Source organism: Undibacterium sp. WLHG33, assembly GCF_049544815.1.
Taxonomy (GTDB): Bacteria; Pseudomonadota; Gammaproteobacteria; order Burkholderiales; family Burkholderiaceae_D; genus Undibacterium.
Genome location: NZ_CP186697.1, coordinates 230,686 through 288,356 on the forward strand (window position 1 = coordinate 230,686; position 57,671 = coordinate 288,356).

The window sequence follows — 57,671 nt, forward strand, 5'->3', positions numbered from 1 at the left end:
GAACAAATTACCGGCATCGATATGAAGGGCAATTTTTTTCTTGCCAGGGCTATAGACTTTATTGGCGAACGTATCAACCAGTTTTTGCGCCGCTTCCGGACGCAGAATGATGCCAGGATCGTTGCTGTTCATGCTGTCGATTTGCATGAACACATCGCGTTGCCCCGGGCGGGCGCCCATCGCGTACAGATCGAGTCCGGCAAAGGTTTTACCATTGATTTTGGCGCTGTCTGGTATACCGTCGCCATCTGAATCAACCACGCCGACACCAACGTCATTCGGACCTGCAGGTGTGGCGAAGTTTACCGAAGACCAGTCCGAGCCGGTATTTGTATCGACCATTCCGGATGCTGCCAGACGGACGATAGAGTAACCATACTGGTTTTTATCATAAGGAAGCGCTGGTGCATTGGCACCAGTCCATGCGCTGGCCGTTATCGGATTCGCACTATTACTGCCAAAACGGACAACGTCGGCGGTTTGTCCGCCTTTGACCAGTTCTAAGAAACCTGAGGATGTCCAGAAAGGTTTTTGTGAACTGCCACCGACATAAACTATTTGCTTACTATCGACAGGATTAGTCACGGTTTTGCTCGAAACGACCACGTATGATTTTGGCGGGATAACGACCGAAGGTAAAGTAAAAGTCATGGGTGATGAGTAAATCAGACCCAGATCGGTATCGAGATACGAGCTGCGCAACGTATAGTCAGCCAGATTGATCGCGGTTGTTGCATTCGGATTATAGACTTCAAACCAGGTTGATCCGTTACTGTAATAATCCGACGACACTTCAGAAATCAGCAGATTTTTTGCAATCTCTGCTGCGACAGGCTCGGTGTTGAAGACGAAGCGCTGCACGTTGATTTTGTTGCCATTCGTGAGTGTCATGACACCGGTGGTGTTGCTGGTCATCTCGAAGCTGACCACGCCGGGACTGGTTGGCGAGAGCGATGCCGGTCTGTAGCCGCCAAACATCGATTGTCCATTGGAATACGACTCCAGCGAACCGCTGATCAGATTCGGTGCCAGCAACTTTGCGCTGCTGACATACCATGTCGGTAAACCATTATCCTGATACATGAAGCTACCGATAAAGGCTTGCGCTCCTTGTGCTTCGATAAAGAAACCGCGTCCGCTTTCATCCGGATTCCACCACCAGCCGCTCTGAAACTGGTCGGTGGAGGGAAGGAAAGCTGTTGGTGTTGAAATAGGAAAAGCCTGAAGCGCAATCACCGTCGTTGTATTGCTGCCGGCACTGGTGACGCTTAACTGACCGGTGGTGCTGGTGTCGAAAGACGCGACTGCCGTCGCATAGGTGCTTGGTTGCGCCGGTTTGTAGGCACCCAGCAAGGACTGGCCGCCGGTATAGCGCAGGAAATCGCCGCGGTAACTGCCATCAGCCTGTTGATTCATGGTACTGACATACCAGGTGGATTCACCTGTCGTTTCATACATGAAACCGGCGACGAATAACTGGCTGCCCTGACGTTCAATGGCGAAACCCCGGCCACCTTCCGCTGGATTCCAGAACCAACCGGTTCTTGGTTGCACATAATTTGCAGCCATTGCTTGCACGGCATTTCCGGCAGCATTGTTGCTGTTGCTTGATTTGGTATCCGGCGTACTGCCGCCACAAGCAGCCAGCGCTGCAATCAGCACGCTGCACAAGAGAGACTTAAATAAATGACTGAGCATAATGTGTCTATTTTGATTGAAGAATAAGCGGAGTCCCGGCAGTGGATATCATGTTCCTATATCCATCCACGATGGAATCTTATTTTTTGATAAAAACGGGTGTTACAGGGACAAACAGAGGAAGTATTATTCAACACCTGCCTTTATTCAATTCCGAAATCACTTGATACCAGGCATGACGCTACATAACAAAAATCTGTATGGCCTGAATCAGTTGATCTGATGAAGGAATCTTGCATATTCTACATTGTTAAATTGAATAACGTTACATCTTGATAAGCTTCTGAACTTTTTTGCTACCTTCATTCATGTCGTGCCGCTCGGTACACACATGAATCACCAGTTTCAGTGATGAACCGCGCAACGCGCCGCAAATAATGACAGACTATTCATCGACGTATTAACGCTTAAAACCCGTATTTCATGAGCGATCAGGCGTCATGGCATAGAATCATGCCTTCAGACTAGGAAAGTTTATGAAACGTAACCTGCATCTCCTCCTTATTGATCCTCAGAATGATTTTTGTGATGTTCCCGCGGAATATCTGATGACTGATCCCGTTAGTCGGAAAGTTGTCGCACCCGCTTTACCGGTGGCGGGTGCGCATGCCGATATGTTAAGGATTGCTGAACTCATCGCTCGCGCCGGTGCCGGGCTGTCTGATATCAGCATCACACTGGATACTCATCACCGCTATGACATCGCCCATCCTTCTTTCTGGATGGATGCAGATGGAAAGCCGGTCGCACCGTTCACTGTCATTTCCAGGCAGGATGTAAGAGATGGGCGCTATCTGCCGCGTCAGCCGGATTCACTTGTCCGCACGCTCGCTTATCTGGAAAGCCTGGAAGCAAACGGGCGTTATCAACTCATGGTGTGGCCTGTGCATTGCGAAATCGGTAGCTGGGGACATAATGTTCATGCGGATGTGCGGGCTGCGTGTGCAAGCTGGGAGGAAGGCGGCAGCAGGATCGCGATGAAACTGATCAAAGGCAGCAATCCCTGGACGGAACATTATTCCGCGGTGATGGCAGAAGTACCGGACCCGCAAGATCCTGCCACCCAGCTGAACCGCAGCTTTATTGACAGGCTTGCCAGTGCAGATCGGATCTACATTGCGGGCGAGGCGGGCAGTCATTGTGTCAAAGCGACGACGGAACACATCGTTGAACACTTTGACCGAACACAATTGTCAAAGCTGGTCTTGCTGAGTGACTGCATCAGCCCTGTAGCCGGGTTTGAGACGCAATATGGCAGTTTTCTCAGCGAGATGCAGCGACTCGGTGTGCAGATTGCGACCGCTGCCGAAGTGTTGCCTGACTTATTAGCGAATCAGGCCGCCTGAATTTCATACGCCAGCCATCTTGCTGGTGTCTATCAACTACCGTAAAGAACATCAAATGAAGCCAGTTGTACAGAGCTTGCTGGAAACCGATTTATACAAATTCACGATGTGGCAGGCTTTGCTGCACAGTCATCCGAATACCCATACTGAATATGCGTTTGTGTGCAGGAATACACCGGCATATCCTTTGTCCGAATTAAAAGACGATGTCGAACGTGAGCTTGATCACCTGTGTTCGCTGCAGTTTACAGAAGATGAGCTTGATTATTTGCGGTCCCTGCGTTTCATCAAGAGTGACTTCACTGATTTTCTGGCCTTGTTTCATTTTCAGCGGAAGTTTATCAAAGTCAGTACGAACGGTACGCAACTGGAGATTGTTGCTGCGGGACCGCAAGTACACGTCACCGGTTTTGAAATTTTTGTACTGCATATCGTCAATGAATTGTATTTTCGCCGGTTACAGACTGATGCAACCCTGCCGGAAGCGCGCCGGCGACTGGCTGCAAAAATTGAGCAGTTACGTGCGTTTGCGCAGGAGCCAAAGAAATTTCATCCGTTTGAATTTTCTGATTTTGGCGTGCGTCGCCGTTTTTCCGGGGTCTGGCATGATGAAGTCATCGCCACCCTGACGCGCGAGGTGCCGGAATTTTTCAAAGGCACGTCGAATGTTTATCTCGCAAAAAAACATCAGGTAGTTCCGCTGGGTACGATGGCGCATGAATATTTGCAGTCATATCAGTCGTTTGGTGTCCGTTTGCGTGATTTTCAGAAAGCCGCGCTCGAAGGCTGGGTACAAGAATATCGCGGTGATCTCGGTATTGCCCTGACAGATGTGGTCGGTATGGATGCATTTTTGCTGGATTTTGATTTGTACTTTGCCAAACTGTTTGACGGTCTGCGACATGATTCAGGCGATCCTATCGTCTGGGGCGAAAAGGCGCTGGCGCATTATGCGAAACTCAGAATCGACAGTAAAACCAAACGCCTGGTCTTTTCGGATGCACTCGATTTTGATACGGCGTTCAGAATTTATCGCCATTTTGCCGACCGCACGATGCCTGCCTTTGGCATCGGTACCAATCTGACCAACGATACCGGAATCCCACCGCTGAATATCGTCATGAAGCTCATGTCATGCAATGGTCAGCCCGTTGCCAAGTTATCTGACTCTGCAGGCAAAACACTCTGCACAGATGAAACCTTTCTGGCCTACTTGCGCCAGGTATTTCATCATCCTGCAATCTGAGGATGTCACTATGCATCGTATTGATGTTGCTGTCCTGATTGGACGTTTTCAGCCATTCCATCAGGGGCATGCCAGTTTATTGACGCTTGCACTATCGACTGCGGATAAAGTGATCGTTGTGCTAGTGTCAGCATTTTGCGCCAGAAGCGTCAGAAACCCGTTCACCTGGCAGGAGCGGGCGGCGATAATCAGTGCAAGTTTGTCCGAGGCAGAGCAGGCGCGTGTCAGCTTCATTCCGGTTCGCGATTACTACGACGAGCAGCGCTGGGCCAATACCGTACGGATCAGCGTGATGCAAACCCTGGCAATGCAAGGTGGTGATGTATTGCGTATCGCGCTGATCGGCTGTAAGAAAGATGCATCCGGCAATTACCTGCAGCATGTCACGCAATGGCGGCGGATAGAGGCAGAACGAATCAACGCAACAGATGCGGGACAGATACGTCAACAGTTATTGACAGCCGAAGACAGTCAGGCGACTTTGGATGAAGTGGAAGCACTGTTGCCAGTATCCGTCGTGAATTTTCTCCGCCATTGGATGTTGTTGCCTGATTACGCCGGATTAGTGCAGGAACATTTGCAACTGCAGAAGTATAAAGATGCCTGGAAAGCGGCACCTTATCCACCGGTGTTTTGCACTGTGGATGCGGTGGTGAAGGCTGCCGGCCATGTGTTGCTGGTGCAGCGTGGGGGATACCCGGGCAAAGGTTTGTGGGCTTTGCCGGGTGGCTTCCTCGATCAGCAGGAACTTTTGCTGCAAGGCGCAATCCGAGAATTAATCGAAGAGACGAATCTTGCGGTGTCCAAACCGGAACTCGAAGAGGCGCTGCTTGATGTTCGCGTATTTGATCACCCGGCTCGCAGTCAGCGTGGACGTACGATTACGCATGCCCACTTCTTTGATCTGCCATTGGCAACGCTGCCTGAGATTGTTGCTGCCGATGATGCAGCGCGGGCGGCGTGGTTTCCGTTGAGCGCATTGTGTGCAATGGAAGAGCAGTTTTTGGATGATCATTTCCATATTCTTGATCAGTTTTTGCAACTGATCGTGGAAGGAAATTAATTGATGCGGGGCAGCTTGCCCCTTTTTTTAAGGTGACATGTGATTAAGATTTTTTCTCAACAAGGCTTTATCCGGGTGGTTTGCGCGGCATTGGTGATTGGTGTTACAGGCTGCGCACAACCGGTAAAGCAGACGACGGTTTCTATTGCGACTACACAGTCAGCAAGGCCGCCGGTGATTCTGGTATCGATCGACGGCTTTAAGCCCGAATATCTGCAACGTGGCGTCACACCGAATCTGAATGCCTTGGTTGCAGACGGGGTCCGTGCAGAAAAGATGCTTCCCTCATTTCCCTCGATCACGTTCCCTAACCACTACACACTGGTGACGGGCTTGCGGCCTGATCATCACGGTATTGTCGGAAATACGATGATAGATCCGGCAATTCCCGGTGTTCGTTTTAGTCTGGGTAACCGGGATGCCGTCATCGATCGTCGTTGGTGGGATCAGGCCGAACCAGTCTGGGTGACCGCAGAAAAAAATGGTGTCCGCGCTGCCACTATGTTCTGGCCAGGCTCAGAAGCGGATATTCATGGCGTACGGCCGACAGAGTGGCGCGTATTTGATGGCAAATTACCGCCGGAAAAACGCGTTGATACCCTGCTGGGCTGGGTCGATCAGCCATTGGAAAAAAGAGCAGGCTTTCTGACGCTGTATTTTGACGATGTGGATCACGCGGGTCATGAATTCGGGCCGGACGATCAGCACACCACAGACGCTGTTGCGAGCGTTGATGCCGCAATTGGCCGTCTGATGGCTGGTCTGCGCTCGCGTCAGGTCAATGCCAATATTGTGGTGGTGTCGGATCACGGGATGGCCGCCACCAGTGTAGAACGGGTGGTATATCTGAATAAAATCCTGCCGTCTGACAGTTTTAAAGTGGTGACGGCAGGAACCTATGCCGGCATCGAAGTAGCTCCCGGACAAGAGACACTTGTGCAGCAACAGCTGTTGAAGAAACATGAGCATATGGAATGCTGGAAGAAAACCGATATCCCTGCGCGCTTCCATTTTGGCAGTAATACACGCGTGCCATCCGTCGTTTGTCTGGCCGATGTCGGCTGGCTGATTTTTGGTGAGGAAAATATCAAAAACCGTACAAACGGCGGCGCGCATGGGTACGACAACACTGCTCCGGAAATGGCGGCGACATTTATTGCATATGGACCCGCATTCAAAAAAAATACAGTGATTCCCGCGTTTGACAACGTTGATGTATATCCTTTACTGATGAAACTGATCGGCGTTCAGGCCTTACCTTCGGATGGCAGTGAGAAAGCAACAGCGGCAGCGCTGAATTAATATTCTGTTCTGTTATTTTTCCGGAGCACAGCCGCCCGGCTGTGTTCCGTTCTTTGTATTTGCGAGCCTGTATTCAGTGACCTGCGACGCTGATAGCTTTCATCCTGTTCAGATACTTGAGCAAAATTCTGTAAGTATCACGATCAAAACGCGGTTTGCCGCGTGTCAGCAAATCCTGAATATCCGCTTCATTCTTTGCTTTCCCCAGATAGCACCATGCCTCAATCACATGATAGGCATTACCTTCTTTAAGGACTGCCGGACCAGAGAACGGCCATGCCTTCAGTTTCATTTCTTCGAGCGCCTCTGCCAGCCGCAGATTATGCTGTAAAGGTGATTCTGCACCGATGCACGCTCCCTTGCATTGCTTCAACTGGCGTGCAAAACAAGGTTTGCCAGCGCCGCCTTTTTCTAGTCCCAGTGTCGCTGCACACAGCTGAAATTGTTTGACCGCCTGCAATAAGAATTCGCGGGCGCTGGCGCCGCTTTTAAACAGGCCGTATAACTGCTCTTGTCTGCCCAGGTCCAGGTCACGTGCATATACCAGTTGTGGTTGTAACAGGCCGCTACCCATATCTTTCAGACGCCACGAGCAGAATTCTGTGTTGCGGCGTAGCTGACGATTCAGCGTCGGTTGCATTTCCTTGATCAGTCTTGCTTCGGTAATCAGCGCATCAATTTCACCCTCGCATTCTATCCACTCAATATCACGGACTTGTTGTGAGATGCTCATTTCTTTGGCAATCGCATGATCCGAAGAAAAATGCGACAGCACCCGCTGACGCAGGGTATTACTTTTGCCGACATAAATCGGTAATCTGTTTTCGCCGAAAAACAGATAGACGCCGTAGCCTTTCGGCAGTTGTTCCACAATATCCGCATCCAGATGCGGTGGCAGACTGGGGCGTGCTGTTTGTTCTTGTACTGCTGCCTGTAAAGTTTGCGCGGGTAAAGTCGCCTGCAGATCGCACCAGAACTGGTAAATCGCATCGGCATCGGTTAAGGCACGATGCCTGTCGCCGACGCTGATCTGATGGCGTTCAATCAGACAGTCCAGATTGTGTTTGGCAAATTGCGGGAATAGCTGACGAGACAGCTTCAGTGTACACAGCACTGTCGCTCTGAAAGTGTGGCCAAGTCGCTTGAATTCATTTTTTAAAAAACCGTAATCAAAGCGGGCATTATGGGCAACGAAGATATGACCTTGCAGACGTCGCAGGACTTCCTCTGCAATGTCGGCAAACACAGGCTGGTCAGCGACCATCGCATTGCTGATGCCGGTCAGTTGCTCAACAAAGGGCGGTATCACTGTTTCAGGATTTAATAGCTGCGACCAGCGTTCTGTATGTTCGCCGTCAAAAGTGACGATCGCTATTTCAGTAATGCGGTCGCGGGTTGCGATGGTGCCTGTGGTTTCCAGGTCGACGAAGGCAAGAGGGCTTGCAAGTAGGCTCAAAATCTGACTCAGTTGATGCTTGTGTAGCCCGTCATTGTATAGGGGATCGCCACTTTATGAATCGTCTTCAACTATGCCTAGTGCGTCTTTCGCGTCGTTTGTACGTCTGGTACCGGCATGCGTTTGCTGAACTTGAATCTGAAGCAACAGATCAACTGATTTTGATGTCTCGCAGTACGGTATTGTTAGACAATGCATGGAATTTATTTTCATAAAGACATTATGGCAAATACTACTGAGGCAGCTTACTTGCCAGCCGCACCCGATGAGCTGGTCGATGCGTGTGGCCAGATTCGTGCCGGAAAATATGCTGGTAGCGTACCTGTTATCGACTGGTCTGCGCTTGCCGCACCTGTCCGGCGCAGCGCCATTTGGCGCCGCTTTCATCATAAACACTGGCAGTACGCTGCACTGGTGACGGAGCAGATATTCTGTGGCATCGCGATTGTGGATCTGGGGTGGACAAATACCGCGTTTGCTTATGTGTTTGATCGCCAGCAAAAAAAAATACTGACAGAATTTTCTCAGAATGGCATACCGGGTCTGACTGCGCATCTGAACGCATGCCCTGCTACCGGTGCTGAAAGCTGGTTCCGGTTTCGTGACCGGCGACTGCATTTTTCGCATCAGCCTGCCAACAATACTTACCGTATCGAGGTAGCGTTTCGTGATTGTCAGATCAGTGCCGAATTACATATAGCCGATGCAGCACCGGAATTGCTGGCAGTTGGTAGCATCGTCGGTGGCGGTGCGCATGCGACGATGAAATCTGGCGGGATGCGCCTGAGCGGGGAAGTGAAAGTTGGGCAACAGTGTTTCAGCCTGACCGATGGTTGCGGTAGTGTCGATCACAGTAATGGTTTTCCGGCGCGGGAAACACGCTGGCTGTGGGCGTCGGCACATAATCTGGATATGGGCTTTAATCTGCAATCCGGCTATTTCGGCGATCAGGAAAATGCCTTGTGGCTGGATGGACGCCTGATTTCTCTGAGCAGTGCTCAGTTTGACTATGACTCTGCGAATGTGCTGGCACCGTGGCATATCCACACCAGCGATGGCTTACTGGATCTGCATTTCCAGCCGGAAGGTGTGCGCAGTGAAAACCAGAATCTGCTGATTGCCGCGAGTCGTTATCAACAACCTCTGGGCAGTTTCAGCGGCTGGGTCAGGGCGCATACAGATGAGCTGCCACGCCCCGTCAGCTATTTGGCTGGCGTGACTGAAGACCATTTTGCACGCTGGTAATTTTTCTTGATTGCGATCAAGCAAGATCAACGTCATGCGCCTGATTCTGCCGGATTGATGTGCGGGCCGGCGGTTTTCTGCTGAAAGTTTGATCTGCCCGGTATGAGGTTTGATTTCTTCATGCTACAAGACAGCTTTACTTTCTTATTTTCATTTTGCCATGTTGACCCTCACGCTCAATGAATTTTCGCTTGATAAATTTTTAGCTGATTACTGGCAGCAAAAGCCGGTCCTGATACGTCAGGGCTTTCCTGGATTCAGCGATCTGATTTCACCGGATGAACTGGCTGGGCTGGCATGTGAATCGCAGATCGATTCTCGTCTGATTTATAGACAATCCGGAAAATGGCAGGCTGAAAATGGTCCGTTTGAAAGCTATGAGCATCTTGGCGAACGCGATTGGACGCTGGTGGTGCAGGCGGTTGATCACTGGTCGCCGGAAGTCGCCAGTCTGGTGCGGGCATTTTCCTTCATCCCGAAATGGCGACTGGATGACGTGATGATCAGCTTTGCCGTACCGGGCGGCGGTGTCGGGCCGCACATCGATTTGTACGATGTGTTTATCTGTCAGGGCTCAGGCAGCCGTCGCTGGCGCGTCGGTGACAGAGGTAACCATCGTCAATTCGCTGCTCACGCTGCTTTATTACATACCGATCCTTTCGAGCCCATTATCGATGCGGTACTGACGGCGGGTGACATTCTTTATATCCCACCCGGCTTTCCGCATGACGGTGTGGCACTCGAGAGTTCCATGAGTTTTTCCGTGGGTTTTCGCAGCAAATCAGCCAGCGACATGCTGAGCGATCTGGCGGACTACCTGATAGATAATGAACTCGGCAGCAATCTGATCAGTGATCCGCAACGCCGTATGCATCAGCATCAGGGGCATATCAACGCCGGTGATTTTGCGCTGATCAAACAGCAAATGCAGACGATACTGAACGATGATGAAATCATGATGAATTTTGTCGGCTGCCATTTATCGAAAACCAAATGCGAACTCGATTTACAGGCGCTGGATTTTCCTATCAATGAAACCGAATTACGCAAGAATTTGCAGCAGACGGATCTGATCCGCACCGGTGGCTTGCGTTGTTTTTACCTTGACGACAGCATCAGTCAGGGAGTTTGTTATGTTAATGGCGAACGTTATGAATTTGGCGCGGCTTCCCGCGCCACGGTGCTGGCACTCTGCAACAACGATAGTCTCAGCCTCGCTGCGTTGGAACCAGGATTGCAGCACGCCGTTTTCGTTAAAGCGCTGCTGCAATGGGTGAACGACGGCTATTGGTATTTCTGAGCTGTGCATGCAGAGCAACACAGGAAATGAGTGTTGTTTCTAAAAAAGAATCTCAGTATTGATGCGGATAACAGCCGTATTCTGGTCTGTAAGCCACATCAATACTGAGACTGATGAATGAGCAATCAGCGCAACCGGCCGATGTAGGTCTGATCGACGACGGAGTTCTGATCAAGTGGCGGCAACTCTGTCGCACCCACGGATGGTGCTGCAGCGACCAGATTAACCGGGACGCCGGGTGTTGTTATCGCTGGCGTTTTGGGACGTATTTTTAAGCCTTCAAGTTTCCCTATCAGTGGCACCGGTTCGGTCACGACAAACAGACCCTGTTCGCCAAAATAGATGTCGTTCAGTTTGACGGCGATGTCGTGCAGATCAGTATTGGGCGATTGCAAAGCCAGATCGAGAATATAACGGCAATAAACCGGATCAATACGCATGTATTCAATGTCGATCACCCGTTCATTCTGACGCCGCAAAATAACGTGCATCCGCGCCATCAGAGAAAATGCCAGATTGTCGGAAAGGGCCGCAGTCATAATACATGCTCCCCATGCAGTTCCAGATCCAGCCCCTCTCTTTCCTGTTCCGGTTTCACACGCAAACCCGTGAGCAGACGCACGATAAAGAGAATGACTGCCGTCATGACACCAGAATAGACGACCGTCACCGCGACCCCGAATGCCTGATTGCTGAGGCTGCTTTCAACACCGCCTATACTTTTGAGGGCAAATACACCTGTGAGTAAGGCGCCAACGATACCGCCTATCGCGTGTACACCGAACACATCCAGAGAGTCATCGTACCCCCCCATTGCTTTGAGAGAGGTTGCTCCCCAATAGCAGGCAACACCAGCCACCGCACCGATCACGAATGCTCCGGTCACATCGACAAAACCCGAGGCAGGGGTGATTGCAACCAGACCAGCAACAGCGCCGGAAACAATACCGAGCACAGATGGCTTACCACGGCGCAGCCACTCAACGCACATCCAGGCCAAAGCAGATACGGCGGCAGCGAGTTGTGTCACCAGCATCGCATAGCCCGCACGACCATCTGCTGCGCCGGCAGATCCGGCATTAAAGCCAAACCAGCCTACCCATAATAGTGCTGCGCCGATGACGGTCAGAATCAGATTATGTGGTGGCATCGGCTCCTTGCCGAAACCGCTGCGTCTGCCGATGATCATGGCAGCAACCAGACCTGACACTCCCGCATTGATGTGGACCACCGTACCGCCCGCAAAATCGAGGACGCCGCGCGCAGCCAGCCAGCCGGTCGGCTCCCATACCCAGTGCGCAACAGGAACATAGACGATCAGTGACCAGAGCGTGATGAAGAGCAGAAATGCGGAGAACTTCATCCTTTCTGCAAATGCACCGGTAATCAGGGCGGGCGTGATGATTGCAAATGTCATCTGAAACATCATGAACACACTTTCCGGTATTGTCGGTGCAACATGATGCACTGTCAGCTGGCCTGCATCTTTCAGAAATACCATACCGTGCAACAGTAGCCGGTCAAGGCTACCCAGATACGGTGTGGCTGGCGTGAATACCAGGCTGTAACCCAGAACGACCCAGATAATCGTGACGATACAGGTGGTGGCGACACTATGCGCGACGGTTGCCAGCGCATTTTTTTTGCGGACCATGCCGGCATAAAACAAAGCCAGACCTGGAATGGTCATCAGCAGCACCAGCGCTGTTGATGTCAGCATCCACGCGGTATCACCTGCACTGATGGTGGCTGCATTGACGAGCGTCGGCGTTGTCATCGGTGCCGGTGGCAAGGAGGTTGTTACTGCTGGCTCCGCTTGTGCCAGCGGTACTGCCGGGGTGCTGATATCGGCAGTACCGGATACCGGAGCCGGATTGCTGTTTTGTCCGAAAGCTGGCGCTGAGCCCAGACAAAACAGTAAGCTGAACAGGATGAAAGGTGTTGACAGAGAATGTATTTTCATCAGAGATCCTTAGTCTAAACGCATCATGAATTGCCACTACCCTGTGTGCAGCGCAGCATAATTCATGCCACATCTTTAACGTTAAGACGGAGACTGAGGGCGGGAGCGCTCTGGAGAAGAGATTGACTGCGCCGGCTTGCTGAGCCTGGCAGCGCTGTTTTTGCACCAAATCAAGACCCGTCTGTAAGAAAACGGAGCATTGAGCGCCAGCGAGGCAAACTCGATAAAAAACGCCAGTGTCTTCTGACTGTGGTGTCAGGAGAGCACTGGCGTCTGGTGTTATGTCCGGCGTTATACCGGGGATATTTATTCAGTCACTGGGTCAGGCAAGGCGATCTGATTATCGGTACTGAACTGGTAATCCCGGAATACATGTTCCGCGCTCAGGATCTGATAAGTACCATCCGGCAGTTTGCGAGTGGTATCTTTCAGGCGGTATGTGGTCTGACCGCAAGTCCAGCAATTGAAGTTACGCATATGGGTGCACAGACAGGTCTTGTCCATGACCGAGATTTTTTTTGCATCCGGGTGCAGGGCAACTTCGCGGTTGTACGAAGTGATGTACGCACAATTTCCATTCGCATCCAGCAGATAACCATACGATTCGCAGCCCGGGCGGATACCATCACCGATGGCTGGCGTATTTTTCAGCATACGCATGGGGTAGCCGGTCGGAGAAATATGATTGACTTCGATATCGTCTTCGTCGGCTTTGAAGTATTCCTGCTTCACATTATCCGGCAGACCACATTCTTTGGTTACCGTGAAACGGGTTGCAACCTGTACTGCGGAGGCGCCGTTTTCGAGAAAAGATACTGCATCGCTGCCTGTGAAAATACCACCTGCCGCAATGATAGGAATATCCAGTTGTTCTGCTTTCAGATATTCAGAAACCTCGGTCACAATCGTCTGTAAATCGAATGTGGCCCAGTCATCGCCGAAACCGAGATGACCACCAGCCAGCGGACCTTCAACGATCACATAATCCGGCAGACGGTCCAATTTTGCATTTTTACGCAGGAATAACTGTAAGGCGCGTACCGATGACACAATGATGCCCAGCTTGGCATCGCGGAAACGCGGGTGATCTGCTATCAGACCAAAGGAACTCAGATGCAGACCAGCGCTCAGCGTAATACCGTCAATACCCGCATCCAGAGCGGCTTCCAGACGCACTTTCAGGGTTTCGCGCGGACCGTTCATGGTCAGTTTTTCCATGCAGTTCACAAAGATCATACCCGGGCCTTGTTTGGCCTCCATGGTACGGCCAATGTGCAGACGTGTCGCCGCTGCCAGATCCTCAAGATTGAATTTGATGTTTGTCTTATCGGAATTGTTGATGTTGTATTTGTAGAATTTGGTTTTTTCCTTGATGTAGCTGGTTCCGAAGCGGCGATCCGACACATCATGCACCAAGGCGTCAGAAATATGTCCGATACCACCGAGGCGTGCCGCGACCAATGCCAGTTCAGCAGTGGAAATATCGACACCCATCCCACCTATCACGATAGGAACCAGTTCATCTTTGCCTAACTTCAGGCGGAAATCATCTACTCGTTTCATTGCAATCCTTGACACATTGAGCTGTAAGTCGCACCCGATGGCGAAATCTCGTTACTGAGTGAGGCCGTTATTCAACATAAGTTTGTCAAATATGTTCACAAAGCTATTTTAAAAATAACAGCGCCCCAGATTGTAAGCTAGGCTAGCTATGCGCTGTGAATAATTTCGCCTTGTCATTATCCGAATTTTTGCCTAAAAAAGCGGCAATTTTCAATCGGAAAAAATTGCTATTCGCATCATTTTTATAATTTTGCATACAGCTAGACGACAAAGGGAGGGAAATAATCCTAGTTAAGCAATTTTCTCTGATGCGGACTTTGGTCAAAATGTTATTTTTCCTGTTTTATGCTCCCGGAAAATAACTACAGTGAGCAATATTTTTTTGCTGCCAGTTGATATCCCTCAAATTTGTTTTTGCGTGACGTGGCGTTATTGACGTCTCAATGTGCCTGATGACTGTGTCAGGCACATGACAATCACTGCTTACTCCCGTTATTGTCGCATTAGCTGACACTTCTTGCAGGCGGCGGCTAATGCGGCACGATAGTATCAGCGCAGATGCGCGGTGGCGTTACCTGATACTGACCCTGAGCAGTACCACCCATCCTGCTGTTCGGTATACGTGAGGCATTTCCGGTAAAAAACAATATCGGCCTGAGCTTTATTTCAGATGCGATTGACATCGTGATACACGACACGGAAATTTGCCAGTTCATTACCAGCGCATTTTTTTCCAGGCGGCTTGTTGTGATGGTGTCAGAAAAGTCCAGGCCAGAAAGCGGCTTCGTTTATTGCCTTGCCTCATGGCCACTTCCCTGACTTCCAATGCGTTGACGCGTCTGAGTGCAGCTTTCAGCACAGGTAAGTTTTCTGCTTTTGCTACCAGTGTCGTGAACCAGAAACATTGTCCCGGTATTTTTGCACTTTCGCTGATCATGCGCTCGATAAAAGCAGCTTCTCCGCCCGGACACCAAAGTTCCGCGTCGCGGCCCCCAAAATTCAGTATCGTTGCAGTTGCATCCGCAAGTTTTTCTTTTCCCAGATTATTCCATTTGCGCTGCGAGCCTGCCCGCGCTTCCGCCATGGATGTGTGAAAAGGTGGATTACACATACTGAGATCAAACCAGTCATCTTCACCGATGATGTTGTCAAAAATAGCGTCAGCTGATGGCTGCAATCGCAAATGGATCTTGCCTGCGATTGCTGGGTTCGCATCGAGTATACGTTGGACATTCGCCAGCGAATCCGGATTGATATCGGTCGCGGTGAAATGCCAGCCGTATTCACTGGCACCGATCAGAGGGTAAATGCCGTTAGCGCCGGTGCCGATATCGAGTACCGCCAACAGGTTTCTTTTCGGGCGCACACCTTTATTCGATGACGTCAGTAAGTCTGCCAGATGATGCAGATAATCGGCACGTCCCGGCACCGGTGGACAAAGCTGTTGTTCCGGAATATCCCAGTCATTAATCCCGTAATCACTTTTTAGCAGCGAGCGGTTCAGTGCTTTGACTGCCGCCGGATCAGCAAAATCGATACTGGATTCACCGTACCCATTCTGGATCACAAACGCTGCCAGTCCAGTGTCGGCCGCCATCAGCCGGCTGAAGTCATAGCGTCCCTGATGGCGATTGCGCGGATGCAGTTTGCCGGAATTCTGGCCGGGTTGTTGTCTGGCGGGACGGGGATGCGGGCGTGACATGTGTAGATGAAGCGGTGTGGTCGAGGAGGCATTGTTGCACAAACTGCGGCGAAATTACGACAGTGGTATTTTTTTAAAAAAATTACCACAGTTACTTGTAAACCTTGCCACTATACTTTGCATGGTTTTTCAATAACGAGATCAAGACATCATGAAAAAAATTCCTGCTATTGCGTCCATCATTATTGTGCTGATGCTGCTGTTAATTTTGAATCCTTTTGCAACAATACCGGCCGGGCATCGCGGTGTGTTAACGACATTTGGCAAGCCTTCGGATGAGGTGTACAGCGAGGGTATTCATTTTGTGTGGCCGATCGCGCAACGCTTGCATAAGGTCTCGGTCGCGATACAAAAAGGTGAAGGCGATGGTGATGCGGCGTCGAAAGATCTGCAAACTGTTCACACTAAAATTGCGATCAATTATCACGTCAGACCCGATGCTGTTGTCTCTGTATTCCGTGATCTCGGAAACGAGCCGGGCGAGCGCATCATTATTCCGAGTGTGCAGGAAGCGGTGAAGGCGGTGACGGCAAGATTCACTGCAGAAGAACTGATTTCTAAGCGTTCGCAAGTACGCGATGAAATTATCGTCGCCCTCAGAGAACGTATGGCCAGACACGGTCTGGTGGTGGATGAATTTTCTATCGTTAACTTTAATTTCAGTCGCACATTCAATGAAGCGATTGAAGCAAAAACGACCGCAGATCAGTTAAAGATGAAAGCGGAACGTGATTTACAGCGTATCGAAGTCGAGGCCAAACAGAAAGTGTCGCGTGCGCGTGCCGAAGCAGAGGCATTGGCCTTGCAACGTCAGCAGGTGACACCGGAGTTACTGCGTCTGCGCGAAACAGAAAATCAGGCGAAAGCGATAGAGAAGTGGGATGGTCGTCTGCCGACCACGACTGGTGGCGCGATTCCATTTTTGAACATCAATACTAACGGCAGCAATAAGTAAGCAATCTACATAAAAAAACCGTTGTCTGGTAATCGTGCCAGACAACGGTTTTTATTTATCACTACCACGGTGCTTACAGGTGCCGCAGAGCAGGCACCTGATTTTCCGGTAGAAATTATTGCGAGTTATTACGAGATACTGACTGCGCTGGTGCCACTGTTAACGGTGGCTGTGGTGATGCGGGCGATCACATCTGTCGGTGCCGTCATCGTACCGTTATTGACCAGCTTATTCACTTGCTTGAACTGCGCTACCAGTTTTCCCGGTGTTAATGTCACCACCGTGTATCCTTGCGCATCCGAATTGATGTACTTCATCCATTGATTATTTCCCAACGCTGCCAGTTGCTGCGCCAGACCCAGCAGACTGGTGTTGAAGTCGCTGTTCGTTTTCAACCCCGCCAGAATGGCCTGGACTGTGCCAGTCAGTGTTGCACCTTCAGGTACGCCTTTGGCTGTCAGCGCGCCTGTCAGTTGTACGCGAACCTGTTCCAGCAGACCATCAACCGTCGGCGCTGCTTTACCCATGGTGTAATCGAGCATATTGACGTTGATCGTGATCGTGCCGATATTCGGAACAGGAATGCTCAGCGGGTAAAAGATGATTTATAAGTGAAGAAAGAGTCAGAGCTGATACCGGCGCTGACCAGATCCACCATTGCCGGTGTGCCGCCGCCCGGCGCATCAAAATCGTCGTTGACGGTGCCGGCAAAGAAGCCGTGAATGTCGCCTGTCACAGAGACCACATTGCTGATTTTATTCGTCAGCAGATGTTGCATCAGCGCTTTACGCTCGCTGTTATAACCGTCCCACTGATCGCAGTTCAGCAAGAACTTCGTGAAGAACGATGACAGCGCTGCCTGTTGACCGGAAGCGATGACGAAGCTGGAATTTTGCTTGTTGGTCTGCACATCCGGTTTGATGTAACCAAAGGCGATGGTTTGAGCGGCTGCACCGATCTGTGCCGCTGTTCCCGCTGCTGCGGCTGCTTTCGCGGCATTGAACGTCGCTACGGCAATACCTGCCTGGGCAGTAGTCAGGCCTGCTGTTGTAGCGGCGCTGGCAAGATTGCCACCAGTCGCTGCTGCTGTCGCGATCGCGCCTGCGGCTGCGCTGGCAACAGCTTGTGAAGCACCGGCGGTCATTGCCGCGACCAGCGTTGCTGCGACCAGTACGTTACCACCGAGCGCAGGATTGCTCAGCGCAGTGGTGATATTCGTGGCCAGTGTCGAGATGGAATTGAGCGCGAGCAATGTCGCAATCGCATCGGTACCATTGAGACCCATGCGCATCAGGCAGACTTCATTACCCCAGATTTTCCAGGTATTGGTCGATGTCTGCATTTTGTTTTTCCACCAGTCGCGCTGAGTTTTACCCAGCATACTGACATCCGACAGCGGATCACCAGTCATGGCTGTGGCGGCGGTAATCTTTTGTGCCTCCATCAGATTGAACACATCTTGCGGCACCACATAACGAGTGCCCATGCTGCTGTTCAGCGCTTTACCTGTCGTCGGATTGAACAGACTTTCCGGGACGATATGATCGGAACGATACAAGCGTTCATCGGTCATCACCAGTTGCATCAGCTTACCGAACTGGAAGTCACGATAAATCTGGATATTCTGGAAGCCGGTATTGGCCGCATCCAGGCTGACATCGGCGGGCATAAATTCAAACCACGCCTGATTCGCTGTGCGGCGGCGGCTGGTCTGGTGAATATTATTGCCGCTTGAATCGAGGCTGTTATTTTCATAGGTGATGGCATCTTTCCAGGCATCATCAGAAAATTCATGATCGTCCCAGATCGCGATATAGGCGAAGCGTTCGTGCACCGCTTGCTGACGCGGATCGCTGCGATACATTTTGTAGAGGTAGCGGTAATCAGCGAGTGTGGTTGCATACTTGGCTTTGCCGGTAGTGCCATCGGCGTTCAGCAATGCAGTGCCATCCGGCAATTGCAGTGCAGTGTGGCGCGCTTCAGCATTTCCTGTCTGGAATGCCGCACCGACTGTTTCATAAATATAGTCGCCAAGGTGAATGATGAAATCGAGGTTTTCATTTTTGGCGATGTAATCCATCGCACCCCAGTGATTGACGCTCCAGTCCTGGCAAGTCAGATAGGCGAACTGTAATTGGGCGACATCTGCGTTGGCTGCTGGCGCTGTTTTGAAACGGCCGACATTCGAGCGCACATCACCGGCGATGAACTGATAAAAATAAGTCTGACCAGGCTGCAAGCCGGTCACTTTATTGCGAACTGTGTTGTCAAAGCTGGCGAGTACAGACAAGCGTGTATCGACGATGGTCGTACCGGTTAGTGCTGCATTGCTGCCGAGCAGAGCTGTATTGTCCGTGGCCGTCACGATCAGGCGTATCGCAACGTCGTTGCCCGTTGGCGCTGCCGCTGCGACGCCCAGCGATGCTGGCGTCACACGTGTCCAGAGGATTACGCTATCAGGGCGTGGATCACCGGAAGCGACACTTTGCGGGAATTTCCAGCCTGTGCCGGTAGCCAGTGGTAATTCAGACTGGTCGCTGGCAACGCTGCTGCTACCGCCGCAGGCACTCAGGCTGCCGGTAGCGACTGATACTGATAAAAAGCCGCTGTATTTCAAAAACTGTCGTCTATCCAATTTCATCTCCCTGGAGTTAGTGGCCGCGCAGATTGGTGAGGGTGTCTTACATCGACATCGTGAAGCAGATGTCATGCATTGGCCCTGCAGACAATACTGCAGCAGATCGCATTGCTGGTGTAAGTGAAAAGCAAACCGCAACAACAAACTAAAAATCAGAAAGACTAGGGGGTGGATATGTCATTGTGATGACATTGATACTAGGGAAATTCCTCTATTCGTCAACTGACTCATCCGGTCCTTAGTATTTGCGCCCGAAACAGAAAATAGAGATAGCCGCTGCCCGTCGCCACGCAGGTAGCGGCGGTTTCATGTCTGAGGCCAGTGTGAAGCAGATGACGGGCTGACAGCAGCGTCGTTCGGGCTCAGGTGCGGTAAAAACAGCGGCCACAGACATGATGGTAGCGTTCGTTACCACCGATATCGATCTGTTCGCCGCTGCGGGTGCGTTGACCATGTTCGTCAACGCGGATATTCATCGTTGCTTTTTTACCGCAGCTGCAGATATTTTTGAGTTCTTCTATCGTGTCGGCGAGTGCCAGTAAATAGGTCGAGCCGGTAAATGGTTCGCCCAGAAAATCGCTGCGCAGGCCGTAACAAATGACAGGCACACCGCGCACATGCGCGAGCTGATGCAATTGCTTTACCTGCTCGGCAGATAAAAATTGCGCCTCATCGACCAGCACGCAACTGACTTGCGGCGCTTCTTTAAAAAAATCAAAGCCGGCATCAAATACGGCAGCTTCACGTTGCGGACCGAGACGCGAAGTGACTTTGCCCTGGCCGTAGCGATGGTCGATCGCAGCCGTGTACAGACAGACTTGCTGCCCCTGTTCTTCGTAATTGTGTGCGACTTGCAGAAGGGCAGTCGATTTTCCTGCATTCATGGCGGAATATCTGAAATAAAGCTTTGCCACGGTGTTCCTTAAAATTGAGGTCGGGGTAAATAGTGGCGCTCTGATGCGATTTCAAGAGCGGCGGAAGCGTTATTGTAGAGAATCAGTGAGCCTTGGGTCACGAAAAAAATGTATACAAATTTTTCTCTTGAAAAGCATTTGACGCACCCTATCTTTGACTCAGCAGATGCTCATCTGAGGTCTGCGGAAATTATTTATATCGCTTCTATTAAAAAGGATATCACCATGCGTAATTTTGACTTTGCTCCTCTGTATCGTTCTGCGATTGGTTTTGACCGTCTCGCACAGTTATTTGATGACGCGCAGCGCAATGATGCTGCACCGAGTTACCCACCATATAACATTGAACTGATCGCGGAAGATAAATACAACATCACGATGGCGGTGGCGGGTTTTGACCGCAGCGAACTCGATATCGAAACCGAACGCGACACATTGAAAATCGTCGGTCGCAAGCAAAAAGATGAAACTCAGAAAAACTATCTGCATCGCGGCATCGCCTCACGCGATTTTGAACACCGCTTCCGCCTCGCCGATCATGTGAAAGTGGTTAGCGCACGTCTGGATAATGGTTTGCTGAGCATAGAGCTGGTGCGTGAAGTGCCGGAAGCCTATAAACCACGCCGCATCCTGATTGATGGCGACAACCTGCAACTGGTGCAGTCACAAGCAGCATAAGCACGACGCTTGTTCTGATACACAAAAAAAAGCATGGAATTTCTCCATGCTTTTTTTATGACACTTGATTCAATTTACTTGCGGATGATATTGCTCAGATTGACTTCGCGTATGTCTTTGGTGCCGGTCAGTGCCATGCTGACATCCAGCTCTTTTTGTAAAATTTCCAGCATCGTGGTGACGCCTTTTTCGCCCATCGCTCCCAGACCATACAGAAACGCGCGGCCTATCATGCTGCCCTTCGCACCAAGCGCCGTGGCTTTCAGAATATCCTGACCTGTACGTATGCCACCGTCAAACCAGACTTCGGTCTGATGACCGACGGCATCGACGATCGCCGGTAAGGCTTCTATCGACGACATCGCACCATCCAATTGGCGGCCACCGTGATTGCTGACGACAATCGCATCGGCACCGGCAGCCACTGCCAGTTTGGCGTCCTCGACGTCCAGTATGCCTTTCAGGATAAGCTTGCCACCCCATTCCTTTTTGATCCACGCCACATCGTCCCAGTTCAGCGTAGGATCGAACTGGCTGGCCGTCCATTGGCTCAGGGTCAGTATGCCGTCGCCGCCTTTGACATGGCCGACCAGATTACCGAAGGTTTTACGTCCTGCCAGTGCGCGCAGCGCCCATGATGGTTTGGTCGCGAGATCGAGAATATTCGCGAGCGTCAGTTTCGGTGGTACTGACATGCCGTTTTTTAAATCTTTATGACGCTGACCGAGAATTTGCAGATCCAGTGTCAACACCAGCGCTGAGCATTTGCAGGCTTTGGCGCGCTGTATCATTTCCTTCACGAAGCCACGGTCGCGCATCACATACAGCTGAAACCAGAATGGCTTGGTGGTCACGCTGACAACATCTTCAATTGAGCAGATACTCATGGTGGACAGGGTGAAGGGAATGCCGAATTTTTCTGCAGCAATCGCGCCCAGCATTTCGCCGTTCGCCCATTGCATACCGGTCAGCCCGGTCGGCGCGATGGCGACCGGCATCGTGACATCCTGACCTATCATCGTGGTGCGCGTATTGCGCTGATCCACATTGATGGCGACGCGCTGGCGCAGCTTGATCGCGGCCAGATCGCTACTGTTCGCCTTATAGGTACTTTCCGTATAAGAGCCACTGTCCGCGTAGTCATAGAATGCTTTAGGTACGCGCTTTTTGGCGAGTAAACGTAAGTCTTCTACACAAGTAATGACAGGCATGCTGATTCTCCGGTGGACTAATGAATAGGCAAAAGTGTAGGGGAAATTGACTGTCTGATGGGGGAAAACGTTTCAGTTTTGCGGTGAAGTATTTTCAACTGAGCGTTTCCGTTTCGACAAAACGTTCGCAAATAAACTGCCGTAGCCATTGATTGCCGGCATCCTGGTGATAGCGACGGTGCCAGAACAGATTTGTTTGCAGTGCTGGCAAACGCAGCGGCGGTTTGATATACGTCAAACCAAAAGGCGTTGCCGCCCGTTCTGCCAGCTTACGCGGCACGGTGACCAGTAAATCATTACTGCTGACGATATACGGAACAGCAACAAAATGCGGCACTTTAAAGTGAGCGTGAGAATGGATGCCCGCTTTTTCCAAACGTTGATTGATACTGATATACGGCTCCTCTTGCGAAGCGACTATCAGATGGCGTGCCGCGACAAATTCCTTGATTTCCAACGGCTTGCCGACCAGCGGATGCGTTTGCCGCAACATGCAGACATAGTTCTGCCGGAATAAACGACGTTGAAACCAGGCATCCGATAAATCATCAAACGCGCCAATTGCCAGATCGACCCGACCCGATTCCATCTCGGTTTTCAGGTCGATACTGCCGGCACGTATTGTTGATATTTGTATCTGCGGTGCTTGCCGCAGCAATTCCTCTACCAGCAAAGGCATGAAATAGACTTCTCCCACATCCGTCATGGCGATGGTGAAGTGGCGTTCCGAGCTGGCTGCGTCAAAGCTGCCTTCGCTGTTCAAGGCCTGCGTGATATGGCTGAGTGCGAGTGTGACGGAACCTGCCAGTTGTTCGGCGCGTGGAGTAGGTTGCATGCCGTTAGCGGTGCGCACAAACAGTTCATCATCAAAACTGCGGCGCAGCCTTGCCAGCGCATTGCTGACCGCCGGTTGCGACAGGCCAAGCTGACGCGCCACCAGCGAAATCTGTCTGCTTTCAAAAATATGCTGAAACACCACCAGCAGATTCAGGTCGATATCTTTGGCTTCTAACATGCTTTGATAATTATTGATTTTGTGAATGATCTGTATTTCTGTATTTATATCGTAAAAAACACCTGTGTGCAGTAGAGTGCCGGAAATTCTCCTATTTTCTGAAAGGATGGCGCTATGAGCATGCAAGATATCCTTCGTTACCAGACCGGTTTTGCGAACGAATTTGCCAGCGAAACTCTGGCTGGCGCGTTGCCGCAACACCAGAATTCACCACAACAATGTGCGTACGGTTTGTATGCCGAACAGATTTCCGGAACGGCCTTTACCGCACCACGCCATGCGAACCGGCGTTCGTGGTTGTATCGCATACGTCCGGCGGCAATGCATCAGCCGTTTCAGCAAGTCAGCAATGGCAATATGACGAATGATTTCAGTCAGATGCCATCGACACCGAATCAACTGCGCTGGGATCCGCAGCCCATGCCGCAGACACCCACCGATTTTATTGATGGCTGGCTGACAATGGCAGGCAATGGGTCAGCCGATGCGCAGAGCGGTTGCGCGATTCATCTGTATGCGGCAAACCGCGACATGAATACGCGTTTCTATTACAACGCCGATGCCGAATTACTGATCATTCCGCAGCAAGGGCGCTTGCATATCCGCACCGAGCTGGGTCGCATGAATATTGAGCCGCAAGAGATTGCCGTGATTCCGCGCGGTATCCGTTTTCAGGTGCAGTTACCGGATGGCGAGGCGCGTGGCTATGTCTGCGAAAACTTTGGCAGCATGTTCCGCTTGCCTGATCTTGGTGTGATTGGCTCGAATGGCCTCGCCAATCCGCGTGATTTTCAGACGCCAGTCGCCTGGTATGAAGATAAAGAAGGTGATTTTGAATTGCTGGCCAAATTCAGTGGCAATCTGTGGTCGGCAAACATCCGCCATTCGCCGCTCGATGTGGTCGCCTGGCATGGCAATTTCGCGCCGTACAAATATGATCTGCGTCATTTCAATACCATTGGTTCGATCAGTTACGATCATCCTGACCCCTCGATTTTTCTCGTGCTGCAATCGCCCAGCGACACGCCGGGTGTCGATACCATCGATTTCGTGATTTTCCCGCCGCGCTGGCTGGCTGCGGAAAATACCTTCCGCCCGCCCTGGTTCCATCGCAATATTGCGAGTGAATTCATGGGGCTGATTCATGGAAAATACGATGCGAAATCGACCGGTTTCCGTCCGGGTGGTGCGAGTCTGCATAACTGCATGAGCGGCCACGGCCCGGATGCGGCGACGTTTGAAAAAGCCAGCAGCATCGACACCAGCACACCGCATAAAGTCGCTGATACGATGGCGTTCATGATAGAAACGCGTAACATCATCAAACCGACCCGCGCCGCGATGACTTCGCCGCAATTGCAGGCGGATTATTATCAATGCTGGCAGGGCATCAGAAAAAATTTCAATCCAAAACAAGCGTAAAAACAAGCGTGAAAGACCGCACCACCATGACGATACAATTGAATGAAACCCACAATCCTGAGCTGCGCAGCTGGGTTGTATCAGCGAATCAGTCTGACAGTGATTTTCCTATCCAGAATCTGCCTTTCGGCGTATTTCGCCGCCACGGCAGCCATCAGGCTTTCCGCATCGGTGTGGCGATCGGTGACCAGATTCTTGATCTGGCTGCAGCTCATGCGATTCATGCATTTGCCGGTTATACCGAATTGCAGGGCGGGCATTTTACGGCGGCGGTCAATGCGCCACATCTGAACGCGCTGATGGCACTCGGTGCGCCGGTCTGGTCAGCACTGCGTCTGGCTTTATCACGTGTATTACGGGCTGACGCCAAACATCTGGCCGCATTGCAAAACTGCCTGCTGCCGCAAAGCGCGGCAGAATATGCCTTGCCTGCGCAGATTGGCGATTACACCGATTTTTACACCTCGCTGCATCATGCTACCGCCGTCGGCAAATTATTCCGTCCCGATAATCCGCTGCTGCCGAACTACAAATGGGTACCGATCGGTTATCACGGACGCGCTTCGTCGATAGGCGTGTCCGGCCAGCAATTCCGTCGCCCGGTCGCGCAAACCAAACCGCCGACAGCAGAGACACCGGTATTCGGCCCGGCCAAGCGCATGGATTACGAACTAGAAATCGGCATTTTTATCGGTCAGGGTAATGCGCTGGGCGATGTGGTTGGCATGGATCAGGCCGAAGCGCATGTATTCGGCCTGTGCCTGTTGAATGACTGGTCTGCTCGTGATGTGCAGGCCTGGGAATATCAGCCGCTCGGCCCTTTCCTCGCCAAGAATTTTGCCACCACGATTTCACCATGGGTCGTGACGCTGGAAGCGCTGGCGCCATATCGTCAGGCGTGGCAACGCGATGCGGCTGACCCGCAACCCTTGCCGTATCTGGACGCACCCGATCTGCGCGACAGCGGCGCGTTTGATATTCAGCTCGAAGTCTTACTGCAAACTGAAAAAATGCGTGCCGACGGCGCTGCGCCGCAACGCCTGTCCACATCGAATTTCCGCGATTCGTACTGGACGGTCGCGCAACTCGTCACGCATCACACGGTCAATGGTTGTAACCTCAATCCCGGCGATCTGCTCGGTTCCGGCACCCAGTCCGGCCCGGCTCCGGAAGAAGCAGGTTCCCTGCTGGAACTGACCGACGGCGGCAAAAAGCCGGTTGCACTGAGTAATGGTGAGCAAAGGCTGTTTCTGGAGGATGGCGACACCGTCATCCTGCGCGGCTGGACACAAAAACAAGGCCTGCCACGCATAGGTTTCGGCGAAGTTGCCGGGACTTTATTGCCTGCCAGAAGCTAAGGTTTTGGCGCAGACCGTATTCATCGCTGAAACCAGTTGCTGCTCATTTGGCTGATCTGTGCTTATACTAGGTAAGGAAATCTGGTCAGATCCTGAATGTAGGGACATTCAGGCGTTCAGTAGCTTAGTTGAGGAGATGATGATGGGGTTATTCGATTCAATCGCAGGACAAGTATTGGGCTCGTTGACGCAGTCCGGTCAGACAGGCGCAACGCAGCATGCGGGGTTGTTGGAAGCGATAGGCGGTTTGATGAATAATCCGCAGATCGGCGGCCTGAGCGGTTTGATCACCATATTTCAGGAAAAAGGGCTGGGTGGCGTGGTTTCCTCTTGGGTCGCAACCGGCGAGAATCTGCCGATATCTGCTGAGCAGTTACAGTCGGTACTCGGCAGTGAACAGGTACAGGCGATCGCTGAAAAATTTGGATTTTCCGCGGAGGAAGTGTCAGGTCATCTGGCAGAGCTGTTACCTCAGGTCGTTGACAAGTTAACGCCGGACGGCACTGTGCCTGAAGGTAATGCAATGGACGATACCCTGGGTAGTGTGTTGGGGATGTTAAAGGGCATGAGCCGCTGATCGCAGCGTTTTGTTGATAAGGGAATGTTGCACAATATGAGCCTGTGAATCGTTGATCGTTTCACGGGCTCAGTTTTTTGTGCTTGTATGGATAGCGTGCAGCAGTGAAGACGACAATTGAGCGAACTGAAATCATGCCCAAAAAATCTTATCCCTTAGCCAAGGTCTATGGCTTGCTGGAACCTGGGCCGGTGGTGTTGCTGACGACGGCGGCTGCAGGGCGGGCGAATGTGATGACGATGTCGTGGCATGCGATGCTGGAATTCGAGCCGCCGCTGTTGAGCTGCGTTGTCAGCAACCGTAATTACTCTTTCGATTTGCTGATGGCGACGCGGGAATGTGTGATCAATATTCCGACCGCCGAGATTGCGGAACAAGTCGTGCAATGCGGTAATGTCAGCGGGGCGGATACCGATAAATTCCTGCTATCCGGGCTGACGGCGGTCGCCGCAAAAATGGTGGGTGCGCCGCTGATCGCTGAATGTTATGCGAGTCTGGAATGCCGGGTGGTGGACATCAGCAGGGTCAAAAAATACGGTCAGTTTGTGCTGGAAGTCGTCAAGGCCTGGCGTGATCCGGCGGTGACGGCGCCGCGCACCTTGCATCATCTGGGTTATGGCAAGTTCATGGTCGCTGGCGACATCATTCAGTTGAAATCAAGCATGCGTTAATGGCTGCGGCTACCATTTTTCAGCTATTTCCGGCCCCGGAAGCGGAAAATATACTGGGGGGAGTATATTTTAAAGCCCTTTGTTTATAAGGAGATAAAGGCGAAATCGCCATATACTCCCATCAAAACCTCATTTTTTCAGATTTTCAGGATGTTGCAGACTAAGTTTTCTGTGGACATGCTCCGGCGAATTGCTGCTGCAAGGCATCAAGAAACACTCTGGTGCGCGCTGGCATCAGACGACGGCCGGGAAAGACTGCCCACAGTTTGATATCCGGCGATTGCCAGTCGCCGAGGATGCGTATCAGTTCGCCCGATTTCACATAGCATTCCGCAAAATTATCCGGCAGCATGATGATGCCATCGCCGTTGCGCGCGAGGCGCGTCAGGAGTTCCGGCGAATTGGCGCTGGCGCGTCCGGGTGGAATGCCTTCCCATTTTTCTTCATTGCGACTCAGTTTCCACGGCGTTGCTTCGCCATTGCGCGCCAGCAGTAGCAAGGCATCGTGCTCCATCAGCGCTTCCGGCTCGCTGGGTAAGCCGTGTCGCGCGATGTAGGCCGGTGACGCGTACAAACCCACCGTGAAAACGGCCAGCCGGCGCGCTGCGAGCGAGGCATCATCCGGCAAATCACCAGTGCGGATGGCGACATCGAAATTCTCACCAATCAGATCAACACGGCGCGGTGACAAATCAATTTCAAACGCAATCGCTGGATGTGCGGCGATCAGCGCAGATAAGAACTGGCTCATTTCCTGATTCGCAAAATCGGCGGGCATCGAAACCCGCAGGCGTCCCGATGGTTCGGCCTGGCGATGCTGGGTCAGCGCCAGAGTGGCATCCACTTCTTCCTGCACATGCTGCGCGTGTTGCAAGACATGCTGACCAAATTCAGTGACGCTGAGTTTGCGGGTCGTGCGCAGCAGCAGCCGTTCACCGAGTTGCGATTCGAGTGCCGTGATGCGGCGCGACAAAGTCGATTTCGGTACCGCTAAACGGGCCGCCGCCTTGCTGAAGCTGCCTTCAGCCACAATGCGGGCAAACAGTAAAAGATCATTCGCTTCCAGTTGCATCGTCGTTCTCTTTTCGCTTGATTTTTTGTGGAGCTGGGTGGCTTGATTGATGAAATAAGCTATTGTTTCATATTTGGGATAATGATATCCAATTTATGGTCTTCTGTAATTCCTTTGGAACAGATAAAGTACGTTCATGGTCATCTGACCCTTAACCACTTTATCAAAGGCAAGAAAATGAAACTCTTACAAGTCAATTCCAGCGTCCGTTCCGAAGGTTCCCATTCCAACCGTTTGTCTAAAGTGCTGGTCGAGCGTTTGCTCGCGGCTAATCCCGGCGCAGCCCTGACAGTGCGTGATCTGGGACACACGCCACATCCGGCACTCGACGAAGCGGCCTTGCAAGCCTTGTTCACTCCAGCAGATCAGCGCAATGCAGCGCAGCAGGCGCGTGTGGCACAAGATGATGCGCTGATCGCAGAAATTCAGGCTGCAGACGTGGTTGTGCTCGGCGCACCGATGTATAACTTCGGTATTTCGTCCCAGCTGAAAAACTGGATCGACGCGATTTCCCGCGCCCAGGTCACGTTCCGTTATACCGCGAATGGTCCTGAAGGTTTGCTGACCGGTAAAAAAGTGTATGTAGTGCTGACCCGCGGTGGCTTGTATCGCAATACACCGAACGACACTCAAATGCCGTATCTGAAAACTTTCTTCGGCTTCCTCGGCATGACCGATGTGGAATTCATTTATGCTGAAGGTCTGGCGATGGGCCCGGACGCCGAAGCGGCAGCGATTGCTTCAGCGACGCAACAAATTGAAGACGCACTGAAAGCCTGATTACGCTCTGGCGCGATCAGTTACAAGGAGAATCAGGATGAGCACTGTACATACAGATCTGCAGACAGAAAACGTCAGCCAGTCACGGGTGGTGGAGCAACTGGTTGCCGGTCAGGCGACCTCCGATGGTGCCGGCGTCAAACTGACTCGGGTGTTGACGCAACCGTTCCAGTATCGTCTTGATCCTTACCTTATGCTGGATGCGTTTGGCAGCGACGAAGCGGATGATTACATCGGCGGCTTTCCCGACCATCCGCATCGCGGCTTTGAAACCATCACCTATATGCTGACCGGGCGTATGCGTCATCGCGACAGCGCCGGAAACGAAGGTTTGCTGCAAAACGGTGGCGTGCAATGGATGACCGCCGGGCGAGGCGTGATTCACTCAGAAATGCCGGAACAGGAAGAAGGCCGTATGGCAGGTTTTCAGTTATGGCTGAATCTGCCTGCCAAAGACAAGATGATCGCGCCTTGGTATCGCGATATTCAGAGTGAAGCGATTCCTGAATTGCTGACCGCAGAAGGCGTGAAAGCACGCGTGATTGCCGGGCATAGTCATGGCGTTGCTGGTGCGATGCAGCGTGAAGTAACGCAGCCTTTGTATCTCGATATTCACCTGCCTGCCGGTACACAATTCCGCCAGCATCTGAGTGCGACGGCCAATGCGTTTTTGTATGTGTACGAAGGCGAGCTGGACGTTGCTGGCAAAGCCGTACCACAGCAAAGAATGGCGATCCTGAAAAAAGTAGCAGAGGCGGATGGCGTCATCATCAGCGCAGCCACAGCTACCCGTGCGCTGTTGATTGCCGGAGAGCCGCTGGGTGAACCGATAGTGCAGTACGGGCCGTTTGTGATGAATAGTCAGCAAGAGATCTTCAAGGCGATCAGCGATTTCCGCGAAGGGAAACTGGCCTGAAACGAACGCAGCAAAGAAAATAAAAAAGCGGACATGAACTGACTTCATGCCCGCTTTTTTTATGTCAGTGAAAAAGACTTAATCGTCCTGATCCAGATGCAGTTGAATCACGCCGCTGGTTGGCGTGGCGCATGGCTCTTCGTCAAATGCGATATCGCCATCGGGATTGACTTCGCCGTTTAGTTGCAGATCGGTGAAGTTGAACAGGTTTTTATCCATCAGATGGGAAGGCACAACGGTCGATAAGGACGAGAAAATATTCTCTACCCGACCCGGATATTTCTTATCCCATTCACGCATCAGATTTTTGATTTGCTTGCGTTGCAGATTTTCCTGCGAACCGCACAGATCGCAAGGAATGATAGGGAAATTTTTGACCTGTGCATAACGCTCGGTATCGGCCTCTTTGACATACGCCATCGGGCGAATGACGATGTGCTTGCCATCATCGGATTGCAATTTCGCTGGCATACCTTTGATTTTTCCGCCGAAAAACATATTCAGGAAAAAGGTTTCCAGAATGTCGTCTCGGTGATGGCCGAGTGCGATTTTATTTGCGCCCAGTTCATCGGCAACGCGGTACAGAATACCGCGACGCAGGCGCGAACACAGCGAGCAGGTGGTTTTGCCTTCCGGGATCAGGCGCTTAACGATGCTGTAGGTATCCTGGTTTTCGATGTGATACGGAATGCCGATTTTTTCGAGATACGCCGGTAAAACATCGGCCGGAAAGTTGGGTTGCTTCTGATCGAGATTGACCGCGACGATATCAAAATGGATAGGTGCGCGTTCACGCAGCGTCATCAGAATATCAAGCAGCGCATAGCTGTCTTTGCCGCCCGACAGACAGACCATGACTTTGTCACCGTCTTCTATCATATTGAAATCACCAATCGCCTGGCCGACCTGACGGCACAGACGTTTGTGCAGTTTATTGTTTTCGTAGGTGATTTTTTCCTGCGATTTAGTCGCAGCACTATCTGCCGCTTGCTTGCTGTCGGCAGCCTGCTCATTGAAAGAGACGTTAGTTACTTGCATGGGGTGACTCAAATTTCTGTTTTGATCTGGAATACTTCAACACCGACGCCTTCGCAATCGGGATACACATCCGGCTTCATGGTCGATACACGCACAGCGCGCACGCGCGGATGTGCCAGCATGATACGGGCCACGTCGTCACACAGGGTTTCCTGCAAATGCACATGACCCTGCGCAACGCGGGCGGCAATCGTGCCGCGCATGAAATCGTAATCGACGACTTCATCGAGCTGATCGTCTTTCGGTGTCGAGAGTGCCAGCGGGATATACAGATCGACATTGATCAAGACGCGCTGTTCGCCTTTTTTCTCGAACTCGTGCACACCGATGTTGATCGATATTTCGTAGTTCCGTAAAAACAAGCGGCGGCAGTCAGCGAGTTGTGGGTGGTGCAAAATGGATAGCATAAGTAGCCTGATAAAGTAAAAACGTGATTCTGGGTAGCGTATCAGCGGGTAAGCTGTGGCAAGCTTATCGCCAGGCCGACGTATTATTCGTATTAATCTTAGTTCGTATTATTCGCAGTGGCGACAAACATCACATCGCGCTGCAAAGGAATTAAATGCTGGCCACCATCAACCAGCAGGGTCGTACCTGTCATGGCCGGGCTGTCAGCCACAAAACAGACTGTGCGCGCGATATCTTCCGGTGTACTGGAGCGACCCAGCGGCGTAACCTGATGCGCCTGCTGAAAATCGGCCTCGCTCTGATGACCGGACACCATCGTAATGCCGGGCGCGATACCAACCACCCGTACTTTCGGTGCCAGCGCCTGTGCCAGTGTCGTGGTCGCGCATTGTAGTGCAGCTTTGGACAGGGTATACGATAAAAAATCGGGATTCAGATTAAATAATTTCTGATCGAGCAAATTAATCACGCAGGCTTGCTGACCTTCAGCGGTGGCCGCATGCAGTGCCTGTGCCAATATCAACGGTGCGCCCAGATTGGCGTGCATGTGGCGGTCGAGCGCGGCATAAGTAAAACTGCTGGCGCTGTCTTCGGCAAACAGGGACGCGTTGTTCACCACACAATGCACCGCCCCCATCGCGGCAATCGCCTGCGGTAACAAAGCGCGCGTCGCGGTTTCATCGGCCAGGTCGCATGGCAAAGCGATTGCGCGTCGCCCCAGTGTCTGAATTTCCTGCACCACGCTGGCGGCATCGGTGGCCGACGTGCCGAAATGCACGACGATATCCCAGCCTTGTTGCGCCATCGTCAGGGCGATATGCCGCCCTATGCGTTTCGCGCCGCCGGTAACGAGAGCAACACGCGCCTCGGTGTTGTTGAGCTTGGTCTGGGTCATGGAAATTCTTTAACGTGACTACGGGGTTTTTACTACAATGCCGGTATGCAAAAATTATCTCTTCCTAATCCTGCGCCGGAGGCGCTCGCAGCTTCACAGGCACTGCAACAGCTCATCATTGACGACATCAGGCAACATCAGGGCTGGATCCCTTTTTCGCGCTACATGGAACTGGCCTTGTATGCGCCGGATCTGGGTTATTACAGCGGCGGTGCCACAAAATTAGGCAAAGACGGCGATTTTACAACAGCCCCGGAAATGTCTGCTTTGTTCGGTGCGACGCTGGCCACGCTGGCGGGCAAATTATTCGCCCAAACCACCGCGCAAGTCATGGAATTCGGCGCCGGTACCGGGAAGCTCGCCAAAGATTTTTTAACGGAGTGTCAATTATCCGGTATCGCGATAGAACGCTATTTTATCGTGGAATTGTCTGGCGAATTGCGCGCCCGTCAGGAAGATTTGCTGAAAGACTTTCCGCAGGTGGTCTGGTTGCAGCAAATGCCGGCTGCGTTTTCCGGCATCGTGCTCGGCAATGAAGTGCTTGATGCGATGCCCGTTGATCTGGTGCGCAAGACCGCTGATGGCTGGTGTGAGATAGGAGTGGCGCTGGCAGACGACAACGACAATGACGCCGCGTCTTTGCAATACCGCGAACGCGCCTGCGATGCAGAAAAATGCGCGCAGATTCCTGATGCGAACGAGCTGCCGGTCGGCTATCTGACGGAAGTGCATGCGGTCGCCAGCGGCTTCATGCACAGTCTGGCGCAGATGCTCAATGCCGGGCGAGCTGCCAGCGGCAAAGGCAGCGCGGCAATTCTGATCGATTACGGCTTTCCGGCGCACGAGTATTATCATCCGCAACGTAATCAGGGTAGCCTGATGTGTCACTATCGACATCATGCGCATCCAGATCCGTTTTATTTGCCAGGCTTGCAAGATATTACCGCGCATGTTGACTTTACTGCCATGGCGCGCGCGGCGCTGGAAGAAAATTTGTCTGTATTGAGCTACACCAGTCAGGCCGGTTTTTTACTCGAATCGGGCATTGCAGACATCCTCAGCCGTACCTCGCCGGAAGAGGTAAAGGCTTATCTGCCGCAGGCGAACGCGCTGCAAAAACTGATCTCCCCGGCGGAAATGGGCGAGTTATTCAAAGTCCTTGTCGTCGGCAGCGGGATTGATCTTCCTGACAATTTACTGCGGCACGACCGCAGTCACCGTCTTTGATCGCGTGCTGACGTGAAAATAGGTGTCCAATATACTGGGGGGAGTATATTTTGAAGCCCATTGTTTATAAGGACATAAAGGTGTTTTTCATGAAAACAGGGGGGAGTATCTGATGTTTCGCTGGGTATTGACGATATTTCTGGCCGTCGTGGTGTTTTCGAGTCTGCTGCCCTGGCTGGAAAAACTGGGTATAGGACGCTTGCCCGGCGACCTTCGTTTTCGCTTATTTGGCCGTGATTTTTCTTTTCCGTTTGCCTCAACGATACTGATTTCGCTGGTCGTGTTGTTGCTTGCGCGTGTCTTCAAGTGAGTACAAACGCGCAGAAACAATGTCGGTTTTTCACCGATTTTGCAGCGTTAGCCGATTAAAGTTTTTACGCTATTTCGCCGTCACTTTAATATAATGAATCGACAGGCGTGGCAGCAATCAGGAGGTTGCTGAACTTATATCAGCATTGCTATCTGATATGTCTTACTAGCGATTACAAACAAAAAATTACGCTAAAGGTAGAAATGAGCGAACTCAGCGAAATCAGGGCATTGCTCATTGAACCGCATCAGGGAATGCGGGTCAGTTTGCACAATATGCTGAATCTGTGTGGCATTACCAAAATCGAGCACTCGCTGACTGCCGGTACCGCAGTGCGCACGATACAGGCCAAAGTATTCGATCTGATACTGTGCGAATACGATCTCGGCGTTGGTCAGGATGGTCAGCAATTACTCGAAGATATCCGCCATCACAAGCTCGCGCCACTATCGACCATCTTTATCATGGTGACGGCAGAGCGCTCTTATGCGAAAGTCGTCAGTGCTGCCGAACTTGCCCCGTCGGATTATCTGCTCAAGCCATTTACGGCCGACATGTTGCTCGAACGTGTCGTGCGTGCGCTGGAAAAACGTAAAGCCTTTGTCGAAATCTATCACCTGATGGAGCAGGGCGAAATCAATGAAGCCATCACCGCTACCTATCATGGCGAACGCGAGTTTCCGCGTTATTTAATTGATTTCATGCGTTTGCGTGCAGAACTGCACGTGGTGCTGGGCGAGGCAGCGGAAGCCGAAGCCTTGTACACCCAGTTATTTGAAATGAAAGCGGTTGCCTGGGCTCGTCTGGGGCTGGCGAAAACGCTGTATATGCAGGGTAAATATCAGGAAGCGGAAAGCATACTGAAAAATCTGGTCGCGGAAAACAGTAAATACATGGATGCGTATGACTGGCTGGCGAAGACGCATGAAATGGTCGGCCAGTTACCCGAAGCCAAAGAAGTGCTCGATACCGCGGTCACTGTTTCGCCGCATGGTGTGCGCCGCTTGCGTAATCTGGGGCGGATTGCAATGGAAACTGGCGACATCGAGACTGCAGAAAACGTGTTTAAAAAAGTCGTCAGCAAGGCAAAATTTTCAGAATTCCGCGATCCTGAAGATCACATGAATCTGGTCGATGCGCTGGTCAAAAAAGGCGATACCGATCAGGCCAAATCGGTGATCCGCGACATGGACAGAAGTATGGTGGGTCTGAAAAAGACCGCGGCCTGCCGCGCGATTTCAAATGCGATGGTACATGCCAAAACCGGTGATGCGCGACTGACCGAAGAACTCGGTGCCGCCGTCGAAGCCTCGCGCGAAGACATCGGTTTATCGACTGGCGCCAAGATCGGATTGGCCAAGAGTTGTCTGGATAATGACAATGAAGATGCGGCCTCAGAAATCATTCTCGATGTGATGAAAAATGCGGCGAGTAACCAGCAGGTCATGAACAAGGCGATGGGCGTGTTTGAAAGCGCCGGCAAAGGGCATCTGGCGAAAGAGCTGGCACAGCGCAGCAAGAAGGAAGTTATGGATCTGGTGGCGCTGGGTGTGCAAAAAGCGAAGCAGGGCGATTTCCGCGGCTCGGTTGAGCTGATGACGGCCGCTGCCCGTAAATCGCCGGATAATTCACAAGTCGTGATGAATGCCGCGTTGGCGGCATTGAAATGTCTGGAAAATCTTGGCTGGGACAATACTATCGGCGAGCAGGCGAAGGCGCTGATCGAATCTGCGCGTCATCTTGATCCTATGAATCCGCGACTGAAAGCGATTCGTGGTTTATATGATGAGCTGCAGAAAAAATATGGTTTGAGTATCAGTCGTTTCACTAAAAATTAGATCGTTTGCCATACCTGCCAGCCGCGCCGGTGACGGAGCTGCGGCAGACAGGAGTCGCACAGTATCTTGTTGAATTTATTGGCTGCACACGCAGGAAATATGGCAACTTATCCGACAGCAGGTTTCTCCCAGATTCCCCTCGAGTCGCATCGCGAACGCTTATTAAAAAAAATCAGAGACGAAAACGATTTACCGACACTGGGTGTCGCGATTGCTAAAGTCGTTGAGATTACCTCGTCCGGCGAAGATTCGGTTTCCCGTCTTGCGCATTTTGTTTTGTCGGATGTCGGCCTGACGCAAAAAATCTTGCGCTTGGCAAATACGGTGCAATACCGGACTGCCGCCGGCGCTGCAGTAACGACCATTTCACGTTCGATATTTCTGCTCGGATTTAACACGGTGAAAACCAGTGCGCTGGCGATGCTGCTGGTCGATTTTTTCAAGGATCAGGCGCAGGCGGTCAGTGTACGTAAAGAGCTGATTCATTCTTTGTGCGCCAGTATCATCGGCCGAGAAATTGCTCAGCGCGGGCGTTTTCAGGATGGCGAAGAAGCGGCGGTTGCTTCCTTGTTCAAGAATGTCGGCAAGGTTCTGATTGCCTCGTTTGACCATGGATTATTTTCTCGTATCCAGAATGTTGCCGCCACCGGAGAAACCAGTGAGGATGCGGCATCGGTCTTGTTGCTCGGCTGTAGCTTCGAGCGCTTTGGCGAGCTGGCGTTGCAAGGCTGGAAAATCCCGGACGCAATTATTCAGGCGATGGCGCCGTTGCCTTCCGGCGAGCTGCGCAAGAGCACGCAACGTAATGAATGGCTGAAACAAGTGGCAAGCTTCAGCGATGCGCTGGCCGGTATTCTGATTTCGGGCGCCGGCGATAAATCAGCCCGTTATGAAAAATTGCTGAAGCGCTTCGGTAAAGTGCTGGAGCTGGATCAGGCGATGCTGGACGATTTGTTGCTCAAAGTCGAAGCTGAGACCCGCCAGATGGCAAAGAGCATGGATATTGCCTTGCCAGAGGCGAATGCAGAAGCGCCGGAATTATTGAAAACGCTGGGTGTTCCCAGTGAGTTTTTGCTGAAGACCGCCGAAGTCACTCCCGCGCAGGAAGCGATACGTTACCCCAGCGGAAAACCGCACAACGCGCGCGATCTGTTGCTGACCGGCGTGCAGGATGTGACGCAGATGCTGACCTCCGATGACTATAAATTGAATGATCTGATCTTGCTGGTGCTCGAAACCTTGTACACCAGCATGGGATTTCGTTTTGCCACAGTCTGCCTGCGCGATATCAGCAGCGGGCGTTATGTCGCGCGCCTGGCGGTTGGTGAACATTATGCAGAACGACAAAAAAGTTTTTTCTTTTCTGCTAAGTCTGAATCTGATTTATTTACGCTTGCCTTAAACAATAACGCTGACGTGATGATTTCGGATGCGATGGTGCCAAAAATCCGCAGTTTATTGCCAGCCTGGCATCAGGAATTATTACCGGACGCCCGCAGTTTCATTATTTTGCCGCTGGTCATACAAAAGAAGCCCCTGGGCTTGTTTTATGCGGATCGCGCGACCACTGCGGATGAAGGCGTGCCGCCGGATGAAACCGCTTTGATCAAGACCTTGAAAAGTCAGTTACTCGCGGCGATGATGCGAGGCTGATTTTTTATTCTACGATCTGCGATTGATTGCGGCAGCGGCTACAATAGTTTTTGTGTTTTTTTGCAGTTTAATTTCAGCGCTTGTCGCTATTGATGATTATGACTTTTTCTACCTGGTTTGCCTTTCTGATTGCCGCTTGTGTGATCGCTATTTCCCCTGGTTCTGGTGCAGTGTTATCGATGTCGCATGGGCTGAATTACGGCGTCAAAAAAGCCAGTACAACGATACTGGGCTTGCAGGCTGGCTTGTTGTTGATTCTGGCGATTGCCGGGGCAGGGGTGGGTTCGATTTTGCTGGCGTCAGAATTCGCTTTTAACATCGTGAAAGTTGTCGGTGCCTTGTATTTGATTTATCTGGGATTCAACCAGTGGCGTGCGCGGGTAGAAGTGGTGAAGGAAGAAGAAAAAAACGTCACGCTGACACAGTTGCCCACTGCGCGCAGACGTTTTCTGATCGGTTTTTTCACGAATACGACGAATCCCAAAGGCATCATTTTCATGGTCGCAGTATTGCCACAGTTTATTGCGCATGATGCGCCGTTGCTACCGCAACTCTGCATACTCGGCGTGACCATGTGTACGGTCGATCTGATCGTGATGCATAGCTATGCGTTTGCAGCATCGACCATGCAGAGATATTTCAGTGATCCACGCTGGTTAAAAAGCCAGAATCGCTTCTTTGGCGGGATACTGATGGCGATTGGGGCTGCGCTGTTTTTCGTCAAACGCAGCCCGTCCAACTGATTTTCTTTAGTTCAGTTCAATACCTTGTTTCTTGGCGAGAGAGTCAATGTCTTGCCATATAGTCATCTGATTTAACAAGCGGGTTGCCGGGTCCAGCATGGCATTCAGATTGAAGAAGCGTTCCAGTGCTACTTCATTAAATGGAGTGTGCTGAGAAAAATTAATGCGGCCGTACTGCTTGTTAAAGGCATTCAGTAAATCTGCCGGTGTGTCTTTATGCCACGATTGCATCAGGCCACCGACCATTAATGCTGTATCGGTGGTTTGTTCTAGGCTGCGTGGATTTCGGGCCGTGCTGATATCCCGGTAATCGAGCAGGCGTGGGAAATAAAATTGCCTGATCCATTCCGCCGGAATGCTGCCTTCTCTTTGCAAAGAACCGCTGCGCCAGAGTTTCCAGCTTTTCTCGGCTTCACCTTCACTGACGAAATGGGTATCCGCCAGCACGACACAGTCTTCGCCGAGCACGATCTCCAGCACGACCGGTAAGCCGGTTTCACTGGCAATGCTTTCCAGCTCCGGCATTTGTGGTTTTTCGCCGCGATGATCCTGTAGCGCCTGCACAAAAGCTGCCATGATGTCCTGATGTGCGTGATGAACCGCGCCGGTGTTATTGCAGAAATCTGCACACGCAGCGAAATAGGCCATCAACTCCCCTATCATGATGCCCGGCGTTGCTGTGGCAGCAGTATCTTCCAAACCCTGGCGCACGCTGGACATCGCGATACCGTTTCTTAAAATCGGGTAAAGCTGCGTTGTCGTGCAGCCGAATTTGACGATACTGCCAGCGGCGAGTTTAAATTCACTCATGCTATGACACTTTCTTGAATAAACGCAGCACTTGTTCCGGCGGACGTCCTATGACCGCTTTTCCATTGAATGTTGCGATAGGACGTTGCAGCAATTTAGGGCAATCGGCGATGGCCTGAAGTGCACGGGCAGCGTCGGCATCCGCCAAATTTTTCTCTACATATTCGGCTTCGTTGTTGCGCAACATTTGTTGGACATCGCCGCCCAGTTGCTCCAGCAACGTCGTTAATTGTATGACCGACAGCGGTGTTTTTTGGTAATCGATGACCTGTAACGCCTGCGCGTGTTCAGCGCAGGTAGATTCGAGTATCGCGAGTGCTTCTCGCGACTTGGAACAACGCGGGTTATGATAAATCGTCAGCATTTTTTTCTCATGACATAAATTGATCGCCGATACCCATCAGCACCAATATACCCAAAATACCGAAGACACCGGCAGCAATCCAGCGGACTATTTTGAATGGAAAATTCGGAGCGGCGATTTTGCCTAAAAAAACTGCAGGAATATCCGCAATCAACATACCCAGTGTGGTACCGGCGATGACCAGATAGAGATTCGAGTATTTTGCTGCCAGTGCGACCGTTGCCAGCTGTGTTTTATCGCCGATTTCGGCAATAAAAAAAGTGATGCAAGTCAGCACGAAGACGCCGTATTTTCCTTCACTCAGACCTTTATCTTCCATTTCATCAGGTTTCAGTGTCCAGGCCGCAATTGCCAGAAAAGACAGTCCAAGTGCCCAGCGCAACAACGTGGATGGAATATTGCTTGCAACCCACTGACCAAGTAATCCGGCCAGAGCATGATTGGCTAAGGTCGCAATCAATATGCCGAGAACAATAGGGATGGGTTTCTTATAGCGTGCCGCCAGTAATAGGGCGAGCAATTGAGTTTTGTCACCAATTTCGCCAACGGTGACAGCCAGAGCAGAGACGAGGAAAGCTTCCATAATTTTAATTGAGATCGGGCGCTGATAACCAATGACAGCAACACTCCGCCCGATCTCCGGTAACAGAAGCGTGACTATCAAAGGTCTTGCCAAATCCTGCACAGATTATTGCTGATCTGATGCTGAATACAGGATCAATCGCACCATGACTGTTGAGTCAAGTATGTTGACGCGATTTCTTCAGCCAGGCTGAAGCAGGCTACTCCCCAATGAATGTGAGCGCGGATTATACTGCATAGTTACTGGCGGCTGAAATGTTTAATGAGTGGCGCCTGTGCTTTGCAGGGCTGTCGCTGGCAATCAAAATTACTCCCTGCCACTGACCGCTAGTTGATAAACTAAAAAAACGATTTACATCATTTATGAGGCAGTATGGGAAGTTACCTGAGTCATTTCATGAGTTTCTGGTCGCCAGCTGAGCTGAACGCCAACATCATTGTTTTCCTGAATCTGGCTGGCGCGATGTTGCTGGGATTCGTTGTTGGCTATGAGCGTTCTTATCATGGACGAGCCGCAGGTATGCGGACTTACGGTCTGGTATGTATGGCCTCTGCGGCGTTGGTCGTGATCGCCGGCTATCCTGACTTCTGGTATGGCGGCCGTGCATTGACGCCGGTGGCACTCGATCCAACCAGGATTATTCAGGGGATTGTGACGGGCATTGGCTTCCTTGGTGCCGGTGTGATTATGAAGGAAGGATTCACGATCAGTGGCCTGACGACGGCGGCTTCCGTGTGGGCATCGTCCGCAATAGGGATACTGGTCGGCGTCGGTTTTTATGCAGCCGCGATCCTGCTGGCGCTGTTGTCTGCGGCCTGTATGGTGTGGGTGCATCGTCTTGAATCCTGGCTGCCGTCGCAGGCGGCGATTGTCATCACGGTACGTTTCAAGACGGGCTTTTTGCCGGATGAAAAAGCGTTGCGTGAAATGGCGCTGCGGCGCGGCTACGAGATGGCGAGTGGCACTCTGGCGATTGCACAGAGTAATAATGCCTTGGAGTGGCGCTTTGTTGCCGTTGCAATGGATAAAAAACTCGCTCTGCCGATCAGCGTCCTCTCAAATGATTTTGAAAAATTTGACGGCGTCGATTCGTTTCAGCTTTCTCATGCAAGAAACTAACTATTTTCGACATTTTTTTAAATAGCGCTTGACAGTCGGGATTCGGATCTTTATAGTTCTGAGTTCCCTATGGAGGGGTGGCCGAGTGGTTAAAGGCGACAGACTGTAAATCTGTTCTCTCTGAGTACGCTGGTTCGAATCCAGCCCCCTCCACCATAGGTAAGAATTTGTATTGCGGCTGAAGTGGTAGCCCCTGCGGGTGTAGCTCAATGGTAGAGCTGAAGCCTTCCAAGCTTATGACGAGGGTTCGATTCCCTTCACCCGCTCCAGTTATTTTGCATGGGTTTGTGCAGACTAAGCTGCCCTTGTAGCTCAGTGGTAGAGCACTCCCTTGGTAAGGGAGAGGCCACGTGTTCAATCCACGTCAAGGGCACCATGTAAGCTGGTGTTTCAAGTCTGAAGTCGTCGGGCGCGTGCCTGAGTATCTCATAAAATCGTTAGGAGTCCAAAATGGCAAAAGGTAAGTTCGAACGCACCAAGCCGCACGTCAACGTAGGTACAATTGGTCACGTTGATCACGGTAAAACAACATTGACAGCAGCGATTGCAACAGTATTGTCTGCAAAATTCGGTGGCGAAGCGAAGAAATACGACGAAATCGACGCAGCACCAGAAGAAAAAGCACGCGGTATTACAATTAATACTGCGCACGTTGAATACGAAACAGCAACACGCCACTACGCTCACGTTGACTGCCCAGGCCACGCTGACTATGTTAAAAACATGATCACCGGTGCAGCGCAGATGGACGGCGCGATCCTGGTTTGCTCTGCAGCAGACGGCCCAATGCCACAAACACGTGAGCACATCCTGTTGGCTCGTCAGGTTGGCGTTCCATACATCATCGTTTTCCTGAACAAATGCGACATGGTTGATGACGCTGAGTTGCTGGAATTGGTAGAAATGGAAGTGCGCGAATTGCTGTCCAAATACGAATTCCCAGGCGACGACCTGCCTATCATCCAGGGTTCTGCAAAACTGGCGCTGGAAGGCGACAAAGGTCCTTTGGGCGAAGAAGCCATCCTGAAACTGGCTGACGCACTGGATACTTACATCCCAACACCGGAACGCGCTGTTGACGGTGCCTTCCTGTTGCCAGTTGAAGACGTATTCTCCATCTCCGGTCGCGGTACTGTGGTAACTGGTCGTGTTGAACGCGGCATTATCAAAGTCGGCGAAGAGATTGAAATCGTTGGTATCAAAGAAACAGTAAAAACAACATGTACTGGCGTTGAAATGTTCCGCAAACTGCTCGACCAAGGTCAGGCAGGCGATAACGTTGGTGTACTGCTGCGTGGTACAAAACGTGAAGATATCCAACGCGGTCAAGTGTTGGCAAAACCAGGTTCGATCAAGCCACATGCACATTTCACTGGCGAGATCTATGTTCTGTCGAAAGACGAAGGTGGTCGTCATACACCATTCTTCAACAACTATCGTCCACAGTTCTACTTCCGTACAACGGACGTCACTGGCTCGATCGAGTTGCCAGCAGATAAAGAAATGGTGATGCCAGGTGATAACGTCTCTATCACAGTCAAACTGATCAACCCGATTGCGATGGAAGAAGGCTTGCGCTTTGCGATTCGTGAAGGTGGTCGTACTGTTGGTGCAGGTGTTGTTGCTAAAATTATCGATTAATTTTTAAAATTCATTCGAAATAAGTGGTGTGACTGGCCAAGGTCGCATCACTTATCAAATGGTTCTAAGATGTAGGGGTGTAGCTCAATTGGCAGAGCGTCGGTCTCCAAAACCGAAGGTTGTAGGTTCGATTCCTACCGCCCCTGCCACCGTCAAGGCCGCAGGGCACCGAAAGTAAATCAAAAGTATGTCTAATCATTCCGTACAAACAGTAAGTACCTCCAATGACAAATATAAAGTCATTCTGGCGGGTGCTGCAGTCGTTTCTGGAATTGCTGCTTTTTACATTCTTGCTGGTCAATCAACCTGGATTCGCGTTGTTGCTCTGGTAGCTGGATTGATTGTTGCTGTTGGTCTGCTCGCGATCTCGGAGGTTGGTCGTAATTTTGTCGATTTTGCGAAGGAATCTGTTCGCGAGACAAAGAAAGTAGTCTGGCCTACACGTAAAGAGGCTGGTCAGATCACGGCAGTTGTGTTTGGTTTTGTATTGGTCATGGCGATCTTTCTCTGGGGAACTGATAAGTTTCTCGAGTTTCTGCTGTATGACGTAATCCTTGGATGGAAAAAATAATGAACGATAACATTCAGGAAAACGAGCAAGGTACAGCGCCTCAGGTGTCTGTACCTAAAAGCGCTAAAAAATGGTACGCCGTCCATGCGTATTCCGGTATGGAGAAAAGTGTTCACCGTGCTCTGGTGGAACGCATTGAACGCGCTGAAATGCAGGATATGTTTGGTCGTATTCTCGTGCCAACAGAAGAAGTGATTGAAGTTCGCAATGGTCGTAAGGTAGTTACTGAACGTCGTTTGTTCCCAAGTTATGTGTTCGTTGAGATGGATATGACAGACGACACATGGCATTTGGTAAAAAACACCAGTAAAGTGACGGGTTTTATCGGTGGTAAATCAAATAAACCTGCCCCGATTCCTCAGCATGAAGTGGATAAGATTCTGCAGCAAATGCAGGATGGTGTTGAGAAGCCAAGACCAAAAGTATTGTATGAAGTTGGTGAGGTTGTGCGCATTAAGGAAGGTCCGTTCACTGATTTCAATGGTAACGTTGAAGAAGTAAATTACGAGAAATCTAAAGTGCGTGTGACAGTGACTATTTTTGGTCGCGCTACTCCCGTTGAATTGGAATTCGCTCAGGTTGAAAAAGTCTGAGAGTAGTAATCGTCGATCAGTACGAAAAGACGCAATCTTTGAAACTGATAATCAAGCAGAGGAGCCTGACTTAGTGAATAGTTTTGTCAGGCGCTAATACTCAATCAATGAAGGAGCCAACATGGCAAAGAAAATTATCGGTTTTATCAAGCTGCAAGTGCCAGCTGGTAAAGCAAACCCATCCCCACCAATCGGTCCAGCTCTGGGCCAACGTGGTTTGAACATCATGGAATTCTGTAAAGCATTTAATGCGCAGACTCAGGGTGTTGAACCAGGTATGCCAATTCCTGTTGTGATCACTGCGTTTGCAGATAAGTCTTTCACTTTCGTGATGAAGACTCCTCCAGCAACTTACATGATCAAAAAAGCTGCAGGTATCACTAAAGGTTCAGCTAAGCCTCACACTGATAAAGTTGGTAGCATCACACGTAAGCAAGCTGAAGAGATCGCGACTACTAAACGCGCAGATCTGACAGCAGCTGATATGGACGCAGCAGTGCGTACTATCGCTGGTTCCGCTCGCTCTATGGGCATCACGGTGGAGGGTCTGTAATGGCTAAGTTATCTAAAAAAGCAAAGTTGCTCGCAACTAAAGTAGATCGTCTGAAAGTATACCCATTCGACAATGCGATCGCACTGATCAAAGAATGTGCTACTGCAAAATTCAACGAGTCTATCGACGTTTCCGTTCAACTCGGTGTTGATCCTAAGAAATCTGACCAGGTTGTCCGTGGCGCAGTAGTGTTGCCAGCGGGTACAGGTAAGACAGTACGCGTAGCAGTGTTTGCTCAAGGTGCGAAAGCCGAAGAAGCAAAAGCGGCTGGTGCGGACATCGTTGGTATGGAAGATCTGGCAGAGCGCGTTAAATCTGGTGATATGCCATTTGATGTCGTGATTGCATCTCCTGATACTATGCGTATCGTTGGTACTCTGGGTCAGGTTCTGGGTCCACGTGGTCTGATGCCAAATCCAAAGGTCGGTACAGTGACTCCAGATGTTGCTACAGCAGTTAAAAACGCAAAAGCAGGTCAGGTACAATACCGTACAGATAAAGCAGGTATTATTCACACAACGATCGGCCGTAAATCTTTCTCCGATGGTGACCTGAAATCGAATCTGGTTGCTTTGATCGATGCACTGAACAAAGCTAAACCTGCGACAAGCAAAGGTGTTTACCTGCGTAAGATTTCTATCTCATCTACGATGGGTGCTGGTGTGCGTGTTGATCACGCTAATCTCGGCTAAGTAAAAAATTAAGTCCTCATGCTGTATTGCATGAGGCGCATCTTTGGGCTGGATATGCTGAGTAATCAGTATATCCAGAGTGTCAAAGACCGTTGGGCTTGTGACTTTGTTTCAAGTTAAACATCTGTAAAGAAATTAACAGAACCCAACGCAGATGGTGTACCCGAACAAGTTTTGTAGTGATTACTGGTCCCCCAGTGAAACTCCTAACTTCGGACGCCGTGTTCGAAACGATGTGAGGGAAGTGCATCATCCTGATGTGCAGACTGAATATCATTAATGGAGGTTGACCGTGAGTCTCAATCTGAATGACAAAAAAGCCGTCGTCGCTGAAGTCTCTGCAAAAGTAGCAACTGCTCAGACTATCGTCGTGGCTGAATATCGTGGCATCCAGGTCGGTCATTTGACGCAATTGCGTGCTAGCGCGCGTGCTCAGGGCGTATACATGCGCGTGTTGAAAAACACACTCGCACGTCGCGCTGTTGAGGGAACTGCATTTGCCAGCCTCGCTTCTGAAATGACAGGTCCACTGATCTATGCGATCTCGGACGATGCTGTTGCTGCTGCTAAAGTTGTTCAAGACTTTGCAAAAGGCAATGACAAACTGGTTATCAAAGCGGGTAACTATGCAGGCAAATCGCTGGATAAAGCTGGCGTTGTTGCATTGGCAAGCATCCCAAGCCGCGAGGTCTTGTTGGCGCAAGTCGTAGGTATGATGCAGGCTCCTGTATCTGCTTTCGCACGTGCTCTGGCAGCCGTGGCAGCAAAGAAAGAAGCAGAAGCTGCTTAATGCAGTGAAGTTTCCGTCAAATACCGTATCAATGTAATTAATTAATTGGAGTTTCAAATGGCAATTAGCAAAGACGATATCCTGGAAGCCGTAGGCGCGATGTCCGTAATGGACCTGAACGATCTGGTAAAAGCTTTCGAAGAAAAATTTGGTGTGTCCGCAGCTGCAGTTGCAGCTGGTCCAGCTGCTGCCGGCGGTGGCGGCGGTGCAGCTGCTGAAGAACAAACAGAATTCAACGTAATTCTGGCTGACGTTGGCGCAAACAAAGTTGGCGTCATTAAAGCAGTTCGCGAAATCACAGGTCTGGGCTTGAAAGAAGCTAAAGATCTGGTTGATGGCGCACCAAAAGCAGTTAAAGAAGGTGTTGCTAAAGCTGACGCTGAAGCTGCTAAGAAAAAGCTTGAAGAAGCTGGCGCTAAAGTCGAAGTTAAGTAATACAGTATTAAGGCAAATCTCCGGATTTGCCGAAGTCAAAGGCAGGAATCCTCTTGAAAGAGAGGGTTCCTCTTTGGCTTCTTTGTCGTTCAGGGTTGTTTAGCTGTTTATTAAGACCGAGGGCTGAGACTTGAGGTTTTTTGTCGCAGAGTTGAATGAATTTTGTGACAGGAATCCTGAATTCTCCATCCTTCCTTGTCACTCACGGAGTGTCCATGCACTACTCATTTACTGAGAAGAAGCGTATTCGTAAATCTTTTGCGAAGCGCGCCAACGTCCACAACGTTCCGTTCTTATTGGCGACTCAAATCGAGTCGTATCAAAGCTTTTTACAAGAAGACAGAACAGCGGCAAACCGTAAAAATGAGGGCCTGCAGTCTGCCTTCACTTCGATTTTTCCTATCGTTTCACACAATGGATTCGCTCGTCTTGAATTCTTGTCCTATGTTTTAGGTGATCCGGCTTTTGACGTCAAGGAATGTCAATTGCGTGGTCTGACCTATGCTTCCCCACTGCGCGCAAAAGTGCGTCTGGTGATCCTGGATAAAGAGTCTCCGACCAAGCCTGTCGTTAAAGAAATGAAAGAACAGGAAGTCTACATGGGCGAATTGCCTCTGATGACGACGACAGGTTCTTTTGTCATTAACGGTACCGAGCGTGTGATCGTTTCCCAGTTGCATCGTTCTCCGGGTGTGTTCTTTGAACATGACCGCGGCAAAACGCATTCTTCCGGTAAATTGTTGTTCTCTGCGCGTATCATTCCTTACCGTGGCTCGTGGCTGGATTTCGAGTTTGATCCGAAGGATATCCTGTTCTTCCGTATTGACCGCCGTCGTAAGATGCCTGTCACTATTTTGCTGCGTGCTATCGGCATGAGCAACGAACAGATTCTGGCGAACTTCTTCGTTTTTGATAACTTCAATCTGCATGCTGACGGCGCAGAGATGGAATTTGTCGCTGAACGTTTGCGTGGCGAGGTCGCCCGTTTTGATATTACGGATAAATCCGGCAAAGTCATCGTTGCGAAAGACAAGCGTATTAATGCCAAGCATGTGCGTGAAATCGAGGCAGGCGGAATCAAACATATTTCCGTGCCAGAAGACTATCTGCTCGGCCGTGTATTAGCGAAAAATATCATCGACGCTGATACCGGTGAAGTGATCGCGAATGCGAATGATGAGTTAACAGAAGAGTTGCTGACTCGCTTACGCGAAGCGCGCGTGACAGATATTCAGACGCTGTACACGAATGATCTTGATCAGGGTGCATACATTTCTCAGACTTTGCGTACTGATGATACATCTGATCAGATGGCAGCCCGCGTCGCGATCTATCGTATGATGCGTCCTGGCGAACCACCGACAGAAGATTCTGTCGAAGCATTGTTCAATGGTCTGTTCTACAGCGAAGAACGTTACGATCTGTCTGCGGTCGGCCGTATGAAGTTTAATCGTCGCATTGGTCGTGATGAGCTGACCGGTCCGATGACTTTGTCGAACGAAGACATACTGGCTGTAATTAAAATTTTGGTAGAGCTGCGCAATGGCCGCGGTGAAGTCGATGATATCGATCACTTGGGTAACCGTCGTGTTCGTTGCGTCGGTGAGCTGGCTGAGAATCAGTTCCGTGCCGGTCTGGTGCGTGTTGAACGTGCAGTCAAAGAGCGTCTGGGTCAGGCAGAAGCCGACAACCTGATGCCGCATGACCTGATTAACTCCAAACCTATCTCTGCAGCGATTCGTGAGTTCTTCGGTTCATCACAATTGTCCCAGTTTATGGATCAGACCAACCCATTGTCAGAAATCACGCATAAGCGTCGTATTTCCGCTCTGGGACCCGGTGGTCTGACACGTGAGCGCGCCGGCTTTGAAGTCCGCGACGTGCATCCAACCCACTACGGTCGTGTTTGCCCGATTGAAACTCCTGAGGGACCAAACATTGGTCTGATCAACTCGCTGGCTCTGTATGCGCGTCTGAACGAATACGGTTTCCTGGAAACACCATACCGCAAAGTGGTTGACAGCAAAATTACCAATCAGATCGATTACCTGTCCGCGATTGAAGAGGGTCGTTACATCATCGCTCAGGCGAATGCGACGATCGATGGCGAAGGCAAACTGATTGATGAACTGGTGTCCGCACGTGAAGCTGGCGAAACTATCCTGGTATCCCCGGAACGTATCCAGTACATGGACGTGGCAACTGGTCAGGTCGTTTCTGTTGCGGCATCGCTGATTCCGTTCCTCGAACACGATGATGCGAACCGTGCGTTGATGGGTGCCAACATGCAACGTCAGGCGGTTCCTTGCTTGCGTCCGGAAAAAGCATTTGTCGGTACAGGTATTGAACGTACTGTTGCAGTTGACTCCGGTACGACAGTACAGGCATTGCGTGGCGGTAAAGTTGATTACATCGACGCGGGCCGTATCGTTATTCGTGTGAATGATGCTGAAGCACAGGCTGGTGAAGTCGGTGTGGATATTTACAACCTCATCAAATACACACGTTCTAACCAGAATACCAATATCAACCAACGTCCTATCGTGAAGGTTGGTGATGTGGTTGCAAAAGGTGACGTACTTGCTGACGGCGCATCGACAGATATGGGTGAGCTGGCTCTTGGTCAGAACATGCTGGTCGCGTTCATGCCATGGAACGGTTATAACTTCGAAGATTCGATTCTGATCTCTGAAAAAGTAGTGGCTGATGACCGCTACACGTCAATTCATATCGAAGAATTGTCCGTGGTTGCGCGTGATACCAAATTGGGTGCTGAAGAAATCACACGCGATATTTCGAATCTGGCTGAAAACCAACTGGCTCGTCTGGATGAGTCCGGTATTGTCTACATCGGCGCTGAAGTCACCGCCGGTGATACTCTGGTCGGTAAAGTGACACCAAAAGGTGAAACTCAGCTGACTCCGGAAGAAAAACTGCTGCGCGCGATTTTCGGTGAAAAGGCGTCCGACGTAAAAGATACGTCTTTGCGCGTACCGTCCGGCATGGTTGGTACGGTCATCGACGTGCAAGTGTTCACTCGCGAAGGTATCCAGCGCGACAAACGTGCTCAACAGATTATCGACGATGAACTGAAGCGTTATCGTCTCGATCTGAACGATCAGCTGCGTATTGTTGAAGGCGATGCATTTGAGCGTCTGGAACGTATGCTCGACGGTAAGATTGCTGACGGTGGCCCGGCTAAACTGGCTAAAGGCAGCAAGATCACCAGAGAATATCTGGCAAGCATAGACAAATACCACTGGTTTGATATTCGTCTGGCATCCGATGAAGCCGCGAATGCGCTGGTTGCGATCAAAGATTCTATCGCTGAAAAGCGTCACCAGTTTGATCTGGCTTTCGAAGAAAAACGTACCAAACTGACACAGGGCGATGAATTGCCACCGGGCGTTCAGAAGATGGTTAAAGTTTACCTTGCCGTCAAACGCCGTCTGCAACCAGGTGACAAGATGGCTGGTCGTCACGGTAACAAGGGTGTGGTTTCCCGTATCGTGCCTATTGAAGATATGCCATACATGGCCGACGGTACACCGGCAGACATCGTGTTGAACCCATTGGGTGTTCCTTCCCGTATGAACGTTGGTCAGGTTCTGGAAGTACATCTGGGCTGGGCAGCTAAAGGTCTGGGTCTGCGTATCGGTGAAATGCTGAAGGCAAAAGCCAAAGTCGAGGAACTGCGTGAATTCCTGAAAAAGATTTACAACGAATCCGGTAAGACCGAAGATCTGGACAGCTTCACTGATACAGAAATTCTCGAACTGACGAATAACCTGAAAAATGGTGTTCCGTTTGCAACGCCGGTGTTTGACGGTGCAGATGAAGAAGAGATCCGTCGTATGCTGGATCTGGCTTTCCCTGACCATATCGCGCAGCATCTCGGTATGACACCATCGAAGAATCAGGTGACGTTGTATGATGGCCGCACCGGTGAAGCATTCGAACGTAAAGTTACACTGGGTTACATGCACATGCTGAAACTGCATCATCTGGTTGATGATAAAATGCATGCCCGTTCGACTGGTCCTTACTCTCTGGTTACTCAACAACCATTGGGCGGTAAAGCACAGTTCGGTGGTCAGCGTTTCGGTGAGATGGAGGTTTGGGCTCTCGAAGCGTACGGCGCGTCTTACGTCTTGCAAGAGATGCTGACCGTCAAGTCCGATGACGTGAATGGACGTACCAAAGTGTACGAAAATCTCGTTAAAGGTGATCACGTTATCGACGCCGGTATGCCGGAATCGTTCAACGTACTGGTCAAAGAGATCCGCTCTCTGGGTATCGATATCGATCTCGAACGCGATTAATTGTAATTAAGTAGTAAAACCATCGCCCGAACGAGTTTCGGGCGTTGGTCATTAAGCTGGCCAGCAGTTTAGAAGCGAGTTCGTTCCCGGTATGAGCGGAACCAGTGTCGTCAGACCTGGCTCTCCCGCTGATGCGAACAGGGTCAGGCGAAACCTTCTGTTGCAGCACCATTCAGCCACCAAGCGTGAATTTCAAAATGAATTGCGCGCTTTAATGGAGTGATATACATGAAAGCCCTGCTCGATCTATTCAAGCAAGTCCAACCTAACGAACAATTCGACGCGATCAAAATTGGTCTGGCGTCTCCCGAAAAAATTCGTTCCTGGTCCTACGGCGAAGTTAAAAAGCCGGAAACGATCAACTATCGTACTTTCAAACCTGAGCGTGACGGTCTGTTCTGCGCCAAAATTTTCGGACCCATCAAAGATTACGAATGCCTGTGCGGTAAATACAAACGCCTGAAGCACCGTGGCGTGATTTGCGAAAAGTGCGGCGTTGAAGTCACACTGGCGAAAGTACGTCGCGAACGTATGGGTCACATTGAGCTGGCATCGCCAACAGCGCATATCTGGTTCCTGAAATCCCTGCCATCCCGTCTGGGTATGGTGCTCGACATGACATTGCGCGATATTGAACGCGTTTTGTATTTTGAAGCATACGTTGTGACCGATCCAGGCATGACGCCGCTGAAAAAATGCCAGATCATGTCGGAAGACGACTACGCTGCTAAATACGAAGAGTACGGTGATGAATTCACCGCGTTTATGGGTGCAGAAGGCATCCGTGAACTGCTGCGTTCTATCGATATCGATCGTGACGCTGAAACTTTGCGTGTAGAACTCAAAGAGTCCAAATCCGAAGCGAAGATCAAGAAATATGCGAAACGTCTGAAAGTGCTGGAAGCGTTCCAACGCTCCGGCATCAAGCCAGACTGGATGATTATGGAAGTGTTGCCAGTGTTGCCGCCAGAGTTGCGCCCATTGGTACCGCTGGACGGTGGCCGTTTTGCGACTTCCGATCTGAATGATCTGTATCGCCGCGTCATCAATCGTAATAACCGTTTGAAGCGCCTGATGGAATTGCGCGCTCCGGAAATCATTACGCGTAACGAAAAGCGGATGTTGCAAGAAGCGGTCGATTCATTGTTAGACAATGGTCGTCGTGGTAAAGCAATGACTGGTGCGAACAAGCGTCCATTGAAATCTCTGGCTGAGATGATCAAAGGTAAAGGCGGTCGTTTCCGTCAGAACTTGCTGGGTAAGCGCGTCGATTACTCTGGTCGTTCCGTTATCGTGGTTGGTCCGCAACTGAAATTGCATCAATGCGGTCTGCCAAAATTGATGGCCCTGGAGCTGTTCAAACCTTTTATTTTCAATAAACTGGAATTGATGGGTCTGGCCACAACAATCAAGGCAGCGAAGAAACTGGTTGAAATTCAAGAGCCAGTCGTCTGGGATATCCTGGAAGAAGTGATCCGCGAACATCCGATTATGCTGAACCGTGCGCCAACTTTGCACCGTTTGGGTATTCAGGCGTTTGAACCAGTCTTGATCGAAGGTAAAGCGATCCAGTTGCACCCACTCGTCTGCGCGGCTTTCAATGCCGACTTCGACGGTGACCAGATGGCGGTTCACGTTCCTCTGTCTATCGAAGCGCAGATGGAAGCCCGTACGCTGATGCTGGCGTCTAACAATATTCTGTTCCCGTCTAACGGCGAACCGTCTATCGTGCCTTCTCAGGATATCGTGTTGGGTCTGTACTACGCATCGCGCGAAGCCATTAACGGCAAAGGCGAAGGCATGATGTTCCCTGATGTTTCAGAAGCGATCCGCGCCTGGGACAATAAGGAAGTCGAGCTGGCGACACGCGTGACGGTCCGTATTACGGAATATCCGAAAGATCCGGCAACTGGTGAATTCGTTAAAACGATCAAACGTTACGAAACTACCGTTGGTCGCGCCATTTTGTCAGAAATTCTGCCAAAAGGTCTGCCATTCACGGTACTGAACCGTCCGCTAAAGAAAAAAGAAATTTCCAAACTGATTGATACATCTTTCCGTAAGTGCGGTCTGCGCGCGACGGTTGTGTTTGCCGATCAGCTGATGCAAATGGGTTTCCGTCTCGCGACACGCGCTGGTATTTCCATCTGTATCGACGATATGTTGGTACCACCACAAAAAGTGACCTTGCTTGCAGCGGCTGAGCAGGAAGTCAAACAGATCGAGCAGCAATACGCATCCGGTCTGGTGACTGCGGGTGAACGTTACAACAAAGTGGTTGATATCTGGGGTAAGACCGGTGATGAAGTCGGTAAGGCGATGATGGAACAACTGAAAGTTGAACCAGTCACCCGCCGTGACGGCACTGTTGGTACGCAAGAATCGTTCAATGCGATTTACATGATGGCCGACTCCGGTGCGCGCGGTTCTGCAGCACAGATCCGTCAGCTTGCGGGTATGCGTGGTCTGATGGCGAAACCGGATGGCTCGATTATCGAAACACCGATTACCGCGAACTTCCGCGAAGGTCTGAACGTTCTGCAGTACTTTATTTCCACGCACGGTGCGCGTAAAGGTCTGGCCGATACGGCGTTGAAGACAGCGAACTCCGGTTACCTGACTCGTCGTCTGGTTGACGTTACCCAGGATCTGGTTGTGGTTGAAGACGATTGCGGTACAAGCAACGGCTCTTCCATGAAAGCGCTGGTCGAAGGCGGTGAAGTGAACGTTCCTCTGCGTGATCTGATTCTGGGTCGTGTCTGCTCTAACGACATCGTCAATCCTGAAACTCAGGAGACATTGTACGCAGCGGGCACTCTGCTGGATGAGGTTGCCGTAGAACGTATCGAAGCACTGGGCATTGATGAGGTGAAAGTCCGTACGCCATTGACATGTGACACACGTTACGGTCTGTGCGCGATGTGTTACGGCCGTGATCTGGGCCGCGGTATGATGGTCAATGCCGGTGAAGCTGTCGGTGTTATCGCTGCGCAGTCTATCGGTGAACCAGGTACACAGCTGACGATGCGTACGTTCCACATCGGTGGTGCGGCGTCGCGTGCTGCAGTGGCATCTTCTGTTGAGGCGAAATCCAACGGTACTATCCGTTTCACAGCAACGATGCGTTATGTAACGAATGGCAAAGGCGACCAGATCGTTATTTCCCGTTCCGGCGAAGTGCTGATTACGGATGATCATGGCCGTGAACGTGAACGTCATAAAGTCCCTTACGGCGCGACGCTGATTGTGAAAGACGGCATGGTGATCAAGGCAGGTACTGCACTGGCAACATGGGATCCGCTGACACGTCCTATCATCACCGAATACACAGGTACCGTGAAATTCGAAAACGTCGAAGAAGGCGTGACTGTTGCGAAACAGGTTGATGAAGTGACCGGCTTGTCCACACTGGTAGCGATTGACGCGAAACGTCGCGGTGGTGCGGGTGGCAAAACACTGCGTCCACAAGTCAAATTGCTGAACGAGCAAGGTGAAGAGGTCAAGATCTCCGGTACAGAACACGCTGTAACGATCGGTTTCCAGGTTGGTGCGCTGATTACAGTGAAAGACGGTCAGCAAGTACACGTTGGTGAAGTGCTGGCGCGTATTCCGACTGAATCGCAAAAAACCCGTGATATTACCGGTGGTCTCCCACGTGTTGCGGAACTGTTCGAAGCCCGTTCTCCGAAAGATGCCGGTATGCTGGCAGAAGTGACAGGTACGGTTGCGTTTGGTAAAGAAACCAAAGGTAAACAACGTCTGGAAATCACCGACATGGACGGTCAGAAACATGAGTTCCTGATCACCAAAGATAAACAGGTTCTGGTGCATGATGGCCAGGTGGTGAACAAGGGTGAAATGATTGTGGACGGCCCGGCTGATCCGCAAGACATCCTGCGCCTGCTGGGTATCGAAGCGCTGGCACGTTATATCGTTGACGAAGTGCAGGACGTTTACCGCTTGCAGGGCGTTAAGATCAATGACAAGCACATTGAAGTGATCGTGCGTCAGATGCTGCGCCGTGTTGTGGTTGTGAACCCTGGCGATACTAACTACATCGTTGGTGAACAGGTTGAACGTTCTGACTTGCTCGGTGAAAATGATCGTGTGGTCGCTGCTGGCGGTATTCCTGCAACGTATGAAAATATTTTGCTGGGTATTACCAAAGCGTCTCTGTCGACCGATTCCTTCATCTCGGCAGCGTCCTTCCAGGAAACAACCCGCGTTCTGACAGAAGCAGCGATCATGGGCAAGAAAGATACCCTGCGCGGCCTGAAAGAAAACGTGATCGTTGGTCGTCTGATTCCTGCTGGTACCGGTCTGGCATTCCACCGTGCCCGCAAGTTGAAAGAAACCTGGGAAGCGGATGAGCGTCATGCCCTGTTGGAAGCAGAAAAAGCGGCTTTTGCTCCTGCTCCTGAAGCAACAACGGATGTGCACGAAGGCGACGCGTAAGCGTAGCTGAAAGAACAAAAACGGCACCGAAGCTTAGTCTCCGGTGCCGTTTTTTTATAGAGAATCAGATATCGCACAGTTTACCGCTGTGCTGATAATCAGATGTCACTGCAATGCTTCAGAGATGATGTGTTGACCCGGTCGCGCATCTGCATCTGAATTGAAATGACGAAACGTATCTATGTCCGATCCATGTTTTACCCCAGCGCTGACAGCTTATCGCGCTGATGAAGTTACGGTGAATATCACCGCGGAACAGATACGCACTATGTGCGATGCATCTGGCATGCTGGCAGCGATCGAAGTGGTGGCTGAGACCGGTTCGACGAATGCAGATCTGTTATCCAGACTGAATGATCTGACCCGGCCGCTGTTGCGCGTGGCTTTGCATCAGACTGCGGGTCGCGGACGTGCCGGCCGCAGCTGGCAATCGGTGCCCGGTGGCATGCTGATGTTTTCACTGGCGTGGCCCATGGCGCGGGCGGCACATGAACTGATGGGTTTTCCATTGGCCGTCGGTGTTGCGATCGCTGAAGCACTGCATGCGCTGGATCTGCCGGTGCAACTGAAGTGGCCGAATGATATCTTGCGTGATGGGAAAAAGCTTGCCGGTGTGCTGATAGAAAGTGCTGCGAACAAGGAGGGCGGCACCTGGATTGTCGCCGGCATTGGTCTGAATCTGCAACTACCGGACACATTCGAAGCCAGTCTGGGACGCGCCGTTGCTGATGCGCCGTGGCTTGCCAAGATGGATAGAAATGTCCTGCTCGCACGCTTGCTGAACGCTCTCGCAAAAGCGTTCGGGCAATTTGACCAATATGGTTTTTCTGCGTTTCAGGCGCGCTGGAATACGCTGCATGCGTACGCGAATCAGGAAGTGCGGATCCTCGATCATGGCCAGATATTGCAGCAGGGTATCGCGACTGGCGTCGATGTCAGCGGTCGTTTGTTATTGCAGACGCCTGCCGGGCAAATACCTGTTCTGGCTGGAGATGTTTCGCTGAGACCGGCTGCTACGGACTGATTTCCGCGCAGTGACTGTACAAAAAAGAAAGAAGAAGACCTATGTTATTACTGATTGATGCTGGCAATACCCGCATCAAATGGGGGGTTCCGCAACTGACGACAGCATTGACTAATGCCTTGCCCGACTGGCAGCAAGTGGACTCTGTCACACACACAGAAATTGCGACTCTGGGAGAGCGCTGGAAACAATATCCGGTCACCCGGGTGTTGATTTCGAATGTTGCCGGTGAAGCAGTGAAAGCGCAGCTCAGCGATATCTTAGCGCGTATTTTTCCAGCACTGCAGCCTTACTGGCTGACGTCGCAGGCGCAACTGGCTGGCCTGAAAAATCAATATCGCCAGCCACAGCGGCTCGGTTGTGATCGTTTTGCATCGGCGATTGCTGCGCATTACTTGTATCCGCAGCAGAATCTGATTGTGGCTACCTGCGGTACAGCAACGACAGTCGATGCGGTCAGCGCGGACGGGGTGTTTACCGGCGGCATGATTTTGCCGGGCCTGAAACTGATGGCGGAGTCGCTGGCACGTAATACCGCACAATTGCCACAGGTCGCAGAAAGTATCGGGGTCAATCAGCTGTTTGCAGACAATACCGATCAGGCGATTGTCAGCGGTTGCATACATGCGCAGACGGGTGCGATCACGCTGGCTTATCAAGCCTTTGCCGCAGAACAGAAAACGGCAGTAACCTGTCTGATCTCCGGCGGTGCAGCGCCTTATCTGTTACCGCATCTGAGCTTTGATTCCCGGCATATCGCCAATCTTGTCTTGACTGGCTTGTACGTCGTGGCACAATCGAGCCCGGACTGAATTCACCTATTTATCATCATGCTGCGATTTTTTTTCTGGAGTTTGCTGGTCTTGAACGCATTTGTGCTGGCGTTTAATCTGGGCTGGCTGGGATCCTGGTCGTTGGATACGCGTGAGCCGGAGCGTCTGAAAAAACAGCATCATGTCGATGAACTGGTACAGATTTCCGCAAGTGCTGCAATGACTGCAGCAGAGCCACCGGTGCCGGAAAAAAAACCTGACATCATCGCTTGTCTCGAAATTGGTAATTTCCCTCAGGCTGAGGCCCCGAAGATAGAGGAAAAATTAAAAACACTGGCATTGGGTGACAGGCAGTCACGACTGAATGTCAGTGATGTCGGTACTCACATGGTCTATATTCCTTCGCAGGGAAGTAAGGAAGGTGCCGATAAAAAAGTGGGGGAATTACGTCGTATCGGTGTGACTGATTTTTTTGTCATTCAGGAGCAGGGAAGCTTGCACTGGGGCATTTCACTCGGTATTTTCAAGACAGAAGAAGCGGCAAAACAGCACCTCGCGAATCTCAATAATAAAGGCGTGCGCACTGCCCGTATCATGCCGCGTTCGGTAACGACGAGCAAATTTGCCTATCAGTTACGGGCTCTGACCGGAGAAGAGAAAAGCCGGTTTGATGCGATCAAGGCACAATTCCCGGCGCAGGAAACCCGCAATTGCCAGAACACTGCGTACAGCAAAAGCTGAAC

At 51.1% G+C, this 57,671-nt stretch carries 50 protein-coding genes, 4 tRNA genes and 1 riboswitch (1 of these 55 running past the window's edge); of the genes, 36 read left to right on the forward strand and 18 right to left on the reverse strand.

Features of this window, described 5'->3' with window-relative positions; all coding sequences use genetic code 11:
• On the reverse strand, window positions 1–1,698 hold the 5' portion of the coding sequence (locus ACOTSW_RS01015) for a hypothetical protein (RefSeq protein ID WP_423680522.1). Its footprint begins 954 nt before the window's first position; only the first 1,698 of its 2,652 coding nucleotides appear in the window; the start codon lies at window positions 1,696–1,698; the stop codon falls past the left edge of the window.
• A gap of 476 nt (window positions 1,699–2,174) precedes the next feature.
• On the opposite strand from ACOTSW_RS01015, the gene ACOTSW_RS01020 reads away from it, so the two are divergent.
• Genes ACOTSW_RS01020 through ACOTSW_RS01035 form a run of 4 tightly spaced genes read left to right on the forward strand, consistent with a single transcriptional unit; the run spans window position 2,175 to window position 6,655 of the window.
• Complete coding sequence (locus tag ACOTSW_RS01020) at window positions 2,175–3,044, forward strand: cysteine hydrolase (protein WP_423680524.1); 870 nt, start codon at window positions 2,175–2,177, stop codon at window positions 3,042–3,044.
• 55 nt (window positions 3,045–3,099) lie between these two features.
• A complete protein-coding gene (gene pncB, locus ACOTSW_RS01025) occupies window positions 3,100–4,290 on the forward strand; it encodes a nicotinate phosphoribosyltransferase (RefSeq protein WP_423680525.1) in 1,191 nt (396 codons plus the stop codon).
• Between the two features lie 10 nt (window positions 4,291–4,300).
• A complete protein-coding gene (locus ACOTSW_RS01030; RefSeq protein ID WP_423680526.1) occupies window positions 4,301–5,353 on the forward strand; it encodes a bifunctional nicotinamide-nucleotide adenylyltransferase/Nudix hydroxylase in 1,053 nt (350 codons plus the stop codon).
• Between the two features lie 39 nt (window positions 5,354–5,392).
• A complete protein-coding gene (locus ACOTSW_RS01035) occupies window positions 5,393–6,655 on the forward strand; it encodes an ectonucleotide pyrophosphatase/phosphodiesterase (RefSeq protein ID WP_423680527.1) in 1,263 nt (420 codons plus the stop codon).
• Between the two features lie 73 nt (window positions 6,656–6,728).
• Here ACOTSW_RS01035 and ACOTSW_RS01040 read toward each other — a convergent pair whose 3' ends face one another.
• The gene (locus tag ACOTSW_RS01040) at window positions 6,729–8,111 is read right to left on the reverse strand and encodes an exonuclease domain-containing protein (RefSeq protein WP_423680528.1); all 1,383 of its coding nucleotides are present in this window, start codon (window positions 8,109–8,111) and stop codon (window positions 6,729–6,731) included.
• A 222-nt stretch (window positions 8,112–8,333) separates the two neighbouring features.
• Between ACOTSW_RS01040 and ACOTSW_RS01045 the strand changes: the two genes are divergently transcribed.
• Both ACOTSW_RS01045 and ACOTSW_RS01050 read left to right on the forward strand, forming a co-directional pair.
• Window positions 8,334–9,356: a DUF2804 domain-containing protein gene (locus ACOTSW_RS01045; RefSeq protein ID WP_423680529.1), complete on the forward strand. Its 1,023-nt coding sequence runs from the start codon at window positions 8,334–8,336 to the stop codon at window positions 9,354–9,356.
• A 160-nt stretch (window positions 9,357–9,516) separates the two neighbouring features.
• Window positions 9,517–10,656: a JmjC domain-containing protein gene (locus ACOTSW_RS01050; protein WP_423680530.1), complete on the forward strand. Its 1,140-nt coding sequence runs from the start codon at window positions 9,517–9,519 to the stop codon at window positions 10,654–10,656.
• A 125-nt stretch (window positions 10,657–10,781) separates the two neighbouring features.
• On the opposite strand, the gene ACOTSW_RS01055 is transcribed toward ACOTSW_RS01050, so the two are convergent.
• The 4 genes from ACOTSW_RS01055 to rlmF form a co-directional block, all read right to left on the reverse strand.
• Window positions 10,782–11,195: a hypothetical protein gene (locus ACOTSW_RS01055; protein ID WP_423680531.1), complete on the reverse strand. Its 414-nt coding sequence runs from the start codon at window positions 11,193–11,195 to the stop codon at window positions 10,782–10,784.
• Entirely contained in the window at window positions 11,192–12,619 is a 1,428-nt protein-coding gene (locus ACOTSW_RS01060) for an ammonium transporter (protein ID WP_423680532.1), read from the reverse strand. The genes ACOTSW_RS01055 and ACOTSW_RS01060 overlap by 4 nt, the downstream gene beginning before the upstream one ends.
• A 306-nt stretch (window positions 12,620–12,925) precedes the next feature.
• Window positions 12,926–14,182: a nitronate monooxygenase gene (locus ACOTSW_RS01065; protein WP_423680533.1), complete on the reverse strand. Its 1,257-nt coding sequence runs from the start codon at window positions 14,180–14,182 to the stop codon at window positions 12,926–12,928.
• A 715-nt stretch (window positions 14,183–14,897) separates the two neighbouring features.
• Entirely contained in the window at window positions 14,898–15,884 is a 987-nt protein-coding gene (gene rlmF / locus ACOTSW_RS01070) for a 23S rRNA (adenine(1618)-N(6))-methyltransferase RlmF (protein ID WP_423680534.1), read from the reverse strand.
• A 151-nt stretch (window positions 15,885–16,035) separates the two neighbouring features.
• On the opposite strand from rlmF, the gene ACOTSW_RS01075 reads away from it, so the two are divergent.
• Window positions 16,036–16,839, forward strand: a complete 804-nt coding sequence (locus tag ACOTSW_RS01075; protein WP_423680535.1) for a prohibitin family protein — start codon at window positions 16,036–16,038, stop codon at window positions 16,837–16,839.
• A 128-nt stretch (window positions 16,840–16,967) separates the two neighbouring features.
• Here ACOTSW_RS01075 and ACOTSW_RS01080 read toward each other — a convergent pair whose 3' ends face one another.
• From ACOTSW_RS01080 to ACOTSW_RS01090, 3 genes are all read right to left on the reverse strand, one after another.
• Window positions 16,968–17,381 carry a hypothetical protein gene (locus ACOTSW_RS01080; RefSeq protein WP_423680536.1) on the reverse strand — a complete coding sequence of 138 codons (414 nt, stop codon included), beginning with the start codon at window positions 17,379–17,381 and terminating at the stop codon, window positions 16,968–16,970.
• Between the two features lie 44 nt (window positions 17,382–17,425).
• A complete protein-coding gene (locus tag ACOTSW_RS01085) occupies window positions 17,426–19,474 on the reverse strand; it encodes an alkaline phosphatase D family protein (protein ID WP_423680537.1) in 2,049 nt (682 codons plus the stop codon).
• A 365-nt stretch (window positions 19,475–19,839) separates the two neighbouring features.
• Entirely contained in the window at window positions 19,840–20,391 is a 552-nt protein-coding gene (locus tag ACOTSW_RS01090) for a thymidine kinase (protein ID WP_423680538.1), read from the reverse strand.
• A 225-nt stretch (window positions 20,392–20,616) separates the two neighbouring features.
• Between ACOTSW_RS01090 and ACOTSW_RS01095 the strand changes: the two genes are divergently transcribed.
• Window positions 20,617–21,069 (forward strand): Hsp20 family protein, encoded by a 453-nt coding sequence (locus ACOTSW_RS01095; RefSeq protein ID WP_212677544.1) that lies wholly within the window; start codon window positions 20,617–20,619, stop codon window positions 21,067–21,069.
• A 74-nt stretch (window positions 21,070–21,143) separates the two neighbouring features.
• On the opposite strand, the gene ACOTSW_RS01100 is transcribed toward ACOTSW_RS01095, so the two are convergent.
• Complete coding sequence (locus ACOTSW_RS01100; protein WP_423680540.1) at window positions 21,144–22,280, reverse strand: alpha-hydroxy acid oxidase; 1,137 nt, start codon at window positions 22,278–22,280, stop codon at window positions 21,144–21,146.
• Window positions 22,281–22,374: 94 nt separating this feature from the next.
• The gene (locus ACOTSW_RS01105; RefSeq protein ID WP_423680542.1) at window positions 22,375–23,295 is read right to left on the reverse strand and encodes a LysR family transcriptional regulator; all 921 of its coding nucleotides are present in this window, start codon (window positions 23,293–23,295) and stop codon (window positions 22,375–22,377) included.
• A gap of 114 nt (window positions 23,296–23,409) precedes the next feature.
• On the opposite strand from ACOTSW_RS01105, the gene hmgA reads away from it, so the two are divergent.
• The 4 genes from hmgA (at window position 23,410) to ACOTSW_RS01125 (ending at window position 27,323) form a co-directional block, all read left to right on the forward strand.
• Complete coding sequence (gene hmgA / locus ACOTSW_RS01110; RefSeq protein WP_423680544.1) at window positions 23,410–24,717, forward strand: homogentisate 1,2-dioxygenase; 1,308 nt, start codon at window positions 23,410–23,412, stop codon at window positions 24,715–24,717.
• Window positions 24,718–24,743: 26 nt separating this feature from the next.
• Window positions 24,744–26,075, forward strand: coding sequence for a fumarylacetoacetase (gene fahA / locus ACOTSW_RS01115; RefSeq protein WP_423680546.1), 1,332 nt, complete (start codon window positions 24,744–24,746; stop codon window positions 26,073–26,075).
• A 142-nt stretch (window positions 26,076–26,217) separates the two neighbouring features.
• The gene (locus ACOTSW_RS01120; protein ID WP_423680547.1) at window positions 26,218–26,652 is read left to right on the forward strand and encodes a YidB family protein; all 435 of its coding nucleotides are present in this window, start codon (window positions 26,218–26,220) and stop codon (window positions 26,650–26,652) included.
• A 134-nt stretch (window positions 26,653–26,786) separates the two neighbouring features.
• A complete protein-coding gene (locus tag ACOTSW_RS01125; RefSeq protein WP_423680548.1) occupies window positions 26,787–27,323 on the forward strand; it encodes a flavin reductase family protein in 537 nt (178 codons plus the stop codon).
• Between the two features lie 160 nt (window positions 27,324–27,483).
• Here the strand turns inward: ACOTSW_RS01125 and ACOTSW_RS01130 are convergent, their stop codons facing one another.
• On the reverse strand, window positions 27,484–28,395 hold the full coding sequence (locus ACOTSW_RS01130) for a LysR family transcriptional regulator (RefSeq protein WP_423680549.1): 912 nt from the start codon (window positions 28,393–28,395) through the stop codon (window positions 27,484–27,486).
• 177 nt (window positions 28,396–28,572) lie between these two features.
• Here ACOTSW_RS01130 and ACOTSW_RS01135 point away from each other — a divergent pair, with 177 nt between their 5' ends.
• Both ACOTSW_RS01135 and ACOTSW_RS01140 read left to right on the forward strand, forming a co-directional pair.
• The gene (locus ACOTSW_RS01135) at window positions 28,573–29,175 is read left to right on the forward strand and encodes an FMN-dependent NADH-azoreductase (RefSeq protein WP_423680551.1); all 603 of its coding nucleotides are present in this window, start codon (window positions 28,573–28,575) and stop codon (window positions 29,173–29,175) included.
• A 37-nt stretch (window positions 29,176–29,212) separates the two neighbouring features.
• Entirely contained in the window at window positions 29,213–30,091 is an 879-nt protein-coding gene (locus ACOTSW_RS01140) for a pirin family protein (protein WP_423680552.1), read from the forward strand.
• 78 nt (window positions 30,092–30,169) lie between these two features.
• Here ACOTSW_RS01140 and ttcA read toward each other — a convergent pair whose 3' ends face one another.
• The 3 genes from ttcA to ACOTSW_RS01155 all read right to left on the reverse strand — a co-directional run bounded on the left by ttcA (window position 30,170) and on the right by ACOTSW_RS01155 (window position 32,432).
• A complete protein-coding gene (ttcA, locus tag ACOTSW_RS01145) occupies window positions 30,170–31,129 on the reverse strand; it encodes a tRNA 2-thiocytidine(32) synthetase TtcA (RefSeq protein WP_423680554.1) in 960 nt (319 codons plus the stop codon).
• A gap of 8 nt (window positions 31,130–31,137) precedes the next feature.
• The gene (locus ACOTSW_RS01150) at window positions 31,138–31,536 is read right to left on the reverse strand and encodes a dihydroneopterin aldolase (RefSeq protein ID WP_186883812.1); all 399 of its coding nucleotides are present in this window, start codon (window positions 31,534–31,536) and stop codon (window positions 31,138–31,140) included.
• 98 nt (window positions 31,537–31,634) lie between these two features.
• Entirely contained in the window at window positions 31,635–32,432 is a 798-nt protein-coding gene (locus ACOTSW_RS01155) for an SDR family oxidoreductase (RefSeq protein WP_423680556.1), read from the reverse strand.
• 45 nt (window positions 32,433–32,477) lie between these two features.
• On the opposite strand from ACOTSW_RS01155, the gene ACOTSW_RS01160 reads away from it, so the two are divergent.
• The 5 genes from ACOTSW_RS01160 to ACOTSW_RS01180 all read left to right on the forward strand — a co-directional run bounded on the left by ACOTSW_RS01160 (window position 32,478) and on the right by ACOTSW_RS01180 (window position 38,203).
• Entirely contained in the window at window positions 32,478–33,659 is a 1,182-nt protein-coding gene (locus ACOTSW_RS01160; protein WP_423680557.1) for a class I SAM-dependent methyltransferase, read from the forward strand.
• A gap of 112 nt (window positions 33,660–33,771) precedes the next feature.
• Window positions 33,772–33,969 (forward strand): DUF2905 domain-containing protein, encoded by a 198-nt coding sequence (locus ACOTSW_RS01165; protein WP_186883809.1) that lies wholly within the window; start codon window positions 33,772–33,774, stop codon window positions 33,967–33,969.
• Window positions 33,970–34,172: 203 nt separating this feature from the next.
• On the forward strand, window positions 34,173–35,807 hold the full coding sequence (locus tag ACOTSW_RS01170; protein ID WP_423680558.1) for a tetratricopeptide repeat protein: 1,635 nt from the start codon (window positions 34,173–34,175) through the stop codon (window positions 35,805–35,807).
• 99 nt (window positions 35,808–35,906) lie between these two features.
• Window positions 35,907–37,460 (forward strand): HDOD domain-containing protein, encoded by a 1,554-nt coding sequence (locus tag ACOTSW_RS01175; protein ID WP_423680559.1) that lies wholly within the window; start codon window positions 35,907–35,909, stop codon window positions 37,458–37,460.
• Window positions 37,461–37,558: 98 nt separating this feature from the next.
• On the forward strand, window positions 37,559–38,203 hold the full coding sequence (locus ACOTSW_RS01180) for a LysE family transporter (RefSeq protein WP_423680560.1): 645 nt from the start codon (window positions 37,559–37,561) through the stop codon (window positions 38,201–38,203).
• A 6-nt stretch (window positions 38,204–38,209) separates the two neighbouring features.
• Here the strand turns inward: ACOTSW_RS01180 and ACOTSW_RS01185 are convergent, their stop codons facing one another.
• Genes ACOTSW_RS01185 through ACOTSW_RS01195 form a run of 3 tightly spaced genes read right to left on the reverse strand, consistent with a single transcriptional unit; the run spans window position 38,210 to window position 39,960 of the window.
• Window positions 38,210–39,013, reverse strand: coding sequence for a hypothetical protein (locus tag ACOTSW_RS01185; RefSeq protein ID WP_423680561.1), 804 nt, complete (start codon window positions 39,011–39,013; stop codon window positions 38,210–38,212).
• Window position 39,014: 1 nt separating this feature from the next.
• On the reverse strand, window positions 39,015–39,377 hold the full coding sequence (locus ACOTSW_RS01190; protein WP_423680562.1) for an ArsC/Spx/MgsR family protein: 363 nt from the start codon (window positions 39,375–39,377) through the stop codon (window positions 39,015–39,017).
• A gap of 7 nt (window positions 39,378–39,384) precedes the next feature.
• Window positions 39,385–39,960, reverse strand: coding sequence for a TMEM165/GDT1 family protein (locus ACOTSW_RS01195; protein ID WP_423680563.1), 576 nt, complete (start codon window positions 39,958–39,960; stop codon window positions 39,385–39,387).
• 91 nt (window positions 39,961–40,051) lie between these two features.
• Window positions 40,052–40,180, reverse strand: a riboswitch (yybP-ykoY riboswitch).
• Between the two features lie 176 nt (window positions 40,181–40,356).
• Between ACOTSW_RS01195 and ACOTSW_RS01200 the strand changes: the two genes are divergently transcribed.
• The 17 genes from ACOTSW_RS01200 (at window position 40,357) to ACOTSW_RS01280 (ending at window position 57,669) form a co-directional block, all read left to right on the forward strand.
• Window positions 40,357–41,079: an MgtC/SapB family protein gene (locus tag ACOTSW_RS01200; protein ID WP_423680564.1), complete on the forward strand. Its 723-nt coding sequence runs from the start codon at window positions 40,357–40,359 to the stop codon at window positions 41,077–41,079.
• Between the two features lie 71 nt (window positions 41,080–41,150).
• A tRNA-Tyr gene (locus tag ACOTSW_RS01205) sits at window positions 41,151–41,235 on the forward strand.
• Between the two features lie 39 nt (window positions 41,236–41,274).
• Window positions 41,275–41,348: transfer RNA gene (locus ACOTSW_RS01210), tRNA-Gly, on the forward strand.
• A 32-nt stretch (window positions 41,349–41,380) separates the two neighbouring features.
• Window positions 41,381–41,455 (forward strand) — tRNA-Thr (locus ACOTSW_RS01215).
• 74 nt (window positions 41,456–41,529) lie between these two features.
• Window positions 41,530–42,720 (forward strand): elongation factor Tu, encoded by a 1,191-nt coding sequence (gene tuf, locus ACOTSW_RS01220; protein WP_423680565.1) that lies wholly within the window; start codon window positions 41,530–41,532, stop codon window positions 42,718–42,720.
• Between the two features lie 73 nt (window positions 42,721–42,793).
• A tRNA-Trp gene (locus ACOTSW_RS01225) sits at window positions 42,794–42,869 on the forward strand.
• Between the two features lie 38 nt (window positions 42,870–42,907).
• Window positions 42,908–43,291, forward strand: coding sequence for a preprotein translocase subunit SecE (secE, locus tag ACOTSW_RS01230; RefSeq protein ID WP_423680566.1), 384 nt, complete (start codon window positions 42,908–42,910; stop codon window positions 43,289–43,291).
• Complete coding sequence (gene nusG, locus ACOTSW_RS01235) at window positions 43,291–43,884, forward strand: transcription termination/antitermination protein NusG (RefSeq protein WP_423680567.1); 594 nt, start codon at window positions 43,291–43,293, stop codon at window positions 43,882–43,884. Before secE ends, nusG begins: the two co-directional genes overlap by 1 nt.
• A gap of 121 nt (window positions 43,885–44,005) precedes the next feature.
• Window positions 44,006–44,437 (forward strand): 50S ribosomal protein L11, encoded by a 432-nt coding sequence (rplK, locus tag ACOTSW_RS01240; RefSeq protein WP_186886082.1) that lies wholly within the window; start codon window positions 44,006–44,008, stop codon window positions 44,435–44,437.
• Entirely contained in the window at window positions 44,437–45,129 is a 693-nt protein-coding gene (gene rplA, locus ACOTSW_RS01245; RefSeq protein WP_423680568.1) for a 50S ribosomal protein L1, read from the forward strand. The genes rplK and rplA overlap by 1 nt, the downstream gene beginning before the upstream one ends.
• A 292-nt stretch (window positions 45,130–45,421) precedes the next feature.
• Complete coding sequence (rplJ, locus tag ACOTSW_RS01250) at window positions 45,422–45,919, forward strand: 50S ribosomal protein L10 (protein ID WP_423680569.1); 498 nt, start codon at window positions 45,422–45,424, stop codon at window positions 45,917–45,919.
• Between the two features lie 57 nt (window positions 45,920–45,976).
• Window positions 45,977–46,354, forward strand: coding sequence for a 50S ribosomal protein L7/L12 (rplL, locus tag ACOTSW_RS01255; protein ID WP_423680571.1), 378 nt, complete (start codon window positions 45,977–45,979; stop codon window positions 46,352–46,354).
• 215 nt (window positions 46,355–46,569) lie between these two features.
• Window positions 46,570–50,676, forward strand: a complete 4,107-nt coding sequence (gene rpoB / locus ACOTSW_RS01260; protein WP_423680572.1) for a DNA-directed RNA polymerase subunit beta — start codon at window positions 46,570–46,572, stop codon at window positions 50,674–50,676.
• Between the two features lie 228 nt (window positions 50,677–50,904).
• Entirely contained in the window at window positions 50,905–55,131 is a 4,227-nt protein-coding gene (gene rpoC / locus ACOTSW_RS01265; RefSeq protein WP_423680573.1) for a DNA-directed RNA polymerase subunit beta', read from the forward strand.
• A gap of 181 nt (window positions 55,132–55,312) precedes the next feature.
• A complete protein-coding gene (locus ACOTSW_RS01270; RefSeq protein WP_423680574.1) occupies window positions 55,313–56,155 on the forward strand; it encodes a biotin--[acetyl-CoA-carboxylase] ligase in 843 nt (280 codons plus the stop codon).
• Window positions 56,156–56,196: 41 nt separating this feature from the next.
• Complete coding sequence (locus ACOTSW_RS01275) at window positions 56,197–56,967, forward strand: type III pantothenate kinase (RefSeq protein ID WP_423680575.1); 771 nt, start codon at window positions 56,197–56,199, stop codon at window positions 56,965–56,967.
• A gap of 18 nt (window positions 56,968–56,985) precedes the next feature.
• Window positions 56,986–57,669, forward strand: coding sequence for an SPOR domain-containing protein (locus ACOTSW_RS01280; RefSeq protein WP_423680576.1), 684 nt, complete (start codon window positions 56,986–56,988; stop codon window positions 57,667–57,669).
• Window positions 57,670–57,671 lie beyond the last annotated feature (2 nt).

What these genes read in the sequence shown, in the direction of transcription:
- ACOTSW_RS01020 (WP_423680524.1), top strand. Translation starts at nt 2,175, where the DNA reads ATGAAACGTAACCTGCATCTCCTCCTTATTGATCCTCAGAATGATTTT.
- pncB (WP_423680525.1), top strand. Translation starts at nt 3,100, where the DNA reads ATGAAGCCAGTTGTACAGAGCTTGCTGGAAACCGATTTATACAAATTC.
- ACOTSW_RS01030 (WP_423680526.1), top strand. Translation starts at nt 4,301, where the DNA reads ATGCATCGTATTGATGTTGCTGTCCTGATTGGACGTTTTCAGCCATTC.
- ACOTSW_RS01045 (WP_423680529.1), top strand. Translation starts at nt 8,334, where the DNA reads ATGGCAAATACTACTGAGGCAGCTTACTTGCCAGCCGCACCCGATGAG.
- ACOTSW_RS01050 (WP_423680530.1), top strand. Translation starts at nt 9,517, where the DNA reads ATGTTGACCCTCACGCTCAATGAATTTTCGCTTGATAAATTTTTAGCT.
- ACOTSW_RS01055 (WP_423680531.1), bottom strand. Translation starts at nt 11,195, where the DNA reads ATGACTGCGGCCCTTTCCGACAATCTGGCATTTTCTCTGATGGCGCGG.
- ACOTSW_RS01060 (WP_423680532.1), bottom strand. Translation starts at nt 12,619, where the DNA reads ATGAAAATACATTCTCTGTCAACACCTTTCATCCTGTTCAGCTTACTG.
- ACOTSW_RS01065 (WP_423680533.1), bottom strand. Translation starts at nt 14,182, where the DNA reads ATGAAACGAGTAGATGATTTCCGCCTGAAGTTAGGCAAAGATGAACTG.
- rlmF (WP_423680534.1), bottom strand. Translation starts at nt 15,884, where the DNA reads ATGTCACGCCCGCATCCCCGTCCCGCCAGACAACAACCCGGCCAGAAT.
- ACOTSW_RS01075 (WP_423680535.1), top strand. Translation starts at nt 16,036, where the DNA reads ATGAAAAAAATTCCTGCTATTGCGTCCATCATTATTGTGCTGATGCTG.
- ACOTSW_RS01080 (WP_423680536.1), bottom strand. Translation starts at nt 17,381, where the DNA reads ATGCTCGATTACACCATGGGTAAAGCAGCGCCGACGGTTGATGGTCTG.
- ACOTSW_RS01095 (WP_212677544.1), top strand. Translation starts at nt 20,617, where the DNA reads ATGCGTAATTTTGACTTTGCTCCTCTGTATCGTTCTGCGATTGGTTTT.
- ACOTSW_RS01100 (WP_423680540.1), bottom strand. Translation starts at nt 22,280, where the DNA reads ATGCCTGTCATTACTTGTGTAGAAGACTTACGTTTACTCGCCAAAAAG.
- ACOTSW_RS01105 (WP_423680542.1), bottom strand. Translation starts at nt 23,295, where the DNA reads ATGTTAGAAGCCAAAGATATCGACCTGAATCTGCTGGTGGTGTTTCAG.
- hmgA (WP_423680544.1), top strand. Translation starts at nt 23,410, where the DNA reads ATGAGCATGCAAGATATCCTTCGTTACCAGACCGGTTTTGCGAACGAA.
- fahA (WP_423680546.1), top strand. Translation starts at nt 24,744, where the DNA reads ATGACGATACAATTGAATGAAACCCACAATCCTGAGCTGCGCAGCTGG.
- ACOTSW_RS01120 (WP_423680547.1), top strand. Translation starts at nt 26,218, where the DNA reads ATGGGGTTATTCGATTCAATCGCAGGACAAGTATTGGGCTCGTTGACG.
- ACOTSW_RS01125 (WP_423680548.1), top strand. Translation starts at nt 26,787, where the DNA reads ATGCCCAAAAAATCTTATCCCTTAGCCAAGGTCTATGGCTTGCTGGAA.
- ACOTSW_RS01130 (WP_423680549.1), bottom strand. Translation starts at nt 28,395, where the DNA reads ATGCAACTGGAAGCGAATGATCTTTTACTGTTTGCCCGCATTGTGGCT.
- ACOTSW_RS01135 (WP_423680551.1), top strand. Translation starts at nt 28,573, where the DNA reads ATGAAACTCTTACAAGTCAATTCCAGCGTCCGTTCCGAAGGTTCCCAT.
- ACOTSW_RS01140 (WP_423680552.1), top strand. Translation starts at nt 29,213, where the DNA reads ATGAGCACTGTACATACAGATCTGCAGACAGAAAACGTCAGCCAGTCA.
- ttcA (WP_423680554.1), bottom strand. Translation starts at nt 31,129, where the DNA reads ATGCAAGTAACTAACGTCTCTTTCAATGAGCAGGCTGCCGACAGCAAG.
- ACOTSW_RS01150 (WP_186883812.1), bottom strand. Translation starts at nt 31,536, where the DNA reads ATGCTATCCATTTTGCACCACCCACAACTCGCTGACTGCCGCCGCTTG.
- ACOTSW_RS01155 (WP_423680556.1), bottom strand. Translation starts at nt 32,432, where the DNA reads ATGACCCAGACCAAGCTCAACAACACCGAGGCGCGTGTTGCTCTCGTT.
- ACOTSW_RS01160 (WP_423680557.1), top strand. Translation starts at nt 32,478, where the DNA reads ATGCAAAAATTATCTCTTCCTAATCCTGCGCCGGAGGCGCTCGCAGCT.
- ACOTSW_RS01165 (WP_186883809.1), top strand. Translation starts at nt 33,772, where the DNA reads ATGTTTCGCTGGGTATTGACGATATTTCTGGCCGTCGTGGTGTTTTCG.
- ACOTSW_RS01170 (WP_423680558.1), top strand. Translation starts at nt 34,173, where the DNA reads ATGAGCGAACTCAGCGAAATCAGGGCATTGCTCATTGAACCGCATCAG.
- ACOTSW_RS01175 (WP_423680559.1), top strand. Translation starts at nt 35,907, where the DNA reads ATGGCAACTTATCCGACAGCAGGTTTCTCCCAGATTCCCCTCGAGTCG.
- ACOTSW_RS01180 (WP_423680560.1), top strand. Translation starts at nt 37,559, where the DNA reads ATGACTTTTTCTACCTGGTTTGCCTTTCTGATTGCCGCTTGTGTGATC.
- ACOTSW_RS01185 (WP_423680561.1), bottom strand. Translation starts at nt 39,013, where the DNA reads ATGAGTGAATTTAAACTCGCCGCTGGCAGTATCGTCAAATTCGGCTGC.
- ACOTSW_RS01190 (WP_423680562.1), bottom strand. Translation starts at nt 39,377, where the DNA reads ATGCTGACGATTTATCATAACCCGCGTTGTTCCAAGTCGCGAGAAGCA.
- ACOTSW_RS01195 (WP_423680563.1), bottom strand. Translation starts at nt 39,960, where the DNA reads ATGGAAGCTTTCCTCGTCTCTGCTCTGGCTGTCACCGTTGGCGAAATT.
- ACOTSW_RS01200 (WP_423680564.1), top strand. Translation starts at nt 40,357, where the DNA reads ATGAGTTTCTGGTCGCCAGCTGAGCTGAACGCCAACATCATTGTTTTC.
- tuf (WP_423680565.1), top strand. Translation starts at nt 41,530, where the DNA reads ATGGCAAAAGGTAAGTTCGAACGCACCAAGCCGCACGTCAACGTAGGT.
- secE (WP_423680566.1), top strand. Translation starts at nt 42,908, where the DNA reads ATGTCTAATCATTCCGTACAAACAGTAAGTACCTCCAATGACAAATAT.
- nusG (WP_423680567.1), top strand. Translation starts at nt 43,291, where the DNA reads ATGAACGATAACATTCAGGAAAACGAGCAAGGTACAGCGCCTCAGGTG.
- rplK (WP_186886082.1), top strand. Translation starts at nt 44,006, where the DNA reads ATGGCAAAGAAAATTATCGGTTTTATCAAGCTGCAAGTGCCAGCTGGT.
- rplA (WP_423680568.1), top strand. Translation starts at nt 44,437, where the DNA reads ATGGCTAAGTTATCTAAAAAAGCAAAGTTGCTCGCAACTAAAGTAGAT.
- rplL (WP_423680571.1), top strand. Translation starts at nt 45,977, where the DNA reads ATGGCAATTAGCAAAGACGATATCCTGGAAGCCGTAGGCGCGATGTCC.
- rpoB (WP_423680572.1), top strand. Translation starts at nt 46,570, where the DNA reads ATGCACTACTCATTTACTGAGAAGAAGCGTATTCGTAAATCTTTTGCG.
- rpoC (WP_423680573.1), top strand. Translation starts at nt 50,905, where the DNA reads ATGAAAGCCCTGCTCGATCTATTCAAGCAAGTCCAACCTAACGAACAA.
- ACOTSW_RS01270 (WP_423680574.1), top strand. Translation starts at nt 55,313, where the DNA reads ATGTCCGATCCATGTTTTACCCCAGCGCTGACAGCTTATCGCGCTGAT.
- ACOTSW_RS01275 (WP_423680575.1), top strand. Translation starts at nt 56,197, where the DNA reads ATGTTATTACTGATTGATGCTGGCAATACCCGCATCAAATGGGGGGTT.
- ACOTSW_RS01280 (WP_423680576.1), top strand. Translation starts at nt 56,986, where the DNA reads ATGCTGCGATTTTTTTTCTGGAGTTTGCTGGTCTTGAACGCATTTGTG.